General features: G+C 26.6%; 51 protein-coding genes, 1 tRNA gene, 1 other RNA gene and 1 other annotated feature (1 of these 54 cut by a window edge). Of the genes, 7 read left to right on the top strand and 46 right to left on the bottom strand.

Annotation, left to right across the window (positions count from 1 at the left end; translation table 11 throughout):
• The first annotated feature begins 476 nt into the window (after positions 1–476).
• The 6 genes from EV215_RS09645 (at position 477) to EV215_RS09620 (ending at position 7,142) form a co-directional block, all read left to right on the top strand.
• Complete coding sequence (locus EV215_RS09645; RefSeq protein WP_134113806.1) at positions 477–1,520, top strand: LacI family DNA-binding transcriptional regulator; 1,044 nt, start codon at positions 477–479, stop codon at positions 1,518–1,520.
• Between the two features lie 123 nt (positions 1,521–1,643).
• On the top strand, positions 1,644–2,900 hold the full coding sequence (locus tag EV215_RS09640; RefSeq protein WP_134113805.1) for an ABC transporter substrate-binding protein: 1,257 nt from the start codon (positions 1,644–1,646) through the stop codon (positions 2,898–2,900).
• Between the two features lie 116 nt (positions 2,901–3,016).
• Positions 3,017–3,901, top strand: coding sequence for a carbohydrate ABC transporter permease (locus EV215_RS09635; protein WP_134113804.1), 885 nt, complete (start codon positions 3,017–3,019; stop codon positions 3,899–3,901).
• Positions 3,902–3,919: 18 nt separating this feature from the next.
• Positions 3,920–4,753, top strand: coding sequence for a carbohydrate ABC transporter permease (locus EV215_RS09630; protein WP_134113803.1), 834 nt, complete (start codon positions 3,920–3,922; stop codon positions 4,751–4,753).
• Between the two features lie 62 nt (positions 4,754–4,815).
• Complete coding sequence (locus tag EV215_RS09625; protein WP_134113802.1) at positions 4,816–6,234, top strand: glycoside hydrolase family 1 protein; 1,419 nt, start codon at positions 4,816–4,818, stop codon at positions 6,232–6,234.
• Positions 6,234–7,142 (top strand): ROK family protein, encoded by a 909-nt coding sequence (locus EV215_RS09620; protein WP_134113801.1) that lies wholly within the window; start codon positions 6,234–6,236, stop codon positions 7,140–7,142. Before EV215_RS09625 ends, EV215_RS09620 begins: the two co-directional genes overlap by 1 nt.
• 5 nt (positions 7,143–7,147) lie before the next feature.
• Here the strand turns inward: EV215_RS09620 and EV215_RS09615 are convergent, their stop codons facing one another.
• Genes EV215_RS09615 through rfaD form a run of 4 tightly spaced genes read right to left on the bottom strand, consistent with a single transcriptional unit; the run spans position 7,148 to position 11,471 of the window.
• Complete coding sequence (locus EV215_RS09615; RefSeq protein WP_134113800.1) at positions 7,148–8,563, bottom strand: coproporphyrinogen III oxidase; 1,416 nt, start codon at positions 8,561–8,563, stop codon at positions 7,148–7,150.
• Between the two features lie 17 nt (positions 8,564–8,580).
• Positions 8,581–9,654: a type IV pilus twitching motility protein PilT gene (locus EV215_RS09610; RefSeq protein ID WP_134113799.1), complete on the bottom strand. Its 1,074-nt coding sequence runs from the start codon at positions 9,652–9,654 to the stop codon at positions 8,581–8,583.
• Positions 9,655–9,675: 21 nt separating this feature from the next.
• Positions 9,676–10,476 (bottom strand): undecaprenyl-diphosphate phosphatase, encoded by an 801-nt coding sequence (locus EV215_RS09605; RefSeq protein ID WP_134113798.1) that lies wholly within the window; start codon positions 10,474–10,476, stop codon positions 9,676–9,678.
• A 14-nt stretch (positions 10,477–10,490) separates the two neighbouring features.
• Positions 10,491–11,471: an ADP-glyceromanno-heptose 6-epimerase gene (gene rfaD / locus EV215_RS09600; RefSeq protein WP_134113797.1), complete on the bottom strand. Its 981-nt coding sequence runs from the start codon at positions 11,469–11,471 to the stop codon at positions 10,491–10,493.
• Positions 11,472–11,681: 210 nt separating this feature from the next.
• Here rfaD and malQ point away from each other — a divergent pair, with 210 nt between their 5' ends.
• Positions 11,682–13,178, top strand: coding sequence for a 4-alpha-glucanotransferase (malQ, locus tag EV215_RS09595; protein ID WP_134113796.1), 1,497 nt, complete (start codon positions 11,682–11,684; stop codon positions 13,176–13,178).
• A gap of 38 nt (positions 13,179–13,216) precedes the next feature.
• Here malQ and rnpB read toward each other — a convergent pair.
• The 42 genes from rnpB to EV215_RS09385 all read right to left on the bottom strand — a co-directional run.
• An RNA gene (rnpB, locus tag EV215_RS09590) (RNase P RNA component class A) lies at positions 13,217–13,569 on the bottom strand.
• Positions 13,567–14,265 carry a hypothetical protein gene (locus EV215_RS09585; protein ID WP_134113795.1) on the bottom strand — a complete coding sequence of 233 codons (699 nt, stop codon included), beginning with the start codon at positions 14,263–14,265 and terminating at the stop codon, positions 13,567–13,569. The genes rnpB and EV215_RS09585 overlap by 3 nt, the downstream gene beginning before the upstream one ends.
• A gap of 13 nt (positions 14,266–14,278) precedes the next feature.
• Complete coding sequence (locus EV215_RS09580) at positions 14,279–15,247, bottom strand: Nif3-like dinuclear metal center hexameric protein (protein WP_134113794.1); 969 nt, start codon at positions 15,245–15,247, stop codon at positions 14,279–14,281.
• Entirely contained in the window at positions 15,247–16,266 is a 1,020-nt protein-coding gene (locus EV215_RS09575; RefSeq protein ID WP_134113793.1) for a sigma-70 family RNA polymerase sigma factor, read from the bottom strand. Before EV215_RS09575 ends, EV215_RS09580 begins: the two co-directional genes overlap by 1 nt.
• Before the next feature lie 101 nt (positions 16,267–16,367).
• Positions 16,368–17,573 (bottom strand): RNA polymerase sigma factor RpoD, encoded by a 1,206-nt coding sequence (rpoD, locus tag EV215_RS09570; RefSeq protein WP_134113792.1) that lies wholly within the window; start codon positions 17,571–17,573, stop codon positions 16,368–16,370.
• A gap of 15 nt (positions 17,574–17,588) precedes the next feature.
• Complete coding sequence (gene dnaG / locus EV215_RS09565) at positions 17,589–19,370, bottom strand: DNA primase (protein ID WP_134113791.1); 1,782 nt, start codon at positions 19,368–19,370, stop codon at positions 17,589–17,591.
• Positions 19,371–19,464: 94 nt separating this feature from the next.
• Positions 19,465–20,463, bottom strand: a complete 999-nt coding sequence (locus tag EV215_RS09560) for an FAD:protein FMN transferase (protein ID WP_134113790.1) — start codon at positions 20,461–20,463, stop codon at positions 19,465–19,467.
• The gene (gene rpoZ, locus EV215_RS09555; RefSeq protein ID WP_134113789.1) at positions 20,441–20,692 is read right to left on the bottom strand and encodes a DNA-directed RNA polymerase subunit omega; all 252 of its coding nucleotides are present in this window, start codon (positions 20,690–20,692) and stop codon (positions 20,441–20,443) included. Before rpoZ ends, EV215_RS09560 begins: the two co-directional genes overlap by 23 nt.
• A complete protein-coding gene (gene gmk / locus EV215_RS09550; RefSeq protein ID WP_134113788.1) occupies positions 20,689–21,252 on the bottom strand; it encodes a guanylate kinase in 564 nt (187 codons plus the stop codon). Before gmk ends, rpoZ begins: the two co-directional genes overlap by 4 nt.
• Positions 21,252–21,494: an extracellular matrix/biofilm biosynthesis regulator RemA family protein gene (locus EV215_RS09545; protein ID WP_134113787.1), complete on the bottom strand. Its 243-nt coding sequence runs from the start codon at positions 21,492–21,494 to the stop codon at positions 21,252–21,254. The genes gmk and EV215_RS09545 overlap by 1 nt, the downstream gene beginning before the upstream one ends.
• Before the next feature lie 14 nt (positions 21,495–21,508).
• Positions 21,509–22,387: a YicC/YloC family endoribonuclease gene (locus tag EV215_RS09540; RefSeq protein WP_134113786.1), complete on the bottom strand. Its 879-nt coding sequence runs from the start codon at positions 22,385–22,387 to the stop codon at positions 21,509–21,511.
• 97 nt (positions 22,388–22,484) lie between these two features.
• Positions 22,485–26,426: a DNA-directed RNA polymerase subunit beta' gene (rpoC, locus tag EV215_RS09535; RefSeq protein ID WP_134113785.1), complete on the bottom strand. Its 3,942-nt coding sequence runs from the start codon at positions 26,424–26,426 to the stop codon at positions 22,485–22,487.
• Between the two features lie 48 nt (positions 26,427–26,474).
• Positions 26,475–29,981, bottom strand: a complete 3,507-nt coding sequence (gene rpoB / locus EV215_RS09530) for a DNA-directed RNA polymerase subunit beta (RefSeq protein WP_134113784.1) — start codon at positions 29,979–29,981, stop codon at positions 26,475–26,477.
• A gap of 152 nt (positions 29,982–30,133) precedes the next feature.
• The gene (gene rplL, locus EV215_RS09525; protein WP_134113783.1) at positions 30,134–30,499 is read right to left on the bottom strand and encodes a 50S ribosomal protein L7/L12; all 366 of its coding nucleotides are present in this window, start codon (positions 30,497–30,499) and stop codon (positions 30,134–30,136) included.
• Positions 30,500–30,555: 56 nt separating this feature from the next.
• Entirely contained in the window at positions 30,556–31,044 is a 489-nt protein-coding gene (gene rplJ, locus EV215_RS09520; protein WP_134113810.1) for a 50S ribosomal protein L10, read from the bottom strand.
• Positions 31,045–31,057: 13 nt separating this feature from the next.
• Positions 31,058–31,199 (bottom strand) — a sequence feature (ribosomal protein L10 leader region).
• A gap of 11 nt (positions 31,200–31,210) precedes the next feature.
• Positions 31,211–31,915 (bottom strand): 50S ribosomal protein L1, encoded by a 705-nt coding sequence (gene rplA / locus EV215_RS09515; RefSeq protein ID WP_134113782.1) that lies wholly within the window; start codon positions 31,913–31,915, stop codon positions 31,211–31,213.
• Between the two features lie 73 nt (positions 31,916–31,988).
• Positions 31,989–32,414, bottom strand: coding sequence for a 50S ribosomal protein L11 (gene rplK / locus EV215_RS09510; protein WP_134113781.1), 426 nt, complete (start codon positions 32,412–32,414; stop codon positions 31,989–31,991).
• A gap of 62 nt (positions 32,415–32,476) precedes the next feature.
• Entirely contained in the window at positions 32,477–33,076 is a 600-nt protein-coding gene (gene nusG, locus EV215_RS09505; RefSeq protein ID WP_134113780.1) for a transcription termination/antitermination protein NusG, read from the bottom strand.
• Positions 33,077–33,079: 3 nt separating this feature from the next.
• Entirely contained in the window at positions 33,080–33,274 is a 195-nt protein-coding gene (gene secE, locus EV215_RS09500; protein ID WP_134113779.1) for a preprotein translocase subunit SecE, read from the bottom strand.
• 25 nt (positions 33,275–33,299) lie between these two features.
• Positions 33,300–33,375 (bottom strand) — tRNA-Trp (locus EV215_RS09495).
• A gap of 41 nt (positions 33,376–33,416) precedes the next feature.
• The gene (rpmG, locus tag EV215_RS09490) at positions 33,417–33,569 is read right to left on the bottom strand and encodes a 50S ribosomal protein L33 (protein WP_134113778.1); all 153 of its coding nucleotides are present in this window, start codon (positions 33,567–33,569) and stop codon (positions 33,417–33,419) included.
• A 110-nt stretch (positions 33,570–33,679) separates the two neighbouring features.
• Positions 33,680–34,498 (bottom strand): pyrroline-5-carboxylate reductase, encoded by an 819-nt coding sequence (proC, locus tag EV215_RS09485; protein WP_134113777.1) that lies wholly within the window; start codon positions 34,496–34,498, stop codon positions 33,680–33,682.
• Positions 34,499–34,513: 15 nt separating this feature from the next.
• A complete protein-coding gene (locus EV215_RS09480) occupies positions 34,514–35,764 on the bottom strand; it encodes a glutamate-5-semialdehyde dehydrogenase (RefSeq protein ID WP_134113776.1) in 1,251 nt (416 codons plus the stop codon).
• 10 nt (positions 35,765–35,774) lie between these two features.
• Positions 35,775–36,887: a glutamate 5-kinase gene (gene proB / locus EV215_RS09475; RefSeq protein ID WP_134113775.1), complete on the bottom strand. Its 1,113-nt coding sequence runs from the start codon at positions 36,885–36,887 to the stop codon at positions 35,775–35,777.
• 137 nt (positions 36,888–37,024) lie between these two features.
• Positions 37,025–39,640 (bottom strand): leucine--tRNA ligase, encoded by a 2,616-nt coding sequence (gene leuS, locus EV215_RS09470; RefSeq protein ID WP_134113774.1) that lies wholly within the window; start codon positions 39,638–39,640, stop codon positions 37,025–37,027.
• A gap of 147 nt (positions 39,641–39,787) precedes the next feature.
• Positions 39,788–40,402, bottom strand: coding sequence for a sigma-70 family RNA polymerase sigma factor (locus tag EV215_RS09465; RefSeq protein WP_134113773.1), 615 nt, complete (start codon positions 40,400–40,402; stop codon positions 39,788–39,790).
• A gap of 15 nt (positions 40,403–40,417) precedes the next feature.
• Entirely contained in the window at positions 40,418–41,122 is a 705-nt protein-coding gene (gene rlmB, locus EV215_RS09460) for a 23S rRNA (guanosine(2251)-2'-O)-methyltransferase RlmB (RefSeq protein ID WP_134113772.1), read from the bottom strand.
• Complete coding sequence (gene murA, locus EV215_RS09455) at positions 41,122–42,390, bottom strand: UDP-N-acetylglucosamine 1-carboxyvinyltransferase (RefSeq protein WP_134113771.1); 1,269 nt, start codon at positions 42,388–42,390, stop codon at positions 41,122–41,124. Before murA ends, rlmB begins: the two co-directional genes overlap by 1 nt.
• A 20-nt stretch (positions 42,391–42,410) precedes the next feature.
• Positions 42,411–42,959: a DUF1694 domain-containing protein gene (locus tag EV215_RS09450; protein ID WP_134113770.1), complete on the bottom strand. Its 549-nt coding sequence runs from the start codon at positions 42,957–42,959 to the stop codon at positions 42,411–42,413.
• 134 nt (positions 42,960–43,093) lie between these two features.
• Positions 43,094–44,251, bottom strand: a complete 1,158-nt coding sequence (locus tag EV215_RS09445) for a sugar ABC transporter permease (protein WP_134113769.1) — start codon at positions 44,249–44,251, stop codon at positions 43,094–43,096.
• Entirely contained in the window at positions 44,244–45,782 is a 1,539-nt protein-coding gene (locus EV215_RS09440) for a sugar ABC transporter ATP-binding protein (protein WP_134113768.1), read from the bottom strand. Before EV215_RS09440 ends, EV215_RS09445 begins: the two co-directional genes overlap by 8 nt.
• Before the next feature lie 10 nt (positions 45,783–45,792).
• Positions 45,793–46,845: a sugar ABC transporter substrate-binding protein gene (locus EV215_RS09435; RefSeq protein WP_134113767.1), complete on the bottom strand. Its 1,053-nt coding sequence runs from the start codon at positions 46,843–46,845 to the stop codon at positions 45,793–45,795.
• A gap of 12 nt (positions 46,846–46,857) precedes the next feature.
• The gene (locus tag EV215_RS09430; RefSeq protein WP_134113766.1) at positions 46,858–47,700 is read right to left on the bottom strand and encodes a TrmB family transcriptional regulator; all 843 of its coding nucleotides are present in this window, start codon (positions 47,698–47,700) and stop codon (positions 46,858–46,860) included.
• A 99-nt stretch (positions 47,701–47,799) separates the two neighbouring features.
• Positions 47,800–48,480, bottom strand: a complete 681-nt coding sequence (tsaB, locus tag EV215_RS09425) for a tRNA (adenosine(37)-N6)-threonylcarbamoyltransferase complex dimerization subunit type 1 TsaB (RefSeq protein WP_134113765.1) — start codon at positions 48,478–48,480, stop codon at positions 47,800–47,802.
• On the bottom strand, positions 48,461–48,925 hold the full coding sequence (gene tsaE / locus EV215_RS09420; RefSeq protein ID WP_134113764.1) for a tRNA (adenosine(37)-N6)-threonylcarbamoyltransferase complex ATPase subunit type 1 TsaE: 465 nt from the start codon (positions 48,923–48,925) through the stop codon (positions 48,461–48,463). Before tsaE ends, tsaB begins: the two co-directional genes overlap by 20 nt.
• Positions 48,926–48,988: 63 nt before the next feature.
• Positions 48,989–49,456 carry a D-glycero-beta-D-manno-heptose 1-phosphate adenylyltransferase gene (gene rfaE2 / locus EV215_RS09415; protein WP_134113763.1) on the bottom strand — a complete coding sequence of 156 codons (468 nt, stop codon included), beginning with the start codon at positions 49,454–49,456 and terminating at the stop codon, positions 48,989–48,991.
• Positions 49,457–49,585: 129 nt separating this feature from the next.
• On the bottom strand, positions 49,586–50,209 hold the full coding sequence (gene upp, locus EV215_RS09410) for a uracil phosphoribosyltransferase (protein ID WP_134113762.1): 624 nt from the start codon (positions 50,207–50,209) through the stop codon (positions 49,586–49,588).
• A 59-nt stretch (positions 50,210–50,268) separates the two neighbouring features.
• On the bottom strand, positions 50,269–50,475 hold the full coding sequence (rpmE, locus tag EV215_RS09405; protein ID WP_134113761.1) for a 50S ribosomal protein L31: 207 nt from the start codon (positions 50,473–50,475) through the stop codon (positions 50,269–50,271).
• A gap of 102 nt (positions 50,476–50,577) precedes the next feature.
• Positions 50,578–51,153, bottom strand: a complete 576-nt coding sequence (locus EV215_RS09400) for an IMPACT family protein (protein WP_134113760.1) — start codon at positions 51,151–51,153, stop codon at positions 50,578–50,580.
• A 2-nt stretch (positions 51,154–51,155) separates the two neighbouring features.
• Positions 51,156–52,265, bottom strand: coding sequence for a DUF2225 domain-containing protein (locus tag EV215_RS09395; protein ID WP_134113759.1), 1,110 nt, complete (start codon positions 52,263–52,265; stop codon positions 51,156–51,158).
• A 116-nt stretch (positions 52,266–52,381) separates the two neighbouring features.
• Positions 52,382–52,990, bottom strand: a complete 609-nt coding sequence (locus tag EV215_RS09390) for a trimeric intracellular cation channel family protein (RefSeq protein ID WP_134113758.1) — start codon at positions 52,988–52,990, stop codon at positions 52,382–52,384.
• Positions 52,991–53,241: 251 nt separating this feature from the next.
• Positions 53,242–53,454: the 3' portion of a site-2 protease family protein gene (locus EV215_RS09385; protein WP_134113757.1), read on the bottom strand. It continues 516 nt past the right edge of the window; only the last 213 of its 729 coding nucleotides appear in the window; its start codon lies off the right edge, out of view — the gene reads right to left on this strand; the stop codon is at positions 53,242–53,244.

The following is a 53,454-nucleotide window of genomic DNA, read 5'->3' as shown; positions in this document are numbered from 1 at the left end:
GATTTGGTCAAAGTGGAAAGGGAGCCGAACTATTAGAAAAATATGGATTAACAAAAGAAGGAATAATTAAAAAAGTTAAAGAAAATTTATAAAAATATTTATTAGATAAAAATACAAATAATAAAAAGCTTGCTGAAAAAAATCTCTTCAGCAAGCTTTAAATAAATTTAATAAAAGAATAGAAACGATATTATAAACACAGAAAAATATTTCAATAGATAAGCATAAACATATTATTTATAACAAAAAGTTTTTTTGAAAAACTGAAAAAATTTAAATAATAATCTTAAATTCAATAATTTTTATTTATTAAAGAAACAAGAAAAAATAATGATAAATATGCTAAACTCGTCATAAAAAAATTAATAAATTCTTAAATTAATTTTTTCTTTTTATTTCACTTTAAAATATCTATTGACTTTTTGTAAATTATATAGTATTATACTTATTGAACGCGTGTTTATGAGGTGGTGTTTATGAACAGTAAAAAAATTGCAAAACTAGCAGGTGTATCTAGAAGTACTGTTTCAAGAGTTATAAATAATTATTCCAATGTTACAGAAGAAACAAGAAAAAAAGTACAAGCAATTATTGATAAATATGGATATACTCCTGATGCGGCTGGTAGGAGTCTTGCAGGAAAAAAAAACAAGGTTATTGGTTTATTCATAGTTGATCACTATTTAAAAAAAGATAGATATGTTATACATGATTCACCCTATCTATCAGAGTTTATTAGTTATGCTACCGATATAGCAGATGATCAAGACTATCATATTTTAGTCTCTGTTGTTACTCAAAGAGAAAAATATGAAAAAATAAGAACTTTAATTAATTCTAAAATGATTAGTGGAGCTATATTTGTAGGTGGTGGCGCTAAAAAAGATGAATTAGAAAAAATTATTAATCTTGGACATAAAATAGTTTTAATTGATGAACCTTTAGAAAAAAAATATGAAAATGTTCTTCATTTACTTTCTGAAAATTTTGAAGGTGGATATATGGCTACTGAAGAACTTATTAAAAATGGTCACAAAAAAATAGCTCATATTACAGGAGAACTTGAAAAATTTGATGCTTTAGAACGTTTAAGAGGGTATAAAAAAGCTTTAGAAGATAACAATATTAAATTAAAAAATAAATACATCGCATATGGTGATTTTACTATGGAATCTGGTTATTTAGCTATAGAAGAACTTTACGAACAAAACAAAAATGATATGCCTACCGCAATATTTGTTGCAAATGATTTTATGGCTATAAAAGTTATTGAATTTTTAGAAAATAAAGGGTTTAGAATTCCTGAAGACATCTCTATAATTGGATTTGACAATAGTAATTTTACACATTTTTTAGCAGGCGGACTTACTACAATTTCAAGGTCTATAGAACAATTAGTAAATCAGTCCATTACGAATTTAATAAATTTTTTAGAAAAAGATGAAAAAAAATTTGCAATTGATAAAAAAGTTAAAGTAAAATTAATTAAACGTAATACAGTAAAAAGTATTACAGATTAATTTCTGTAATACTTTTTTAAACATATATAAACACGTGTTTATATATGTTTAAAAAAGCTTTTGTTTATAAACGCATTTTCATGCGTTTATTATATATAGAATTATATATCTAAGGAGGAAAATATGAAAAAAATATTTAGAGTTGGAATTGTTGGTTTATTATTATTATTTACATTTGTTTCAGCATTCGCAAAACAAAAAGTTATTAAAGTTTGGGCTTTTAGTGATGAATTAAAAACTTATGCAAAAGACTTTGAAGCTGCTCATCCTGATATTAAAGTAGAATTTACTATTATACCAAATGAAGAATACCCTACAAAATTAAGACCTGTTTTAAGAACTGGTAAAGGTGCACCTGATATATTTCTTGGTGAAGCTGCTTACGTAAGAAAATGGGTAGAACTTGGAATGTGGGAAGATTTAAGTAAAAAATTTAAAAAAGATATTATTCAATATGAAAATCAAACTCCTGAATATGTTGCAAAACTTGGTTCAGATAATAAAGGTCATATAAGAGCAGTATCATGGCAAGCAACACCTGGTGGATTTTTCTATAGAAGAGCTTTAGCTAAACAATATTTTGGTACAGATGATCCTGCTAAAATAGAAGAAATGATTTCTACTCCAGAAAAATTTATTGCTTTTGGAGAAAAATTAAGAGATGCTTCTAATGGAAAAGTAAAATTACTTGCTGGATATGGAGAATATGAAAACATAGCCAAAGGAAGAAGAACTCAAGGTTGGGTAAATTCTAATAAAGAATTAGTTATTGATCCTGCATTAATAAAATACATGGATACTGCAAAAGCATTAAGAGATAAAAATATAACTGCTAAAACTTCTCAATGGACTCCTGCTTGGTTTGCTGGATTTAGTAATGGAGAAATATTTGGATATGTATTACCTACTTGGGGATTACACTATGTAATAAAACCTAATGCTGGAGATACTGCTGGAGATTGGGCTATTGTTAGAGGTCCTGCACCATATTATTGGGGAGGAACTTGGTTAGGAATTTATAAAAAATCTAAAGTTAAAAAAGAAGCTTGGGAATTTATAAAAATGCTTTGTATAGATGAAGATTATCAATATCAATATGCTAAAAAAGTTGGAGATTTTATGTCTAATACAAAAGTTGATGAAAAATTAGCTGCTGAAGCTGGTGATCCATTCTTAGCTGGACAAAATCATTATGAATTTTTCTTAAGAGAAGCTAAATTTATAAAAGGTGGATTAGAAACTTCTTATGACTTAGATTTAAATAGCTTATTTGGAAATGCTGTATTAAATTATGTAAATGGTGATATGACTAAAGATGAAGCAATAGCTGACTTTAAAAAACAAGTTAAAAATGCATTCCCTAGATTAATAGTAAAATAAATTTAAAAACCTTAATACTAAGTAGGAGCAAAAGCTCCTACTTAGAAAATATATATTAATTAAATCATTTATTTGATATATATTTTCTAAATTTTATAAAAAGGAAGGTAACAATTATGAAAGGATTTTTTAAAAACAAAGAAAATTATGGTTATCTATTTATTCTACCATTTTTTATCACTTTTTTAATATTCTCACTTTTTCCTATACTATATACTTTTTTCTTAAGTTTTAACTATTATGATGGATTAAGTGATATGGAATTTGCAGGACTCGCACATTATAAAAGGTTAATTACAGATCCTTTTTTCTGGACTTCTCTCTACAATACTTGTAAAATTTGGTTCTGGAATATTATTCCTCAAATTGGTGTAGCCTTATTTCTTGCTGGATTATTTACATTAAATAAAGTAAAAGGTGAAGGTTTTTTTAAAGCAGTATTTTATTTTCCAAATTTAGTTACTGCTGCTTCAATAGCTTTATTATTTAATGTTTTATTAGATTGGCAACATGGACCTATAAATCAAATCTTAATAGCTTTACATTTTATAAAAGATCCTATTAATTTTTTAAATATTCCTAGTTATGCACAAAATACCGTATCACTTATACAATGGTGGATGTGGTTTGGTCAAACTACAATTATTTTACTTGCTGGTATGTCTGCTATTCCTGAAACATATTATGAAGCTGCCAGAGTTGATGGTGCTACAAAAATGCAAATATTTTTCAAAATAACATTACCATTACTTAAACCGACTATGCTTTATGTATCTGTTACATCATTAATTGGTGGTATGCAATTATTTGATGTTCCCGCTGTACTTACAGATGGTATAGGTGCTCCACAAAATTCATTGATGACTATGATTATTTTCTTATATAATCAAGCATTTAGATATGAAAACTTCGGTTATGCATCGGCTGTTGCTTATGGTATATTTGCAATAATTAGCGTTCTTTCGTTTATTATATTTAAATATATGAAAAACGATAAATAAATAAAAGGTGGTTTAATTATGAAAAAAAATAAAGAATTACGAACAAAAATATATGTTTATGGAGTATTAGTATTTTTAACTGTTTTATCATTTATTCCTTTTTATATAATGATAGTAAACTCTACAAGATCAAATGTTGAAATTACTAGAGGTCTTAGCTTACTACCTGGTAAAGCCCTTGTAAAAAACTATAATATTTTATTGGATAAAATAGATATTTGGAGAGGTTTTAAAAATAGTTTAACTATTGCAGTACCATTTACTATACTTAGTGCTTACTTTGGGTCTCTTACTGCATATGGCTTTGCAGTTTATAACTTCAAATACAAAAACTTTTTATTTGGATTTATACTCGCTACTATGATGATACCACAGCAATTAGGACTTATTGGTTATTTTGAACTTAATAATAAATTAGGCTTATTAGATACATATTTCCCTTTAATAATTCCAGCTCTTACTAATACAATGACTATATTTTTCTTAAAACAATATGTAGAGCAATCATTACCTAAATCACTTGTAGAAGCTGCTAGAATTGATGGTGCTGGCGAATTTATGATATTTAACAAAATTTCATTGCCTATTATGATGCCTGCAATAGCTACAATGAGTATATTTAACTTTGTCGGAGCATGGAATAATTATATTTCACCATTAGTTTTATTATTTACTAGAGAGAAATATCCATTACCTGTTCTTATATCAATAGTTAGAGGTAGTGCTTATCGTACAAATTATGGAGCAATGTATTTAGCAATCGCTATATCAGTAGTACCTATATTAATTGCATTTTCAGTACTTTCAAAATATATAATAAACGGATTAACTATAGGAGCTGTAAAAGAATAATTAAAAAAAAGGGGATAATATTTCCCTTTTTTTAAATATTAATTTAAATAGGAGGTACATATATGAATTTCCAAAAAAATTTTTTATGGGGTAGTGCTTCAGCAGCCTATCAAATAGAAGGTGCTGCTAACATTGATGGAAAAGGTCCATCTATTTGGGATATTTATTCAAATATTCCTGGTAATACATTTAAAAATACAACTGGTGAAGTTGCCATAGATTTTTATCATAAATATGAAGAAGATATTAGTTTAATGAAAGAAATGGGACTAAAAGCTTATAGATTTTCTGTTTCTTGGCCTAGAATCCTACCTAAAGGAAAAGGTGAAATTAATCCAAAAGGAATAGAATTTTATCATAAAGTTATTGATAAATTAATAGAAAATAATATTGAACCAATTCTTACAATATACCATTGGGATTTACCACAAGCATTACAAGATGAATATGGTGGTTGGGAAAGCCGTAAAATAATAGAAGATTTTACTAATTATTGCAAAATATTATATAAAGAATATGGTAATAAGGTAAAATATTGGGTATCATTAAACGAACAAAATATCTTTACTTCTCTAGGATATTTACTAAAATTACATCCACCTAAAAAGAGTAACATGCAAACATTTATCAATGTAAATCATATTGCTAATTTAGCAAATGCTAAAGCTATTGAAGAATTTAGAAAACATGTACCAAATGGTCTTATAGGACCATCATTTGCATATGGTCCTACTTATGCTAAATCTGCTCACCCAAAAGATGTTTTAGCTATGGAAAATGCACAAGAAATTAATAATTTTTTATGGTTAGATGTTTATGCTCGTGGAGAATATTCGCCTCTTACTATTAATTTATTAAAATCTATTGGGATAACAATTAATTTCCAAGATGGTGATAAAGAATTATTAAAAAAAGGTATTCCTGACTTTATGGGGGTAAATTATTATTCTACTGCTACTTATAGACATATTACTAGAAAAGTTGCAAATGAAATAAATAATCAAAAAGGAAATACAGTTCAATCTGATGTAAAAGAATTACTTACAGATAAACTTTTTGTCCCTGCTAAAAATGAGTTTGTTAGATTAACAGATTGGAATTGGGTAATAGACCCTGATGGACTTAGAATCGCTCTTAGAAGAATTACTTCTAGATATAATTTACCTATTCTTATTACTGAAAATGGCTTAGGTGCTTATGATACGTTAGAAGATGGAAAAGTTCATGACGATTATAGAATTGAATATTTAAAAGAACATATTACGGCTATAAAAGACTCAATAAACGACGGATGTAACGTTTTAGGTTATTGTACATGGTCATTTCAAGATTTGTTTTCTTGGTTAAATGGTTATTCAAAGCGTTATGGTTTTGTATTTGTTGATAGGGATGAAGAAAGTCAAAAAGAATTAAAAAGATATAAAAAAGATAGTTTTTATTGGTATAAAAAAATTATTAATTCAAACGGAGAGGATTTATAATGAGATATTTTTTAACTTTTGATGTTGGTGGAACTTTTATTAAATATTCTCTATCAGATGAAAATGCAAATTTTTTAGAAACATCAAAAATTCCCACAAATAGAGATGGTGATAAAATACTTACCGATTTAATTAAAATAATTAATAAATATAAAAAAGAATATACTATTTCTGGTTTAGCATTTAGTTTACCTGGTTTTATTGATGTAGATAAAGGATATTCTATAACTGGCGGTATTATAAAAGAATTTTATGGTTTTGAATTTAAAAAAATTTTAGAAGAAAAAACTGGTATTCCTGTAGAAGTTGAAAATGATGCAAATTGTGTAGCTCTTGCTGAAAAATGGCGAGGTCATGCCACTAATTCTAATAATTTTATCTCTTTTACAATAGGTACTGGAATTGGTGGTGGAATATTTTGTAATGGATCTCTGATCAGAGGATATGGCTTTGGTGCTGGCGAATTTGGTATGCAAATCAATCAAAGAAAAAACATATTATATAATATGACTTCTAGTACACGTGGTGGATTAATTTTAGAATATGCTGAAAGAAAAGGACTAAAAGAAGAAGATGTTTCTGGTAAATTAGTATATGAATTAGCCGAAAAAGGCGATAAAGATGCTTTAGAAATTATAGAACAATTTTATGAGGATATTACTATTATGATATTTAATTTAAGCGTAGTACTTAATCCTGAAATAATTATAATAAGTGGTGCTATAAGTGCTCGAGAAGAACTTTTTAAAGAAATTAATAAACGATTAAATTATATTACTTCTCAAAATTTTTTCTTACAAAAAATAAAACTTCCTAAAATAATTAGAAGTAAATTTATAAATGATGCTGGAAAAGTAGGTGCATTATATCACTTTTTAGAAATGGAAAAAAATAGAAAAAAAAACTAGCTTCCTTAATTTAGGAAGCTTTTTTTATTGAAAAAATTTATTTTTTTTTCTAATCTATCCAAAAATTCTTTTATATAAGCATTTGGATCTTTAGGATTAATTATTCTGTTTACTTTATATATTCCTTCTTTTATTTTTTCTATTTTTTTAGTTATTGCACCTCCCCCAAATCCAAATGTATCTTGATCTTCTGATATAGTACGCATATTAAAAAGACACTCTGTTCCTTCTACTGCATATCCTATATTTTCTCCCCAATTATATGTATTTTTTTGTCTATACATATAATAAGGTTTTAATTTTTTCTCTTCTAATACTTCATTTATTTTATTTTCTATTTTTACTTTATCAAGCTCTATATGTTTATAATTTTCTTGATAAAGATGTGAGGCTCTTTTAATTGCTAATGTATGAATAGTTAAATTTTCTATATTATATTTTTTTATATTTTCTAATGTATTTAATATATCCTGTGTTGTTTCTCCAGGCAATCCTAAAATAAAATCCATATTTATTACAAATCCTAGTTTTTTAGCTATTTTATAATATTTATTAAATTCATCTTTATTATAATATCTATTCAATTTTATAAGAGTTTCTTCTTTAAATGTTTGTGGATTTATACTTATTCTATCTACTCTATATTTTTTCATTATCTCTAATTTTTTTATTGATAAAGTATCTATCCTTCCTGCTTCTACAGTAAATTCTTTTAAATAAGTAAAATCTATTTTTTCATTAATCTTTATTAATATTTTCTCCAAGTCTTCTTCAGTAAGAGTCGTTGGAGTTCCTCCGCCTATATATATACTCTCTATTTTCTTTTTAGATAAAGTTTCACTACATATTTCTATCTCTTTTAATAAACAATCCACAAATTCATTATAACTTTTACCTATTGAACTTTTTATTTCATATGAAGCAAATGAACAATATTTACATTTTGTAGGACAAAAAGGAATTCCTATATATACATTTATTTTATTATTATCCTTTCTATCTAATAAATTTTGTTCTTTATAAAATATAGTTTCTAAAAGTTCTATTTTTTCTTCACTTAATAAATATAGTTCTTTTAATATTTTTTTTACTAATTCAACATCTTTAATTATTTCATACATTGTATAAAATTTTTTAGTAGGACGTACTCCAATAAGTCCTCCCCATGGGTATTTTTTTCCCATAAGTAACAATAAAGATATTTTTGCCATCACAATTACTTGGTCTTCTATATAATTCTCATAATTTTTATATTTAAATTCTATTTCTTTGTTATCTATTTTGGTATTAATTAAAATATGATCAGCTATATATTTTAATTTAAACTCTATCTCTTTATCAAGAAGTTCTGGAATTAGTATTCTAACAAATTCTTTTATAGATTCTTCTCTTATTTCAAAATTTCTTTTTATACTAAACATCACTATCCTCTATTCCATTAATAAAAATTATTCCATCCACCACTACTCATTGATTTTGAATTTAAAAAGCTTCCATCTCGAAGTCTTTTTATCATTTCTGTTTCATCTATTATATTTCTTGATACTAAATCACGAAGTATTGACTCCATTGTTCTCATCCCATATTTTTTACCAGTTTCAAGCATAGAATATATTTGATGTGTTTTCGCTTCTCTTATAAGATTTGCGATTGCTGGTGTTCCCACAAGTAATTCATAAGCAAGCGCCATCCCCGAGTTATCTTTTTTAGGAATAAGTTGTTGAGAAATTACTCCTTTTAAAGAATTTGAAAGTTGTAACCTTATCTGTTGTTGTTGATCATGTGAAAACACATCCACAATTCTATCTATTGTAGATGCAGCATCTCTTGTATGTAATGTAGCAAATACTAAATGTCCTGTTTCTGCTGCTGTTAAAGCAGCTTCTATTGTTTCTAAATCTCTAAGTTCTCCTATTAAAATTACATCCGGATCTTGTCTAAGTGCATATTTAAGAGCTCTTGAAAAACTATCCGTATCTGTTCCTACTTCTCTTTGTTCTATTATTGAATTTTGATGTCTATGTAAATATTCTATAGGATCTTCAATTGTTATAATATGTGATTTTTGCTCTTTATTTATTTTATTTATCATAGCTGCTAATGTTGTACTTTTTCCACTTCCCGTAGGACCTGTTACAAGAACTATCCCATTTTTTAGCTCGCAAAATTTATTAAGTGTTTCTGGTAAATTTAATTCTTCAATAGTAGGTATTTCTGTATTAATCGAACGAAGTGCTGCTGCTATAGTACCTCTTTGATAATGGATATTAGCTCTATATCTTCCCATTCCTTTTATTCCAAATGAAAAATCAAGTTCTTTATCCATTTCAAATTTTGCTCTCTGTTCTTCATTAAGTATTGAATAAATCAGTTCTTTTACATTATCTGGCATAAGTCTTTCTTCAGAAAAACTTTCAATTTTACCTTTGATTCTATACACTGGAGCTCTTCCTGCTATAATATGAATGTCTGATGCTCCTTCTTCTCTTGCTTTTTGCAAAATTTCTAACATAGTCAATTTAATCACACCCTTTTATAATAATAATAATAAAACTATAATCCCTAATATTATTCTATATATTCCAAAAACTTTAAAACTTTTATTTTTTAAATAATCCATAAGCCATTTAATTGATAAATATGCTATTATAAATGATAGAAAAGAACCTAATAACAATAATCCCCATTCATTTAATGTAAAATTTAATCCATTTTTCACTATTTTTAATAAAGTTGCTCCAACCATAGTTGGTATCGCTAAAAAAAATGAAAATTCTGCTGCTACAGCTTTTGTTAAGCCTAATAATAATCCTCCCATGATTGTTGCACCAGATCTAGATGTTCCTGGTATCATTGCGAGACATTGAAAAATTCCTATTATAAATGCTGTACTATAATTTATATTATCAAATTTATTTATTTTTGATTTTTTTATAACTTTTTCAATAAACATAAATATTATTCCATATAATATAAGCATTAATGCTACTATTAGACTGCTATCCATAAAATATTCTTCTATCATATCATCAAACAAAAGCCCTAAAACTACTGCTGGTAATACTCCTATTACTATTTTGCTCCAAAGTATCATTTTTTCTTTAAATATATCTTTATCTTTAACAAATGGATTTAATTCTTTAAAAAAATATACTACAACTGATAAAATAGCACCTAACTGTATTATAACTAAAAAAGAATCCATAAATTCTTTTCTTAAATTACCTATTTTCAAAAAATTATTTACAAGTATCATATGTCCTGTACTACTTATTGGTAAAAACTCTGTAATCCCTTCTACTATAGAAAGTATTATAACTAATAAAACATTCATTTTATTCCCCCTATTTATAAATATTTATCATCTTTTTCTAGATAGTTTCTTACATAATCTTTTACTCCTTCTTCTAATGTATAAAACTCTTTAGTATATCCTATTTTTCTTAATTTATTGATTTCAGCTTTTGTAAAATATTGATATCTTCCTCTCAAATCCATTGGCATATCAACAAACTCTATTTTAGGATTTTTATTTGCATTTACTAATGTATTATATGCTAAATCATAAAAACTTCTTTCTTTTCCAGTCCCTAAATTATATACTCCATTTTCTATATTATTATTTAAAAAATACTCTATTATACTAACTACATCTTTTATATATACAAAATCTCTTAATTGCTCACCATCTTTAAAGTTTTTGTTATGGGATTTAAAAAGTTTTACATAACCATTTTCTTTAGCTTGATTATATGAATGAAATACCATTGATGCCATTCTTCCTTTATGATATTCATTTGGACCATATACATTAAAAAATTTAAAACCAACCCAATTTTTTGGTGTTTCTTTTTGTTTTAATGCCCATATATCAAATATTTTTTTAGAATATCCATATTTATTTAATGGTCTAAGTTTTTTATGTCCTTCTAAATTAATTTCATCATTATAACCTTGTTCTCCCAAGCCATAAGTTGCCGCTGATGAAGCATAAATATATTTTATATTATATCGTGTACAAAACTCCCATAGTTTTTTTGAATATTCATAATTATTTTTCATTAAAAAATCCATATCTTTTTCTGTAGTTGCAGAACAAGCTCCCATATGTATTACTGCTTCAATTTCTTTAGCTATTTCTTCATTTGCTAAATATTCAAATAACTCTTCTCTATCTACCCAATCATAATAGTCTCTTTTTGCTATATTTTTCCATTTTTCTTCTGTTTTTAATTTATCTACTAATATCAAATCATCTCTTCCATTTTCATTAAGCTGCCATGCTATTGCACTCCCTATAAATCCTGCTGCTCCTGTTATAATAATCATTAAATATTCCTCCTAATATTATTATTTATAATTAAAATTATTTCTATTTATATTTTTTTTATTCTTCTATATCTTACTTTATTATTTTATCATTTTTAATAATTTTTTTCTATATAAACTTAGATAAATTAATGACAAATTATATAAAATATGCTAAAATATTAATGCAGTTTATATATTTTATATAATTTTTAAGGAGGAAACAGAGAGATGGAATTTAGCAGAAGCAGCGGTATCTTGCTTCATCCTACTTCATTACCAGGTAAATATGGTATTGGAGAACTTGGAAAAGAAGCATATGAATTTGTAGATTTTTTAATTTTATCAGGTCAAAAATTATGGCAAACGTTCCCATTAGGACCTACTGGATATGGAGACTCACCTTATCAATGTTTTTCAGCATTTGCAGGAAATCCTTTATTAATTAGCTTAGATAACTTAAAAAAAGAAGGATTATTAACAAATGATGATTTATCAGTTGAAGAAACCTTTGATAATAATTATATTGATTATGGTAAAGTTATCAATTTTAAAATGCCATTATTAAAAAAAGCATATGAAAATTTTAAATCTAAAAATGATACTTTATTAAATAGCAAATTTGAAATTTTTTGTGAAGAAAACAAACAATGGTTAGAAGATTATGCTCTTTATCGAGCTGTAAAAGATCATTTTGATGGTAAATGTTGGGTTGAATGGGACGATAAAGATATTGTTTTTAGAAAACCTGAATCAATAGCACATTATACACATGAATTAAAAGATGAAATTAATTATAGAAAATTTTTACAATATATTTTCTTTAAACAATGGAGCGAATTAAAAGCTTATGCAAATAGAAATGGAATAAAAATTATTGGTGATATCCCTATATTTGTTGCTTTTGACAGTTCAGATGCATGGTCACATCCTGAATTGTTTTTATTTGACGAAGAAAGAAAACCTGTTAAAGTAGCTGGTGTTCCACCTGATTATTTTAGTGCTACAGGACAATTATGGGGAAATCCTTTATATAATTGGGATTATATAAAAGAACATAATTTTGAATGGTGGATAAATAGAGTTAAGGCTAATTTAAAACTTTCTGATATTATTAGAATAGATCATTTTAGAGGTTTTGCAGCTTATTGGGCAGTTCCTGCTAATGAAGATACAGCAATAAATGGTGAATGGGTTCCTGCTCCAGGAAAAGAACTTTTCCAAGCAATAAGAGATGCTTTAGGAAAACTTCCTATTATAGCTGAAGATTTAGGAGTAATCACTCCTGATGTAGAAGAACTTAGAGATTACTTCAATTTCCCTGGCATGAAAATACTTCAATTTGCATTTGATTCAAAAGATGAAAGTAATCACTTACCACATATCTATTCTAAAAATACTTGTGTTTATACTGGTACTCATGATAATGAGCCCATTATTGGATGGTATACAAATGCAAATCCTGATGATAGAGAATTTGCCAAAAAATATCTTGGCATTAAAAAATCTGGATATGATGTTCATTGGGAATTTATTACAGCAGCATGGGCTTCTGTAGCTAATATAGCTATTTCTCCACTTCAAGATATATTAGGTTTAGGAAATGATTCAAGAATGAATACTCCTGGGAAAGCTGCTGGTAACTGGCAATGGAGATATATAAAAGGTCAATTAAACAAAAAATTAGCTCTCAAACTAAAAGATTTAACAAAATTATATTTTAGATAAAAATAACTCCCCTAAATTAGGGGAGTTTTATGTTTATTAAAAAAGGTATTAGTATACGCCGGATTTTGTATTTGATAATCATTTATCTAGACTTATAGTTGCCTATAAGTTCAAGCGACCTACCATAAGAGACAGAAACGGGCAGCTTCCTATATATCTCAATTCTTGGTCTTGCTCCAGAGGGGGTTTACCTAGCTATTTTACTTTCGTAAAATACTGGTGGTCTCTTACACCACCTTTTCACCCTTACCATGTTAAACACTTTAACTTTGGCGGTTATTTTCTGTGGCACTTTCCTTAAGATTTCTCTTAGCAGACGTTATCTGCCCTCTTTGCCCTACGGAGTCCGGACGTTCCTCATGATTACTCATGCGATTATCTCTAATACCTATTTTTTCTCTATTATTTGCTTTATTTTTTTACATTTTGGACATTCATATATTTTGATTATTCCACTTTTATTTTCTATTTTATCTACTATATGCATATTTATATTACAATCTTTACATTTAGTTTTATCTCTTGATTTTATATAAAATAAATAAAGTGTATATATAACAAAACCTAATACTATCATTAAAAATAGTATTAATATAAGGTTTAATATATTTTTTAAAATTATTTTTTGATTTTCTTTATTTTTTTCTATCGTACCTATTGCATCATTATTCTCTTTTTCTACAAATATTAAAATATCACTTATATTAGCTAAAAGTTCATATATAAAGTCTTCGTACTCTTTATTAATAATAAGTGGAGACAAATCTTCTAATAAATTATCAATCTCACTTTTATAATCAATTATATTTATATCATTTGTAAATTTAAGGTTTATACCTATGTTTCCATTTTCTTTTTTAAACAAAAGTATTATAACACTTTTTTTATCTTTTATCAATTGATTTTCTGGCTCTTCTTTTAATATAAAAATTTTTATATTAACTTTTCGTTCTTTTTCAATATTTTTTATTTTTTTATTTATTTTACTTATTTGGTTCTCATTAAAAAAATTCAATTCATCTTTTTCAATATTTGCAAAAATACTTGTTATTAATAATAAATAAATAAAAAACAACTTCTTTAGCATATAATAGACTCCTCTATAAATAATTAAAAATTTTTCTATCATTAAATATTATAATCTCTAACTTCGTTTCTTTTAAATCATCTAAAATCAATTCATTAAAAAAATGCTCACTTTCATAATGACCTATATCTACAAGAGAAAATCCTTCTTCAAAACAATCTAAAGCTTCATGATATTTTATATCTCCTGTTATAAATAAATCTACTTTTTCTTTTTTTGCTTTTTTTAAAAATGACATTCCACTTCCATTTACAATAGCTATTTTTTTTATAAACTTATTTTCATTATAGACCACTCGTACATTTTTTATATCAAGTTTTTCTTTAATTATCTCTATATAATCTAATAATCTAATTTCTTTTTTTAAATTATAAATTCTTCCTAATCCAGTATTCAATTTTAACTTGTTTTCTAATTTTAATAATTCATAAGTTATACTAAATGAATTTAATAAAGAAACAACTTTATTTATATTTTCTATTGTATCAAAAATCTCTATAGTTTGTACATTATTTTTTTTATTAAAAAAATTATATTTTTCTAATTTTTTTAATATTTTTTCATTATATTCAAATTTTATTTTATATAGATTCACAATATTTTCCGAAATTATTTTACTGTTTTCTACTTTTAATTTTTTACAAATAAAATCATTTAATCCATATTTAGCAGAGTCTAAATTTGTATGCATAGAATAAACAGCTATATCATTTTTTATAAGTTGTATTATTTTATTACCTAATATACTATTTGTATTTATTTGTTTTATTCCATTAAAAATAAAAGGATGATGTGAAATTATTAAATCTACATTATTTCTTATAGCATTTTCTATTGTATTTTCTGTTACGTCTAAAGAAATTTGTATTTTTTTTATTTCTCTTTTTTCATTCCCTACTAAAAGTCCTACATTATCCCATTCTTCAGCTAAATACTTAGGATATTTTTTTTCTAATATATTTATTATATCTTTTAGTATCATTATTCCTCCCAAAGTCTTTCTCCTACATATTTCAATTTATTTAAAGCTCTTTCTTTTAATACTCTTACTCTTTCTGCTGATATATTTAATTCACTTCCTATTTCTTTAAATGTAAATCTACCTTCTACAGATAATCCATAATACATTTCTATTATTTTTTTTTCTCTATTATTTAATTTTTTTAATAAAGTAGATATTTTTTTCTGTTTTAATAATTTTTCCATATCTTTATCTATTTCTTCTATTGTACTATAATCTTTTATATCATAATGTTCATCACTTTCTTTGCTTGTTTCTACTTTCATATCTATCATATTCATATCTATAGCATTTTTTACTTTTAATATTTCTTCTTCACTCATATTTAAAGCTTCTGCTATCTCTTTTATTTCAGGTTTTTTATTATGCTTATTTAAATAATCATTTTCAAATATACTAATTTTTTTATGTGATAAAAAAATATAATTTGGTATTTTTATCATATTTACTCTTTTTTTTAGGGCATCAATAATTTCTTTTTTTATCCACCATGTAGCATATGTTGAAAATTTATAGTTTTTAGATAAATCAAATTTATCAATAGCATTTATAAGCCCAATTGTCCCTTCTTGAATAAGATCTAAATAGTATACTCCAGCTCTACTATAATGTAATGCTATTTTAGCCACAAGCCTTAGATTTGATGTAATTATTTTTTCTTTTGCTTCTTTATCTCCATTTTTAGCCTTTCTTAAAATGTTTCTTTCTTCTTCTTTATTAAGTAATTCATAATTAGATATATCATGAAAATATTGATTTAGTATATCTTGTGTATAATAATTTTCTGAAAAAGAAAAAATATTTTCTTCTTCTTTTTCAGAAAAGTTATCTTCATCTCGTATTATTTCTACATTTGATTCTACAATCTTATCTATTATTTCACAATATTCTTTTTCTGAGAATTCACATTTTTCCATAAAATCTTCAAATTCTGATTGTTTTATCTGCTTTTTCTTTATTATTTCCTCTATATTTATCATCTCTTATCTCCCCTTTATCTATAATTTTCTTTTATATTATTATTTAAAATACTCTTTTTTCCTTTTTTAAATTAATAAAAGGCACAAATTTTTTGCGCCTTTTAGCTTCTAAAATCTTCTAGTTTTTTTCTTCTACTTGGATGTCTCAATTTTCTAAGTGCTTTTACTTCTATTTGTCTTATTCTCTCTCTTGTTACTTTAAATATTTTCCCTACTTCTTCTAAGGTTCTAGGGCATCCATCATCAAGTCCATATCTAAATCTTAATACTTTTTCTTCTCTATCACTTAAAGTTTTTAATACTTCACTCAATTGGTCTTTTAATAAATTTCTATTAGCTTCTTCATAAGGGCTTAATATTTTATTATCTTCTACAAAATCTCCAAGTTCACTATCTTCTTCACTTCCAACAGGTGTTTCAAGTGATATTGGATCTTGATTCATTTCTAATATTTGTTTTACTTTTTCCATTTCCATATTAAGTCTTTTAGCTAAAACCTCTGGTGTTGCTTCTTTTCCTGTTTCTTGAAGATATATCCTACTTGCTTTTTTTATTTTATTTATAGTTTCTATCATATGTACTGGAATTCTTATAGTTCTACCTTGATCAGCAATAGCTCTAGTTATAGCTTGACGTATCCACCAAGTTGCATATGTTGAAAATTTATATCCTTTTTGATATTCAAATTTTTCAACTGCTTTCATAAGTCCCATATTTCCTTCTTGAATAAGATCTAAAAGTTTTAATCCTCTATTTGTATGCTTTTTAGCTATACTTACAACAAGTCTTAAATTTGCTTCAATAAGTTGTTGTTTACAATACTCATCTCCTTCAGCAGCACCTTTAGCAAGTTTTATTTCTTGTTCATGAGTTAATAATGGAATTTGACCTATTTCTCTAAGGTACATTTTTATAGGTTCATCTACCATATCTATTCCGCTACCTAAAGATATTGCATCATTTTCCAATTTTTCTAATTCTTCTAATTCTTCTTCAAAATTAAAATCTTCATCATCTTCATCAGTTATTTCTACAATTTTTTCTTCTACTTTTTCATCTTCTTCTATTTTATCTTTTAATTTTTTAACTTTTTCTAGTTTGTTTTCTTTTTCTAATTTTTTCTTTTTATCTTTACTAGAAATTATTTTTATTCCTTGTTTTTCCATTCCTTCAATTAATTTTTCAATTTGTTCCGCAGGAAAACTATCTGGCAACTCTTCATTTATTTCTTCATAAGATATCTTGCCTTTTTCCATTGCTTTTTTTACTAAAGCAAGAACTTTTTCATTTTTTATAAACTCTCTCATTATCCTGCTTCCTCCTTAATCTATCATTAATAAATATTGATTATAAAATTTTAGGATTTCATCTTTTGTTTGAATATTTTTTAATTTTTCAAACTCTATTTTTAATTTAAAATAACTCATTGTATCATTATTTTTTCTAATCTTTTTCATTCTTTCTTTTAACTCTCTACGAATAAATGCAATAAGTGTATCTAGAAAAAACTTTTCTTTTTCTTCCTCACTTGAAAGTTTAAAATTAAGATTTACTATATCTAATATTTCTTTTTTATTTTCTTCACTAAATTCACTAGAATTTAAAATCTGCTTCAATCCTTTATTATCTTTTAATAAATAATTTTTTATCAAATTAAATTCCTCATCTTTAAATTCATATGACTTAAAATAATTTATGTATTCTTTCTTTAAAAAAAATACTCTTATTAAATCTTCTTCTATTTTATCTCTTTTTTTTATTTTTCTATTTTCTATAAAATTATTTTTTATCTCTGTTCTATATTTTTTGTTCTTTTTATTCTTATCTATAAGTATACTTTTTAATGCGTCTATTTCTATATCTATTTGTTTAGAAAACTTTTCTATATATAAATTTTTCTCTAATTCACTATTTATATTTTGAAAAAATTCTTTAAAATGTTCTACAAACTTTTTTTTGCCTGATATATCATTTATATTGTATAAATTTATATATTTTTCATATAAAAACTGGAAATCTTCTTTTGATTCTTTTATTGCTTCTAAAAATTTAGATTTACCAAATTTTGTTAATAATTCATCAGGATCTTTTGCATCTTTATATGACACAACTTTTATATTAAAATTATTGGCTTTTAATAACATTATCGCTCTTTCAGTAGCTTCTTGTCCTGCGTTATCCATATCATATGCTATTATTATATTAGATGTGAATTTTTTTAATAATTTTGCTTGATTTTCTGTAAGTGATGTCCCAAGCGAGGCTATAGCTGTATTAAATCCAAAACTTTTAGCTCTAAGTACATCCATATATCCTTCCATAAGAATAGCATAATTTTTCTTTTTTATTTCAAGACCTTTTTCTTCTATTCCATAAAGATTTTTACCTTTATTAAATACAACTGTTTCTGGTGAGTTTAAATATTTTGCAACATCTTTTCTATCTTCTAATATTCTTCCGCCAAAACCTATTATATTTCCTGAAACAGAATATATTGGAAACATAATTCTATCTCTAAACGTATCATAATATCCATTTTCCCCCTGCTTAATAAGTCCTACAGCTTTTATATCTTCTAAGTTATAAGACTTATTTAACAAGTATTCATATAAACTATTCCATTCGCTTAATGAATATCCAATATTATGTTTCTTTATAAAATCAACACTAAATCCTCTTTTATATAGATAATCTAAAGCATTTCTTCCACTATTTTTAAATATATTTTCTTTATAAAATTCTAAAGCTTCATTTAATATTTTATAATAAATACTATTTTTTTCATTAATTTTATTATATTTTCCGATCACTTTTATATTCACATTATATTTTTTAGCGAGTTCTAATACTGCTTCTTCATAACTTATTTTATGATATTCTTTATAAAAAGTAATGGGATTTCCGCCTTTTCCGCATACAAAACATTTAGATATATTTTTAGAAGGACTAATCATAAAAGATGGATTCCTATCTTGATGAAAAGGACACAATCCTTTATAATTAGCCCCTGTTTTTTGTAATGAAACATATTCAGAAACTACATCTACTATATTTATATTGTCTAACAAATTTTGCACATCTTCTTCTCGAAATTTTAGTCTCATTATTTTACCTCAAAAAATAGAATACATACCATTATAAATTATAGTACATTTTTTGAATATATTCAAGTTATATTTGTTTGATTTTAAGATTTTTTTAAGGTTCAATTATATTTTCTTTTAAACCTTTGCTTATATGTATATCATTATTTTTATCTACTACAAAAGCTTCTATATTATTATATTTACTAATAAAATCAAATATTTTTTTATAATTAAATGAAAAAAGTGCTGTAGAATACATATCAGAAAGAAAGGCATTATTGCTTACAATAACTAGCATTTTATTTTCATCACTAGGATATCCAGTTTTAGGACTTATAATATGATGATATCTCTTACCATCTATTTCTACATATGTTTGATAATCTCCTGATACTCCTATTGCTCTATCTTTTATCAAAAGTATCTTTAATATTTCACTTGGATTATTCGGATTTTGAAGTCCTATTTTCCATTTTTTCCCTTCTTTATCTCCTATAAGTTCTATACTTGACAAAGCAGATATAAATGCAGATTTTATTCCTTCTTTTTTTAATATTTCTCTTGCTTTATAAATAGCATATCCTTTTAAAAACGAACCTGTATCTATTGTTTGTTTTTTATTTTTCAAATAAATTATATTATCCTCTATAATAATATTTTTATAATTTACTATTTTCAAAGTATTTTTTAATTCTTCTTTTGTCGGAACTTTTAATTTATTTTTTTTATTATAAAATCCCCATAATTTCAATAATGGCTCTACCGTAATATCATACATTCCATCTGTTTCTTTAGATACTTCTAATACTTTATTTATTAAAAATTTCCCTTCTTCATCTAATTCTATCTTTTTATTTTTAGAATTATTTAATTTATAAAACAAACTATTTTCTACTTTAGTGTTATAATTGCTATCTATTCGCTTTATTTCTTCAAAAGCTTTATTTGCAGCCTTTTCAGCTAATTTAGTATCTTTTTCATAAATTATTATTTTGATTAATGTCCCAAATGCAAATTCTGTCTTTTCATATTTTTTTACTTCATTTCCACATCCTATAAATAAAATTAATAAGAATATTATAAGGATTTTATTTGCTTTCACTTGTCTCATTTTTATTCTCTTTTTCTGGTGGATTTTGCACATAATTAATTTTATCCTTTAAAATTTCTTTGAATACTGTTTGAACCATAGTCGATTTTGGTCCTACTTTTACTACTGGTTTTTCACCTCTTAATAAATTTCTTCCTCTTCTACCTGCTACTATCGTTAATATGTATTTATTAGGTATTTTTTCTATTAATTCATCATACATTTTTTTCTTATTTCCTATTTTATTCATTTTTCCTCCTTTTCTTTTCTCTTTATTATTTCTATTAATTTTTTTATTGATTCTTCAACATTATTATTAATTATTACTTCTTCATAATATTTTTCATATTCCATTTCTTTTAATGAGTTTTTTAATCTCGTTTGTATAACTTCTTCAGTATCAGTATTTCTTCCCCTAAGTCTTTTTTCTAATTCTTCTACACTAGGTGCTTTAAAAAATATTAATTTAGCTTCTGGAAATTTTTCTTTTACTTGTAATCCGCCCTGTACATCTATTTCAAGAATTACATCTTCACCATTTTCTAATTTTTTCTCTACCTCTTTTTTTAATGTCCCATAATAATTCCCATGTACATTAGCATATTCAAGAAATTCATTATTTTTTATTGCTTCTTGAAATTTTTCCATACTATAAAAATGATAATCTACTGTATCTACCTCTCCTACTCTAGGTTTTCTTGTAGTTGCAGACACAGCTAATGTCATATTAAGTTTTTTCCTAACTAATTTTGTAACTGTTGATTTTCCTGCACCACTAGGACCAGATACTATAAATAATCTACCTTTCATTATTTTTCTCCTTTTTCTATTCTTCCTAATAACGTCTCTGGATTTATAGCTGACATAATCACATGATTACTATCTGTAATAATTAATGCTCTTGTTTTTTTTCCATTAGTAGCATCTATTAATAAATTTTCATTTTTAGCTCTTTCTTTTAGTCTTTTACTAGGAGCAGTATCTGGACTTACAATGGCTATTATTCTATTTTTCATTGCTATATTTCCAAATCCAATTCTTATTACGCCCATTTCTCCTCCTAATTTTATTCTATATTCATAACTTGTTCTCTTATTTTTTCTACTTCACTTTTACAGTCAACTACAAGTTTAGATATATCATAATAATTACTTTTTACTCCCATAGTATTTAATTCTCTAAATATTTCTTGAAGTATAAAATCTAATTTTTTCCCTATATAGTTATGTTTACTATCCAATTCTATTAAAAATTGTTCTAAATGACTTATAAGCCTTGAGTATTCTTCTGATATATCACTTCTATCAGTAAAAATTAATATTTCCTTTAAGATATCTTCTTCTTTTACATCTATTTCATTTTTATAGTTATTTAATTTTTCTAATAATCTATTTTTATAATTTTCTACTACATTTTCTTTTAAATAGCTTATATCTTTTATATTATTTTTTATATTTTCAATAAGATCTATAAAATATTCTTTTAATCTTTCACCTTCAGTTTGTTTCATTTCATTTATATTATCTATTACTTTATTTAAGACAGGCATTATAAATTCTGTATATTCATTTTCGTTTATTTCTATATCTTGTTTATTTATACTATTACTATATTTTACTACCATATCTACTTTGTTTTCAAGTTTTAAGGAAAATTCTTTTTCTATTTCATTTAATATTTTCATATATGATAAAGCATTATTTCTATTATAATAATATAAATTTTCGTTTTCTCTCTTATCTTCAAAATTTATTTTTAATTCTATATAACCTCTATGAATTTTTTTTCCTATTTCAGTTTTTATCCTATTTTCTAAAAAATTTAAAAAATTCGGAATTTTTATTTTTATATTTAAACCTTTATTATTAACACTTTTCATTTCAATTGATATTCTAAAATGCTCATTTTCTTCTATAATTTTAGAATATCCTGTCATACTTCGCATAGTATCGCCCCTTTTAAAAAATTTTATTACTAGCTTACTACATTATTTACTTAAAATAATTTATAATTTAATAGGCGACTTGTTAGTCGCCATATTATTATTTCTCCTCTTTAACTAAAGGTTCTATATATTTATATGCATTAAATCCAGTTCCAGCTGGTATTTTCTTACCGATGATTACATTTTCTTTTAATCCATTTAATGTATCTTCTTTACCTTCAATAGCTGAGTTCGCAAGAACTTTTGTAGTTTCTTGGAATGAAGCTGCTGAAATAAAGCTTTCTGTATTTACTGCTGCTTTTGTAATACCTTGTATTACTGGTTGATATTTAATTGTTCTTTTCCCTTTAGATATTAATTTTTCATTTTCAATATCAAGTGTTTTCTTATCAATTACTTCATCTTCTAAGAATAATGAGTCACCAGAATCTACAATTTTTACTTTTCTAAACATTTGTTTTACTATAATTTCTATATGTTTATCATTTACAGTAACACCTTGTTCTCTATATACTTCTTGAACTGCTTCAAGTATATACTGTTGTGCAGCTACTAATCCTTTTATTGCAAGTACATCGTGTGGAGAAATAACTCCTTCTATTAATTTATCACCTGGATTAATAATTTGACCATCAGTAACAATAATATGTTCTCCTGCAGGTATTAAATATTCTTTATAGTCATTTTCATTTTCTAAAGAATGAATATTAACTACTATCATATTTTTCTTTCTCTTACCAGGTATTCTTACTCTTCCGCCTACTTCACTTACTATTGCTTTTCCTTTAGGAGTTCTAGCTTCAAATAGTTCTTGTACTCTTGGAAGACCACCAGTGATATCTTTTGTACCACTACCTGTTTTTATAATTTTAGCTAATATTTCTCCTTTTTTAACTTCAGTATTTTCTCCCACCATTAAATATGCACCATAAGGAATTCTATACTCTGCTACTTTTTTATTTGAATTATCAAATATTACTATTCTAGGTGTTATATCTCCTGCTTCTATTGGTTTTACAGCAAGTCTTTCAATAACATTATATTTTTCATCATGAATTTCTTTTACATATATTTCTCTATATTCTACTCTTCCATTTTTTTCAGTAATTATAGGAGTATGATATGGATCAAATTCAACTAATACTGTTCCTTTTTCTACTCTTTCTCCTTCTTTTACTTTAAGAATAGATCCCGTAGGTATTTCGTATTCATCTGGTTCTATTATTATTTTTGCTGATTGAGAAACAACTACACTTTCATTATTATAATCTAATAACCTCATATCTCTAAATTCAATTATTCCTGAATGTTCAGCTTTTATATCTTTTTGAGCTTCTGTAGCTTGTGCTACCCCACCAGTATGGAATGTTCTCATTGTTAGCTGTGTTCCTGGTTCTCCAATTGATTGAGCTGCAATAACTCCAACTGCTTCTCCAAGAAGAATTTCTTGATGATTAGATAAATCCATTCCATAACATTTTTGACAAACTCCTTTTTCAAGGTCACATGTCAATGGTGATCTTATTTTTACTTTATTTATTCCTTTAGCTTGAATTTCTTTTATTATTTCTTTTCCTATCATAGTATTTCTAGGAGCTATTACTTCTCCTTCAAATACTAAATCTTCTGCTAATACTCTTCCATTAATTCTTTCTTCTAATTTTTCAATAACATTTCCTTCTACAACTAAATCTGCTACTTCTATTCCATTATGAGTTCCACAATCTTCTTTATTAACTATAACTTCATGTGAAATATCAACAAGTCTTCTTGTTAAGTATCCCGAATCGGCAGTTCTTAATGCAGTATCCGCTAGTCCTTTTCTTGCTCCATGTGATGACATAAAGAACTCTAATATATTAAGCCCTTCTCTAAAATTAGCTTTAATTGGTATCTCAATAATTCTACCTTGTGTATCTGCCATTAGTCCTCTCATAGCACCTAATTGTCTCATTTGTCTCATAGATCCTCTGGCACCTGAATTTGCCATCATATACACTGGGTTAAATTCATCTAAACTTTTTTGCATTGCATCTGTTACATCATCTGTCGCTCTATTCCATACTGCTACTGTTTTTCTATATCTTTCTTCGTTAATTATTTTACCTTTTCTATATTCTTGTTCTATTTTCATTACTTCTTCTTCAGCTTTTCTTAAAATTTCTGGTTTTTCTTTAGGAACTTCAATATCTTCTATCCCTACTGTAATTCCAGCAAAAGTGGCATAGTGATATCCAAAGTTTTTAATTTCATTTATAAGTTCTGAAGTCAAACTAAATCCATATTTTTCATATAAATCACTAATTAAATTTTTCAATTGTTTTTTACCAAAAGTAACTCCATAATTTCTTGCTTCTTCTGGTAACATTTCATTAAATAAAATTCTTCCTGGAGTTGTTTCTATTAATTCTCCATTTATTCTTACTTTTATTATACTATGAGTATCTAGTACTTTTATTTGATAAGCAGTTATTACTTGATCTATATTAGAGAAAACTTTACCTTCGCCTTTAGAACCTTTTTTCTCTTTTGTCATATAATAACATCCCATAACCATATCTTGTGATGGTACTGCTATTGGTTGTCCATTAGCAGGAGATATTATATTATTAGGCGCTAACATTAAAAGTTTTGCTTCCATTATTGCTTCTGGTGAAAGCATTAAATGTACTGCCATTTGATCTCCATCGAAATCAGCATTAAATGCTGAACATACTAGTGGATGAAGTCTTATAGCTTTTCCTTCAATAAGTACTGGTTCAAATGCTTGAATTGATAATCTATGTAATGTAGGAGCTCTGTTTAATAATACAGGATGATCTTGAATTACATCTTCTATTACATCCCATACTTTATCGTCAGCTTCTTCTACAAGTTTTTTAGCAGTTTTTATGTTAGTTGCTATTTCTCTTTTTACTAGCTCTCTCATTATAAATGGTTTATATAATTCTAATGCCATTTTTTTAGGAATTCCACATTGATTCATCTTTAAACTAGGTCCAACAACAATAACAGATCTTGCTGAATAGTCTACCCTTTTTCCTAATAAATTTTGTCTAAATCTTCCTTGTTTTCCTTTAAGCATATCAGAAAGAGATTTTAATTCTCTATTATTTTGAGTAACAACTGGTTTTCCTCTTCTACCGTTGTCAATCAGAGCATCTACTGCTTCTTGTAACATTCTTTTTTCATTTTTTACAACGATTTCAGGTGCATTTATATCCATCAATCTTTTTAATCTATTATTTCTATTTATAACTCTTCTATATAAATCATTAAGATCAGATGTAGCAAATCTCCCTCCATCTAATTGAACCATTGGTCTAAGGTCAGCTGGTATAACTGGCAGTTCTCTTAATATCATCCAATCAGGTCTATTACCAGAATTAATAAAATCTCTTACAATTTTTAATCTTTTAACAATTTTTTTTCTTTTTTGTGCTGAATTTACTTCTTCTAACTCTTTTTCTAATTCTTTATGAAGCGCTCCTAAATTTAATGTTTTTAAAAGCTTTAATATAGCTTCTGCTCCCATTTTTGCTTCTATTTTAGTTTTATATTGTTGCTTATATAATTTGTACTCTCTTTCAGTTAATATTTTCCCTACTTTTACAGAGCTTTCATGACTTTCTGTTACTATATATCTAGCAAAATATAATACAGATTCTAATTCTTTAGGACTAATTCCTAAAATTAAACTCATTTTATTAGGAGTACCTTTTGAATACCAAATATGAGATACAGGGGCAGCCAATGATATATGCCCCATTCTTTCTCTTCTTACTTTAGATTTAGTTACTTCTACTCCACATTTCTCACAAACTAAACCTTTATATCTCATTCTTTTATATTTTCCACAAGCACATTCCCAATCTTTGGTTGGTCCAAATATTCTTTCACAGAATAAACCTTCCATTTCAGGATTAAGTGTTCTATAGTTTATAGTTTCAGGTTTTTTTACCTCTCCATAAGACCATTCTCTTATTTTTTCTGGAGAAGCTAACCTAATTCTAATACGATCAAACTTTTTTATATTCATATAATATAAAGCCTCCTTAAAAAAGTTCTTTAACTTCTTTTTATATTATTACTTTTCATTTTTTTTCAAATCTGCTAAAGAAAACTCTGTAATTTCATCTTCTTTTAAACTTTCTCTATCTATATCAATAACATCTCCATCATCAGTAAATAGTTCTACATCTAATGCCAATGACTGGAATTCTTTTAATAATACTCTAAATGATTCTGGAATATCTGGATCTGGCATTTCTTCACCTTTTACTATTGCTTCATAAGTTTTTGTTCTTCCTACAACATCATCTGATTTTACTGTTAACATTTCTTGTAATATATTTGATGCCCCATATGCTTCAAGTGCCCAAACTTCCATTTCTCCTAATCTTTGTCCTCCAAATTGAGCTTTTCCTCCTAAAGGTTGCTGAGTAACTAAAGAATATGGTCCTATTGCTCTTGCATGCATTTTATCTTCTACTAAATGATGAAGTTTTAACATATACATTCTACCTACAGTTACCGGATTATCAAATTTTTCTCCAGTTCTTCCATCATATAATGTTACTTTTCCATTTCTATTAAATCCAGCTTTCTCTAAATAATCTTTTATTTGTTCTTCTGAAGCACCATCAAATACAGGAGTCGCAATATGTGTTCCACCATTTAAATTTCCCATTGCAAGTCCTAAATGTACTTCTAATACCTGCCCTATATTCATACGCGAAGGTACTCCTAAAGGATTAAGTAATATATCTAAATGTGTTCCATCTTCTAAGAAAGGCATATCTTCTGCTGGAAGTACTCTTGAAACAACTCCTTTATTTCCATGTCTACCAGACATTTTATCTCCAACATTTATCTTTCTTTTTTCAGCAACAAATATTCTTATTACCTTATTTACACCAGCTTTTAATTCATCGCCATTTTCTCTAGATAATTCTAAAACTTCTACTACCGTCCCTTTAGAACCATGTGGCATTCTTAATGAAGTATCTCTTACATCTCTAGCTTTTTCACCAAATATAGCTCTTAAAAGTTTTTCTTCTGCAGGTGGTTCAGTTTCTCCTTTTGGAGTAGTTTTACCTACTAATATATCTCCTGGTCCTACCTCTGCACCTACTCTAATAACACCATTTTCATCAAGATTTCTAAGTGCTTCTTCACTTACATTTGGTATTTCTCTAGTAATTTCTTCATCTCCAAGCTTTGTTGATCTTGCTTCTGTTTCATATTCATCTATATGGATAGATGTAAACACATCTTCTTTTCTTAATCTATCAGATATTAATATCGCATCCTCGAAGTTATATCCTTCCCACGGCATAAATGCTAATAAAATATTTCTTCCAAGCGCTAAATCTCCACCTTGAGTTGCAGGTCCATCTGCTAAAATAGTTCCTACATTAACTTCTTCACCTAAATCAACTAAAGGCTTTTGATGTAAACACATAGCTTGGTTTGATCTTTCAAAATTAAGTAATCTATAAGTATGTTCTTTACCTTTTTCATCTTCTATAACTACTTTTTTTGCATCTACAGCTACTACTTTACCTTTTACTTTAGATGTAACAACTGCTCCAGAATCTACTGCAACTTTTCTTTCCATACCAGTTCCTATATATGGAGCCTCTGTTCTAAGTAATGGTACTGCTTGCCTTTGCATGTTTGATCCCATTAATGCCCTATTAGCATCATCATGTTCTAAAAACGGTATTAATCCAGCTGAAACAGATACAACTTGTTTTGGAGAAACATCTAAATAATTTACTTTTTCTCTAGGTACATGAGTTATTTCATGTCCATATCTACAAACTGCTTCTTTTTCCAACATTCCATTTTCATCTACTTTTGTATCTGCTTGGGCAATAAATAATCCTTCTTCTTCATCTGCTGCTAAGTAAACAATTTCATCAAATAATGCTTTTCCATTTTCTACTTTTACAAATGGTGTCTCAACAAATCCGTATTTATTAACTTTTGCATAAGTTGCTAATGAACCAATAAGTCCTATATTTGGTCCTTCTGGAGTCTCTATTGGACATATTCTACCATAATGTGAATCATGTACGTCTCTTACCTCAAATCCAGCTCTTTCTCTCGAAAGTCCTCCTGGTCCAAGTGCTGATATTCTTCTTTTATGCGTAAGTTCAGCTAACGGATTTGACTGATCCATAAATTGTGATAATTGTCCACTTCCAAAGAAATCTAAAATTAACGCATTTAATGGTCTTGTATTTAATAAACTCTGTGGCGTAAGACTTGCTGCTTCTTGAACAGTCATTTTCTCTTTAATCATTTTTGTCATTTTAGCCATTCCGCTTCTTATTTGCATAAGAAGTAGTTCTCCTACACCTCTAACACGTCTATTTGATAAATTATCTATATCATCTGTATTTCCTGTTCCATTTATTAATTTTTTTAAATAATTAACAGTTGTTACTACATCATCTTTTGTAAGTAAAACCTGTTTTTCTGGAAGATTTAATTTAAGTCTTTTATTCATTTTATATCTTCCAACAACTGCTAAATCATATCTTTGAGGATTAAAGAACATTTGTCTAATCAAAGATCTAGCACTGTCAACTGTAACTAAATCCCCAGGTCTTAATTTTCTAAAAACTTCTAATACTGCTTCATCACTATTTTTACTATTATCGTGAATTATAGAATTAGCTAGAACTTTATCTTCTGGTTTTACTTCCCAAAATAGTATCTCATCAATACCTAAATTAATTAATTTATTAACTGTTTCTTCATCTATAACTTTTTCTGATTCTAAAATTACTTCTCCAGTTTCTTCGTCATAAATTTCTTCTTTTAAAAAACTTCCTTCTAATTTTGTTCTTAACACTTCTAATAATTCTTCTCTAGAATCATATTTTGCTATATATTCTTTCAAAGATAAAGATTTCGTTTCAAAAAATTCTTCTAATATTTCAGTGTTAGTATTAAAAAATTCAACTGCTTTTAAAAATACAGTTGCTAATACTTTTTTCTTTCTATCAATTTTTACATTTAAAAAATCATTTTTATCAGTTTCAAACTCTAACCAAGTTCCTTTATACGGTATTATTTTCCCTACAAAAAGATCTTTACCAGTTTGGATATTCATTTCTTTATTAAAAGATACCCCTGGTGATCTATGTAGCTGCGAAACAACAACTCTTTCCGCTCCATTTATAATGAAAGTAGCTCTTTCTGTCATTAAAGGAATTTCACCAAAATAAACAAGTGATTCTTGTATCTCATCTCCAGCTTTTTTATTTACTAGTCTAAGCTTTACTTTAAGAGAGGCTGAGTATGTTTTTCCTCTTTTTTTACACTCTAATTCATCATTTAATGGAAATTCATTTTCATGAAGTTCATACCACATATACTCTAATTTTATATCTCCATTAGATGATTCTATTGGAAACATTTCCCTAAAAGCTTGCTCTAATCCTTTATTCTCTCTATTATTTGGAGCTTTCTTAGCTTGTATAAAATCTTCGTATGAGCTAAGCTGGAATTCTAAAAAGTGTGGCATTTCCCCCCTCTCTTTAATTCTTCCAAAATTCAATCTCTCGATCAATTTACTCATTAAGATTCTCACCCCTCATATAGTATTTACATTTAATAATTAATAAAATTTGTGTATAAAATAAACAAATCTCACCAATTATTAAATAATTATTAAAATAAGACTAATAAGGCACTCCTAAAGAAGTGCCTTATTCTGTTATTTTAGCATGATTATTTAACTTCTACTTTTGCTCCTGCTTCTTCTAATTGTTTTTTAACTTCTTCAGCTTCATCTTTAGAAACAGCTTCTTTAATTGTTCCACCAGCTTCTACTAATTCTTTAGCTTCTTTTAAGCCTAATCCAGTTATTCCTCTAACTGCTTTGATTACGTTGATTTTTTTAGCTCCTGCTTCAACTAAAACTACGTCAAATTCAGTTTTTTCTGCTGCAGCTTCTCCTGCTACTGCTCCTGCTACTGCTACTGGTGCAGATGCAGTTACACCAAAGTGCTCTTCTAATGCTTCTACTAATTCTTTTAATTCTAATACAGACATTGCTTCTAAATCTTTTATAAATTCTTCTTTGTTAAATGCCATTTTTAATTATTCCTCCTTAAATATTTTATTTTTTTATTTATACTATAATTAAGCTATTAAGCTTCTTTTGTGTCTGCTATTGCATTGAATGCATAAGCAAGTTTTCTTACTGGACCTAACATTCCATTTAATACCATAGAAAGTAGTTGTTCTCTTGAAGGTAGTTTTGCTAAAGCTTCTATTGTAGCTACATCTGCTTTTTTACCTTCAACTAAACCAGCTTTAATATTGAAAAAATCACCTTTAGTTTTTCCAAACTCATAGATAACTTTAGCTGGCGATACTGGATCTTCCCCTAATGCGAAAGCAGTAGTACCATTTAGTTCTTCTTCAAAATCAGCTTCTATTCCAGCTTCTTTTAAAGCTAATTTAAATAATCTGTTTTTAGCTACAAAATAATCAACACCAGCTTCTCTAGTTTGTTTTCTTAATTGATCTGCTTCTACAGCTGATAAGCCTTTATAATCAACCATTATAACTGCTTGAGAAGCTTTGATTTTTTCTGCTAATTCAGCAACTATTTGTTTTTTAGCATCATTTGCCATTCCCATTTCACCTCCTCTTAATAAAAAACCTCCGTCCCAAAGACAAAAGACGAAGGTTGCAAGTAATTAAGGTTCGGTCTATCTTATAAACCTTAACCTCGGTAGGATTTTTAAGTTTACACCCCTACTGTCTTTGGCTTAGTTTTTATATTTTAAATATAAAATTTTATAACTCTTTTGATAAAACTATTGGATCAATTTTTATTCCTGGTCCCATAGTTAATGATACAGCAACTGTTCTTAAGTATTGCCCTTTAGATGCTGAAGGTTTTAATCTATTTATTTCTGCCATAAATGCTTTAAAATTTTCTTCTAATTTAGCTACTTCAAAATCAGCTTTACCAATTGGTACATGAATAGAACCTAATTTATCTACTCTAAATGCTAATTTTCCTTTTTTAAATTCTTGAACAGCTGTAGCTATATCTGCAGTTACTGTTCCAGATTTAGGATTAGGCATTAAACCTTTAGTTCCTAATATTCTTCCTAGTCTACCTAATTTAGGCATCATATCTGGAGTAGCTATAACTATATCAAAGTCAAACCACCCTTGTTGAATTTTTGCAATATATTCATCTGCTCCCGCATAATCTGCTCCTGCTTCTAAAGCTTTATCAATGTTTTCACCTTGAGTTATTGCTAAAATTTTTACAATTTTACCTGTTCCATGAGGTAGTACAACAGTACCCCTCACTTGTTGATCAGCATGTCTAGGGTCTACCCCTAATCTTAATGCAACTTCAACTGTTTCCACAAATTTAGCAGTTCTTGTTTTCGTTACCAATTCTAAAGCTTCATTAGCTGTATATAATTTAGTTTTATCAACTAATTTTGCTATTTCTAAATATTTTTTACCTCTTTTTTTCGCCATTCTTTCCTCCTTTTGTGGTTAAACGGATTTATCCTACCACTAAATTCACATCTTTCATCTATAATATAAGCAATTAGTCTTCTATTTTTACTCCCATACTTCTACATGAACCAGCTATCATTCTCATAGCAGATTCTAAATCAGCAGCATTTAAGTCAGGCATTTTTGTTTCTGCTATTTCTTGTAATTTAGCTTTTGATATTGTTCCAGCTTTTTCAGTTATAGAATTCGAAGCTCCTTTTGATATACCAGCAGCTTTTTTTATTAAATCTGATGCTGGTGGAGTTTTTAATACAAAGCTAAAACTTCTATCTTTGTACACACTAATTTCTACAGGAATTACAAATCCCATTTTATCTTGTGTTTTAGCATTAAACGCTTTACAGAATTCCATTATATTAACACCGTGTTGTCCTAAAGCAGGCCCTACAGGTGGTGCTGGATTCGCTTTCCCAGCTTGTAATTGTAATTTTATTTTTCCTACTACTTCTTTTGCCATTTTATATTTTTACACCTCCGTAATATTCGTGGTAATAATGATTTCTCTCCCACAAAAAGGTATTAAACCTTTTCAACTCCATCAAACTCTACTTCTACTGGAGTCATTCTTCCAAATATATCTATCATTACTTTTACTTTTTTGTGATCGAAGTCAATATTAGATACTTTGCCTTCACTACCTTCAAAACTTCCTTCAATTATTCTCACAACATCATCAATGTCGTAATCTAAATTTATTTTAGGTTCGCTTTTTTTCTCTGTTTCTAACCCTATCATTGCAAATAATTTATGTACTTCATCATCTTCCATAGGAATAGGTTCTGCTCCAACTCCAACAAATCCAGTTACTCCATTTGTATTTCGAATAACGTACCATGCATCACTATCTACTCTGTATCCAATTCCTTCGTTATTCTCTTCTTTTTCAGCTAACATCTCTACCATTACATATCCAGGAAATATTTTTCTAGAGACAACTTTTTTCTTACCTCTTCTCATCTCTACGCTTTCCTCTTCTGGCACGATTATTCTAAAAACTTTATCCGAAAGATTTAAAGTTTCTATTCTTTTTTCAAGATCTGTTTTAACTTTTTTTTCGTAACCAGAATATGTATGGATAATATACCATTTTTTTTCAAATTTTAAACCATTAATTTCCATTACTTATCCTCCAAAAATGGTAGATAGCTTTTCAATAAATTTCGAAAATGCTAAATCAAAAACACCTATGTAAATACTAACAAAAACACTTATTATAGCCACTAATAAAGTAGCATTTGCTATTTCTTCTGTTTTAGGCCATCGTACCTTTTTTATTTCATCATTTATTTCTTTAAAAGTTTTTCTTATAGAAGCCATACACACGCCACCTTTTAATTTAAAATGGCAGGTCAAGAGGGACTCGAACCCCCAACCCTCGGTTTTGGAGACCGATGCTCTACCAATTGAGCCATTGACCTGCATGCTTTCAATTTATTTTAGTAAAACTTTGTCAATTTTTTTATTTTTTAACTTCTTTATGTACTGTAGCTTTTTTGTCAAATTTACAATATTTTTTAAGTTCTAATCTTTCTGGTGTGTTTTTTTTGTTTTTACTTACACTATAGTTTCTTCTTTTGCATTCTGTACATTCTAATAATACATTTACTCTCATTTTACACCTCCATTTAAATCGGAATTCTGTTTTTCCTCCCATACCATATAATTTGGTGTGGTATATTGACTTTAAACGTCAAGTCGCAAAGTATAATACCACATTTGATTTTATTTGTCAATGTTTTTTTTACTCATTTTTTTAGATTTTTCTACACATTTTTCCATTGCTGATATTACTGCACTTCTTAATCCTTTTTTTTCTAATTCCGCTACTGCTTCTATAGTCGTTCCTCCAGGCGAACACACTTTATCTTTTAATAATCCTGGATGTTCTCCTGTTTCTAATATCATTTTTGCTGCTCCCATTACTGTTTGTGCTGCAAATTTATATGCCATATCTCTATTCATACCATGAAGTACTGCTCCATCCGCCATTGCTTCAATAAACATATATACATAAGCAGGAGCACTTCCACTCACTGCTATTACTGTATCTATTAACTTTTCTTCTACAATTTCAGATTTTCCAAAACTATTTATTATTTTTTTAGTTTTTTCTAATTCTTCATTTGTTATGTTTGCATTTATAGATATAGAACTCATTCCCATTCCTATAAGTGCAGGTGTATTCGGCATAACTCTTACTACTTTTTTATCACTACCTATAACATTTTCTATTGTTGATATTAGTACCCCTGCAGCTATACTAATTATTATTTTATTTCCAATTATGGTTTTTATATCACCTAAAATATTTTCTATGATATTAGGCTTTACTGCTAATAATATATAATCTGCATATTTGATCGTGTCTATAATAGTTCCTTCTTTTTTGAAGTTTATTAAATATTTTTGACCTATTAATTGTTCTTTTTCTTTGTTTTTGTCATATATAAAAATATTTTCCCTAGCAGTTAATTTCGAATTAATTATCCCTGCTAAAATTGCTTCACCCATATTTCCACAACCAATAATAGCTATTTTCATTTTTCCCCCTTCTTTCTATTCTCTAATTTGTCCATTCCCTCTAATTATATATTTTAAACTTGTTAATTCATTTATCCCCATAGGCCCTCTTGCATGAAGCTTTTGTGTGCTTATACCTATTTCTCCTCCAAAACCATATTCGCCACCATCTGTAAATCTTGTAGATGTATTGACATATACCGCAGCAGCATCTACTTCATTTAAAAATTTCTCTGCGTTATTATAATTTTCAGTAATTATTGATTCAGAATGCATACTTCCATATTTATTTATATGCTCAATTGCTTCTTGCAAATTTTCTACTGTTTTTATTGATATAATCAAATCCAAATATTCTGTTTCCCAATCTTCTTCTGTTGCTTCTATTGCTTTAGTCAAATATTTAATACTTTGTTCATCTGCTCTTATTTCAACATTTTTTTCTACTAAAGCTTTTTCTAAATCCGGCAATACTTCTTCTAATTTGTCTTTATTAATTAAAATAGTTTCAATAGCATTACATACACCTGGTCTTTGTGCTTTTGCATTTACTGCAATTTTTATTGATTTTTCTTTATCTGCAAACTCATCTATATATAAATGGCATAATCCTGCCCCAGTTTCTATCATTGGAATAGTCGCATTTGCTTGTATAGCTTTTTTTAACCCTTTTCCACCTCTAGGAATTATTACATCTATATACTCATTTAATGTTATAAGTTCTTGTACAAGCTCTCTTTCTGTTCTCTCCACTAGTTGTACAGCTCCTTCTGGAAGACCATACTTTTCTCCTGCTTTAACAAATATTTCTTTTAATACTTTATTTGAATAAAGAGCATCACTTCCACCTCTAAGAATTATTGAATTTCCTGATTTTAAAGCTAAAGCCCCTGCATCTATTGTAACATTTGGTCTTGATTCAAAAATCATAGCAATAACTCCAAGTGGTACTCTTACTTGGGTTATGCTCATACCTTTTTTATGTTTAAATCCTTTTTCTATTTTCCCAATAGGATCTGTAAAATCTGCTATCTGTCTTACTCCTTCTGCCATAGACTTTATTCTAGCATCAGTTAATGTAAGTCTATCTATAAATGCTTTTGACAGTCCTTTTTTTTGACCAGCTTCTAAATCTTTTTTATTTTCTTTTTTTATATATTCTGCATTTTTTAATAATTCTTCTGCTAGATTATATAAAATATTATTTTTAATTTCTGTACTCATTGTAGCTAAAATCTTTGAAGCTTTTTTTGCTTTTTTCCCAAGATTTAAAATATAATCACTCATAGTAACCTCCTTAATCTATATACATATTATCTATATGTATTACTTCATCATAATCTTTATATCCCAATATTTCTTCTATTTCATCACTTTTTTTCCCTATTATTTTACTTAATTCTTCTGAAGAATAATTTATGAGTCCTACTCCTTTTTCATTATTTTCCATATCTTTTATTAAAATACTACTTCCTTTTTCAAAATGTCCTTCAAGCTTTTTTATTCCAATCGCTAATAAACTCTTATGTTTTTTTATAGCTTTTACTGCACCATTATCAATATAAATTACTCCTTCTTTTTTACTACTATACTTTATCCAATGTTTTTTATGATTCAATTTTTTATCTTTTGATTTGAAATATGTTCCTATCTCTTTTCCATCTACTATATCAATTAGATTGTATGGTTTTTCTCCATGAGCTATTATCATAGCTATCCCAAAATTAGTACATATTTCTGCAGCTTTTATTTTTGTTGCCATTCCTCCAGTTCCAAACTTACTTCCTGCACCTTTTGCTAGTTTTTTTATATTCCCATCTATTTTTTCTACCGTTTTAATAAGTTTTGCACTTTTATTTTCTTTTGGATTATCATCATAAAGTCCATCTATATCAGATAAAATTATTAGTAAATCTGCTTCAACAATGGCTGATACATACGCTGATAAACTATCATTATCCCCTACTTTTATCTCATCTATTACAATTACATCATTTTCATTAATTATTGGTATTATTCCTTTTTCAAGTAATACTCTCATACTATTTCTTGCATTTATATATCTTTCTCTATTACTAAAATCATCCATAGTTAAAAGAACTTGAGCTACATTTTTACTATATTCTGAAAAAAATTTTTGATAGAGATGAATAAGCGCCACTTGTCCTACTGCTGCAAGTGCTTGTTTTTCAGGAATAGTTTTAGGTCTATTTTTATATCCTAATTTTCCCATTCCAGCTCCAATAGCTCCAGAACTAACTAATGTAACTTTGTATCCTCTATTCATAAGCTCTACTATGTATCTTACTATCTTTTCTATTCTTACTAAATTAAGATGTCCATTTTCATAAGTAAGAGTAGAACTGCCTATTTTTATTACAATATTTTTAACATCAGCTATTTTTCTCAAATCATCACCCTTTTAATAAATAAATTAATAAAAAAATTAGGAGACTGAAAAGTTTATTTTAATATAATAAATTTAATATTAATCTTTAAATAAAGATTTTTTAATTAAAGTTATACTATACTTTTCAGCCTCGTTTTTTATTTTACAACTATGTTTACTATTTTCCCAGGAATAACAATTATTTTTATTATATTTTTATCTTCTGTATATTTTTTTACATTTTCTACTTCTAATGCCATTTTTTCTATAAGTTCTTTATTATTAATATTAGCTTTTTCTACTAATATAGTTCCTCTTAGTTTTCCATTTACTTGAACAGCTATATTCATTTCGTCTTCTTCAGTTAATTTTTCTATATATTCTGGCCAATTTTCTTCAAATAAATATGTTATTTTTCCTATTTCCTTCCAAAGTTCTTGTGTAATATGTGGTGCAAATGGTGAAAGTAGTAATACTGTTTTTAGTAATAATTCAGTAAATATTTTTTTTGATTCTGATGATTCTTCTTTGTTTATTACATTTACTGAATAATCTTGTATATCATTTAAAAGTTCCATTATAGCAGCTATAGCTGTATTAAAATGATAGTTATCTTCTATACTTTCAGTTACTTTTTTTATTGTTTGATGTAATTTTCTTAATACTTTTTTATCCACTTTTGATATATTACTATAATTTATTTCTTTTGTATTAAAATGTTTTTTATTTTCTATAACTAATTTCCATATTCTTGATAAAAATCTATTTGCTCCTGCAAGACCGTTTTCATTCCATTCAAGTTCTTTTTCTGGTGGAGCTGCAAACATACTAAATAATCTTGCTGTATCACTACCGTATTCATTTATAATATGAAGTGGATCAACACCATTATTTTTAGATTTTGACATTTTTTCTACTTTTACTATAAGTTCTTCACCAGTTTCTTTTGAATAAGCTTTTTCTCCTTTTAATTCAACTTCTTTAGGATACAAATATCTATTTTCATTTTTAGAATAATATGATGGTCCAAGTACCATTCCTTGAGTTAACAATCTTTTAAATGGTTCATTTGTTGATAAAAGTCCTAGATCTCTAAGAACTTTATGAAAAAATCTTGCATATAATAAATGCATTACTGCGTGTTCTATCCCACCTATATATTGATCAACCGGCGACCAACCATTAGCTATTTCTTTTTCAAAAGGTAAATTTTCATTTTTAGGGTCAGTATATCTTAAAAAGTACCAAGAAGAATCTACAAATGTATCCATTGTATCAGTTTCTCGTTTTGCTTTTCCTCCACATACTGGACAAATAGCATTTTTAAATGTTTCTGAAGTTTCTACTGGATTCCCATTTCCAGTAAACTTTACATCTTCTGGAAGTTTTACCGGTAAATTTTCATCTTTTTCTAATACTTCTCCACACTTTTCACAGTATAATACAGGAATAGGTGTTCCCCAATATCTTTGTCTTGAAATTCCCCAATCTTTTAATCTATATTTAATTGTTCTTTCACCAAAATTATTAGTTTCTAAATATTCCGCAATTTTAGTAATAGCTATTTTATTATCAAGATCATTAAATTCACCTGAATTAATTAAAACACCTTTATCAATAAAAGCATTTTCCATTTCTTCTGCTTTTAAGTCTATTTTTTCTTTTGTCTTTTTATCAATAGGAGTTATTACTACTTTTATTGGAAGATTATATTTTTTAGCAAACATAAAATCTCTTTCATCATGTGCTGGAACAGCCATTACAGCTCCAGTACCATAATTCATAAGTACATAATCTCCTATCCATAAAGGTACTTTTTCATTATTTATAGGATTTATAACATATTTTCCTGTAAATACTCCATTTTTTTCTTTTCCTTCAGCTGTTCTAGTAATCATATCTTGATTCATCATATTCTCAACTTCTGTTTTAATACTTGGATTATCTTTTAATATAAGTTCATTAACTAAAGGATGTTCTGGTGCTAATACACAATAAGTTACACCATATAAAGTATCTGCTCTCGTTGTAAACACCGGTATTTCTATATCACTATTTTCTAATTTAAACTTAACTTCTGTACCAAATGATTTACCTATCCAATTTTTTTGCATAGTAAGAACTTTATCTGGCCATCCACCTTTTAATTCTTTATGCCCTTCTAATAATTCATCTGCATAATCTGTTATTTTAAAAAACCATTGTTCTAATTCTTTTTGAACTACATCTGTTTTACTATGTCTCCAACATTTCCCATCTTCTACTTGTTCATTTGCAAGTACTGTTTGACAATCAGGACACCAATTTACAAGTGATTTTTTCTTATAAACTAATCCTTTTTCATACATTTTTTTAAATATCCATTGATTCCATTTATAATAATCATCTCTATAACTCGCTATTTCTCTATCCCAGTCATAAGAGAGTCCTAATTTTTTTAATTGATTTTTCATTGTTGCTATATTTGATGCTGTCCATTTTTCTGGATGTGCTCCATTTTGAATAGCTGCATTTTCAGCAGGCAATCCAAAAGAATCCCAACCAATTGGATGAAGGATATTAAACCCTTTCATTTTTTTATATCTTGCTATAACATCTCCTATAGTATAATTTCTTACATGCCCCATATGAAGATTTCCTGAAGGGTAAGGTAACATCTCTAAAACATAGTAGTTTTCTTTTCCTTCTACTTTATTTTCTGTTTTAAAAAGATTTTTTTCTTCCCAATCTTTCTGCCATTTCTTTTCAATCTCTTTAAAATTATATTCCTTCACCAATATTCACTCCTTAATTTTATTAATTTTTATACCATTCAATATATCATAATTATTTTTTTTAGACAAGTATTATTTGACCTATACTTTTTATAAAAAAACATAATTTAAAGACTTGACATTTGCCAAGTCTTAATTAAAAAAATATTAATTTTCTCTATAATTTTTTATCCACATTTCACTTTTTCTTTTTATTCTTTGTATTGCATTATCTACTGATTTTACTTTTTTATTAAGTTTTTCAGCTATATCTTTGTATGTAAGTCCCATTACCATATATCTAAAAACTTCTTTTTCAAAATTACTTAAATTTTCATTTAAGTAATTTTTTAATCCTTCTACTTGTTCTTTTGTTAAAAACAACTCTTCTGGATCATATGATATATAAGATTCTAATCCACGATTATAGCTAACTTCTCTATTTTCTTCTTTTTCCCCCATTATTCCTACTGCATTATTAAGAACTATATTTTTTTGAGAATTTGCTGTTTTTATTGCTGTAATTAGTTGCCTTTTTATACATATTGATGCAAAAGTTTTAAAAGAAGCTAATTTATTTTTGTCATATCCCCTTATAGCTTTTAATAATCCTATCATCCCTTCTTGAATCAAATCATCTTTATCAGCACCCATTAAAAAGTAATTTTTCGATTTCAAAAAAACAAAATTTTTATATTGTGTAAAAATTTCATTTATTGCTTCAGCATCACCATATTTAGCTTGTTCTATTAATTCATCACTAATTTCATTTACAATAGTCATACTTAGGCCACCCCATTATATATTTTTTGATATTTCTGATAACAAAATCCCTGTTGCTACAGAAACATTTAATGAATTAATTTTCCCTTTCATTGGAATTTTTATTAATTTATCGCATTTTTTTTGTGTTTTAAATCTCATTCCAAATCCTTCACTGCCTAATACTAGTGCAATTTTCCCTTTATATGATTCTTCGTGATAAAAAGTCTCTCCTTTTCCATCAGCACCATAAACTATATAATCTATTTTTTTTAAATTATCAATTGCTTCCGATAAATTATTCACTACTGATATAGGGACATATTCAATAGCACCTGTAGAAGTTTTAACTACTGTTTCATTTATTTTTACTGCGCCTTTTTGTGGTAAAATAATCGCATCTACTCCAAAAATTTCTGCACTTCTAATTATTGCTCCTAGATTACGCGGATCTTGCACTCCATCTAATAATAAAATAATACTTTTATCTTTTTTCGCCATCTTTTCTATTAACTCTAAAAAATCAATATAATAATCATAATCTTCTATATAAGCTATAACCCCTTGCGAATTTTCATATCTTTTATTTATTTTTTTTATTTTAGTATTATTTTTTTTTGCTAATTCTATTAATTCATTTTTTGTATTTTCATTTAATCCATTATAAATCTCAATATGATTAAGTTTTGTTCTTTTTATTAATAACTCTCTTACTGGATTTATCCCTATTATTTTTTTCATTATATTATATCTACCTTTACCCTTTCTATATTTGCACCTATATTTTTTAATTTTTCTTCTAATTTCTCATATCCTCTATCTATATGATAAATTCTTTGAACTAAAGTTTCTCCTTCTGATAATAATCCTGCTATAACTAACGCAGCTCCTGCTCTTAAATCAGAAGCCATTACTTCTGCGCCACTAAAATTAATGTTTCCTTTTATTATAGCAATATTCCCGTCTATTTTTATATCTGCTCCCATTCTATTTAACTCGGATACATGCATAAATCTATTTTCAAAAATTGTTTCTTTTATCTCGCTTGTTCCATTTGAAAAACATAACAAAGTCATTAATTGTGCTTGTAGGTCTGTTGGAAATCCCGGGTAGGGCATAGTTTGAACTCTTATAGGTTTTGGTTTTTCTATTTCACCTTTTACATAAAAAACTCCATTATTTTCATTTAATTTATATCCAATTTCTTCTAATTTTAATATAAATCCTTCAAGATGTTCTATCTTAAAATCTGTTACTCCTACTTTTCCTTTTGAAAGAGCTGATAGTACTAAAAACGTTCCTGCTTCTATTCTATCTGGAATAATACTATATTCTACCGCTTTTAATTTGTCTACACCTTCTATTTCTATTCTACTACTACCTATACCTCTAATTTTAGCACCCATTTTATTTAAAAAATTACATAAATCATCTATCTCTGGTTCTCTTGCTGCATTTTCAATTACTGTAATTCCTTTTGCTCTTACTGCTGCCATAATTATATTTTCTGTTGCCCCGACACTCGGAAAATCTAAAATCACATTATTTCCTATTAATTCTTCTGATATTGCTTCTACATATCCATGTGATATTTCTATTTTTGCTCCTATAGCTTCAAATCCTTTTAAATGTAAATCAACTGGTCTAGTACCTATTGCACAGCCACCAGGAAGAGATACTTTTGCTTTTTGACTATGACTAAGCATAGGTCCCATTACCAAAAATGATGCTCTCATAGTTTTTACCAAATCATAAGTTGCTTCGATATTTTTTATTCCGTTATTTATTATTTTATAGCTATTTTTAGATATTTTTTCTACTTCTAATCCTAATTTTTCTAATAATTTAAACATTGTACGTACATCTTTTAAGCTTGGTACATTTTTTAAAATATATTCTCCTTCTGCAATAAGAGTTGCTGCTAAAATTGGTAATGTTGCATTTTTTGAACCACTTACATTTAAAACTCCTTCCAATTTGCTTCCACCAATAATTTTATATGCATCCATTAAAAAATTCCTCCTAAGCACTATTTTTTATTTTTTATCTTACAAATTGGACATTTTATACCTATTAATTTATCCAAAAAATTTATTTTTTTAAATTCATCTAAATATTGAGGAAGTTTTTCTTCTACTTCTTCATAACAATCTAAACAAATTTTTTTACCTCTATTTTTACTAAAAACTTCACCCAGTCCTGCATCTATAAAATCTTGATCCATATCACGAATAACTACATTTTCTTTTATTTCATCAAGTGCATCTTTAGCTGCTACTATTAATCCTATATCTCCTATATATGAAATTCCATCAACAAGTTGATATTTTATATTTGCTTTCTCTGCTGCTTCTATATATGGTTTTAATTTTTTTAATTCTAAATCTCTGCTCATTTTTAAAATATACGCTTCTTTGGTATTTATTGCATCTATTATTTCTTGATATACATCATCTTCTAAAATTTGATCTTTTTTTAATGCTGCAATAACTCTCTCTTTGTATTCACCTAAATATAAACTTTTTTCATTTTGTGTTTTTAAAAATTGTTTTTTTCTTTCTTCTAATTCATTATGCATTCTAGCCCCTCTTTAATTCAATATATTATTTTACAATTTTATTATAACATATTTTTATTTATTTGCAATAGTGATAGATTATTAAAAAATAATAAAAAAAAGACTGCTAAATCAGTCTTTTCTATAAAAATAAATTATTTATGATATTTTTTATTTTTTGATACAATATCACCCCAAACAGCCATAGTTATAATAAGACCTTTTATTATAAGTTGGTATGATTCTGGTAATCCTAAAAGACTCATTCCATTATTTAATATACTTATTATAAATATACCTAATAATGTACCAAAAGTCCCACCTATTCCACCTGATAAGCTTGTTCCACCTATAGCAACTGCTGTAATTGCATCTAATTCCATCATATTCCCTAAACTTGGAGATGCTCCATTCAATCTAGAAGCTAAAATAATACCTGAAAATGCTGCTAAAACTGAAGTTATTATAAAAACTTTCATGTGTACCTTATCTATATCTATACCTGAAAGTCGTGCTGCTTCTCTATTTCCTCCTGCTGCGTATATATCTCTACCAAATTTTGTATTATTTAGTATAAAAATAGAGATTATTATTATGACGCTAAATATTGCTACTGGATTTGGAATCCCTTTGTACATAATAAATATCAAAAATAAAAGTAATATCCCAAATATTTTTAATAATGTATTTTTTATATAACTTTTATTTTTTAGGACTTCTCTTTTTTTTATAGCATAATAAGTAACTTCTATTAATATGTATAATAAACATATAGAAAGTAATATAATTGACCATTTTATTGATATATAACTACCTGCAATTTTAGTAAAATTTTCATTTTTTACAGGTATTGAACTATTTTTTGATATTGTTAATGCCAGTCCTCTAGCAATAGTCATCATTCCTAATGTTACAATAAAAGGCTCCATTTTATACCTTGATATCCAATACCCGTTCCAATATCCTATTAATCCTCCTACAAAAATTAGTGTTAAAATTATTGAAATCCATTCATTTAATCCTTTTTCCATTAATAACGTAACTGTTACTGCAGCTAATCCAACTATAGAGCCTACAGATAAATCTACTCCCCCTAAAAGAATTACTCCCGTCATTCCTACAGCTATTATTCCTACTATTGTACTTTGTCTAATTAAATTACTTAAATTTCTAGCTGTCAAAAAACTATCTGTAACAAGAGATAGAAATAGTACCATTATTAGTAAAATTATCCAGTTCATGTTTTTTTTTAAAAATTTTTCTAGTATTATTTTTTTACTCTTTTTTCTTTTACTTGATACAATTTTATTCATCTATTTCACCTCTTTTAAAGTTACCTGTTGCAAACGCCATTATTTTTTTCTGTGTTGCATTTTCTCTAGTAAATTCTGTTACAATTTCTCCTTCGTTCATTACTAATATTCTATCACTCAATCCTAATAATTCTGGTAATTCTGAAGAAACTAATATAATTGACATTCCTTCTTTTAATAATTTATTAATTATTTTATATATTTCCACTTTTGCTCCTACATCCATTCCTTTTGTAGGTTCATCTAATATAATAATTTTTGGATTTGTTGCCAACCATTTACTAAGTATAATTTTTTGTTGATTTCCTCCACTTAGATTTTTTATAGGTATATTAAGCGACTCTACTTTCACTTTTATTTCTTCTATATATTTTCTAATTAATTTTTTACCTCTATCAAAGTTTAATACTCCTATTTTATTTGATATTTCTCTAAGTAATTTATCTACTGTAATCACATTAAAATTAATATCATTTTCTAAAAACAAACCTTTTTTCATTCTATCTTCTGTTACCATAACAATACCATTTTCTATTGCATCTTTTGGAGATTTTATATTAAGTTCTTTTTTTTCTAATATAATTTCTCCTTCTATCTCACCTTCATAAGCTCCAAATATACTTAACATAAGTTGTGTACGCCCAGCTCCCATTAAGCCTGCTATCCCTAAAATTTCTCCCTTTTTTAATTGAAATGATACATTTTTTACTACATATCTATCATTATATTTCGGATGTTTTAAAAATATATTTCTTACTTCAAATATTTTTTCTCCTATATCTATTGTTTCTTTTGGATACATATCACTTATGTCCCTACCTACCATTTTAGTAATTATTTCATCTAATGTTATCTCTTTTAAATTTTGAACTCTACCTATTAGTGAACCATCTCTAAGTATCGCTATTTTATCTCCTATATATGAATATTCATCAATTTTATGAGAAATATATATAATTGCTACCCCTTTATTTTTTAAATCATTTATTATTTTAAATAATGTTTTTATTTCATTTTCACTAAGTGCACTTGTGGGTTCATCAAATATTATAATATCTGTTTTTTTAGATAAAGCTTTTGCAATAGCTATAATTTGTCTTTGACTAATACTTAAATTTTTAATTTTTTCTTTTACATCAATGTTTTCTATACTTAATTTTTTCAATAATTCTTTTGATTTTAAATATATTCTTTCCCAATCAATAATTCCAAATTTGTTTTTTAATAATCTACCTAAAAATATATTTTCTGCTACACTTAGTTCTTCTACTAAATTAAGTTCTTGTCTAATTACAGCTATTTTTTTTATTTTATTTTCTTTTGTCCTTAAAATATTATCTATATATACTTTTCCAAAATAATAATCATAATCTCCTGAGATAACTTTTATTAAAGTCGATTTTCCTGCTCCGTTTTCTCCAGCTAAAATAAATACTTCTCCATATTTCACTTCTAAACTAATATTATTTAACGCTCTTACTCCTGGAAAATCTTTTATTATATTTTCTACTTTTACAGCTATTTTTTTCATATTTTACCTCTTAATTATATATGTCTTCTCGTTTATGAAAACCATTTTTTATGATTACTTCGTCTATATTATTTTTATTTACTTCATATATAGGAGTAATAATTGTAGGTACACTTTTATAACCATTGTATACTTTTCTATCATATAAAAGTATCTCATCTATATTTGTTTTATCTTTGTATACAACTAATCTATAAGCAGCATAAGCAGCTTTTTCAGCTAAAGGTTTTATAGTTTTATAAATCTCTATTGCTTGTTTACCTTCTGCTACGTATCTAACATTTACAAGATCTGCATCGGCTCCTGCTACAAAGATTTTTCCTACACTATCTAAATTATAGCTTGCAAGTGCTGCTATAACACCTCTTGCTAATCCTGAATTATTACAAATAAATGCATCTATATTATTATTGAATTTTGCCATAAGATTTTCTGTTGTAGTCATAGCTTTGTCACTAGCCCAATTCTCATGTGATTGCTTTGCTACAAGTTTAAGCCCTGGATTTTGAGCTATAACTTTTAATACTCCTTCGCTCATAGCTTTTGCATTTGAATCACCCGGTTGTCCCATTATAAGTGCTACATTCCCTTTGACTTCGCCCCTATACTCTTTAAACCACTTTACCATCGCTTTTGCTTGTAATTCTCCTACTTTCCAACTATCCTGCATTACATGTACATCAACATCACTATTTTCTATCATAGAATCATATCCTACAACTCTTATACCTTCTTTATGTGCTATCTCAACCATATTTGATGCAGTTCCTGTATTAACTGGTTGTAGTACTAGGACATCTATCCCTTTAGCTATCATATTTTCTAATTTTTCCATTTGTAATCTTTCATTATTATTTGCACTATCAAATATAACTTCCATTTTATATTTTTTAGCTGCTTCTTCAAAATATTTTTTATCTTTTATATATCTCTCTTCTTGCATTGTTTTTAATAAAAAGCCTACTTTTACTTTATGAGATTTTTTTAAAAAATTCTCTTTTCTATATTTTAATATAAATAAAAAAGAGAGAATTATGAGAATTAATACAAAAAAATTTTTCATTTCCTCCCCCTTTTATATCTTTAAATATTTTTTTATTTTTTTTAATATATTTTCTTCGTGCAAACTATTTATTTTATGTTTTTTCAAATAGTTTATCCCTTCATTTTTTACAATATTGTCAAGATATATACTATAATGTATCCTATCAGAAATAATACTTACTAAATAATTATTATTTGTAAATGTGGCTATAAAGTCATCACCTTTTTTCCCATTACCTATTAATGCTTTTTCATTATCTACAACTATCATAGTTTTTCTTTCTTTTGAGTTCTTGTCATTAAACCCTATTTCATTAAATGACTCTGGAAAATCTTCATTTACTAGTTCTATTACTTTCTCATTTGTATATACTCTAATATATAAATCTACGTCTTTTTCTACTAATTCTCTAAACTCCTCATAAAAATCTACTAAATTATCATTTGTTTCTATATATAGCTCACTTTCTGCAGAGTATATAAGTGATTTTGCTTTTAAAATAAAATTCATATATCCTTTTAAATTGATAGATTCCACTTTTACTGTATCTTTTTCTTCCATTTTTTCGAATTCTTTTTTTAAAATTTCTGCAGAATTTTTGTATTCAAGGATATATTTTTCTGTTAAATTTTCTATAAGCGTTTTAGGATTTTCTGCTCTATAAACATTAGTTTGCTCTGGTAAGAGAACTATTGCACCTCTTTCATATAAATTATTAAGCGCAGTATATACAGTCCCTCTATTAAGCCCAATAAGTTTTGAGACTTGAGAACCATTTAATTCTCCATATCTTATAAGTGTCATATATACTTGTGCTTCCGCTTTAGAAAAATTAAATGACTTTAATTTTTCTATTATAATATCATTATTCACAGTTACCACTCCCGGTTTGTTGTCTTTTATGCAACAACACTTTTTGCACTATTATTTATACTCTTTATTTGTATTTTTTTCAAGTGTTTTATGTTATATTTATACTTTTTTTTCTTTTTCTAACTCTGCTTGAGTTTTATTTACATAATACGGTTCTATTTTATGGATATTTTCTGCTTCTTTTTTTATACCTAATTCTGCTAATATTGCTGCCCTAGAATATCCTGTACTATTATTTATAATAATCCCTTTATTATTAGTATATTCTAATATTTTCTCTCTATATTTAATAGCACCATCACCTGTAAAAATAAATTCTTCTTTAGAATTTTCAATAATATTTTTTATGAAATCTACTCTATATTCAGATATTTGTTTAATTTCACTTTTATCATATTTATATTCGGCATAAAAAACTTTTTCTTTTCTAGCATCTATCATAGATATAATTTTTTTATCTGTTTTTGAAACTGTATAAGAAAGCATATCTAGTTCATTTATACCAACTATTTCTATATCTTTTCCATAAACTATTCCTTTTGCAATTGCTACTCCTACTCGTATCCCAGTAAAAGAACCTGGTCCAATAGATACTACTACTCTATCTATTTTATCTTTTGAATATTTAGTAATATTAAATAAATTATCTATTATTGCTAATATTGTTTCTGAATGATTTAAACCTATATTTAAATTTATTTCTCCTATAACACCTTTTTTACTATCATAAAGTGCTACTGATGCTACATTTGTTGATGTATCAATTGCTAAAATCAACATATTCTAATATCTCCTTTTCTCTTTTTTCATTTCCTATATATTTTATTTCAACACCTCTACTATTTTCATCTTTATGAAATAATTCTATCTTTAAATATTCTTCTGGTAGTTCACTTTCTATTAAATTTGCCCATTCTATAATTACAATTCCATCATTATGTAAATAATCTTCATATCCTATTTCATATATCTCTTCTGCATCACATATTCTATATACATCAAAATGAAATAGTGCAGGCTCTATATCTCTATATTCCATTACATAAGTAAATGTAGGACTCTTCACATTTTCAGTAATTCCTAAATTTTTTGCAAATCTTTTTACAAATGTAGTTTTCCCCGTTCCCAAATCTCCTATCAAAGCTATTACATCATTTTTTTTTATAATATTTGATAATTTATCAACTAAAGTATCTATTTCAGAAAAAGTTAGTACTTTTTTCATTTATTCCTCCATTTTTTTATTTTTATTCAACTCTAATTCACACAAAAAAATAAAATTTATTTTTTAATTTTCCTGTATTTTTTTTACTATATTAGTAGTGGATTTTCCTTGTATTAATGAAAGAATTATAACTTTTCCTCCATTTTTTTCAACAATAGGAGTTTCTGGTAACTCCTCTTTTTTATAATCGCCACCTTTTACATGAATTGAAGGTTTTAATTCATTAATAATTTCTACTGGAGTATCTTCTGTAAAAATTACTGTATAATCAACTGGTTTTAATCCAACTAACATTTCTGCTCTATCATTTTGAGTGTTTATAGGTCTTGTAGGTCCTTTAAGTTTTGAAACTGATTTATCAGAATTTACTCCAACAATAAGTATATCGCCTAGTTCTTTTGCTTCTTGTAAATATCTTAAATGTCCAACATGTAAAATATCAAAACATCCATTTGTAAAAACAACTGTTTTCCCTTCGCTTTTTAGTTTTTTTACTAATTTTGCTGCTTCTTTTCTATCTAAAATATTCATTTATTCCTCCGGCTTTTTATTCTTTATTTAGTTTTGTATTTTTAGCTATTAAATATTATTTATATTATATAGAATTAAATAATTTATTACAAGAAAAAAAAAGACTAATCAAAGGATTAGTCTAAAAAATTATTTTGTTCCAAATATTCTATCACCAGCATCTCCAAGTCCAGGATAAATATATGATTTTTCATTTAATCCTTCATCTATAGATGCAGCATATATATCAACATCTGGATGTGCTTCTTGTACTCTTTCTATTCCTTCTGGAGCAGCTATTATACATAAAAACGATATATCTTTTACTCCTTTTTGTTTTAAATAATCTATAGCATAATTAGCAGAACCACCTGTAGCAAGCATTGGATCTACCAAAAATACTTTACTTTTAGCTATATCTACTGGTAATTTACAATAATAATATACCGGTTCTAATGTTTCTTCATTTCTATACACACCTATATGCCCTACTCTTGCAGTTGGTAAAAAAGTTACCATTCCTTCTACCATTCCAAGACCTGCTCTAAGTATAGGTACTATTGCTACTGGATCAGCTAATACTTTTGTAGTAGTTTTCATTATAGGAGTTTCTGTTTCTACCTCTTTTAATCTAAGACCTTTTGTAGCTTCATAAGTCATAAGACCTGCTATTTCATTAAGAGTTTCTCTAAAAATTTTTGTATCAGTATCTTTATTTCTAAGATAAGATAATTTATGTTGAATAAGTGGATGGTTCATTTCAAACACGCCCATTTATATCCCTCCTTTAAAATTTTACAAAAAAAACAGAGCAAAAACTTAGCTCTGTTTTATTATAGATTATATTTTTTCTTAAATTTGTCAACTCTTCCTGTTTGGTCAACGAATTTAGCCTTTCCTGTATAGAAAGGATGACAGTTCGAACAAATTCCTACTTTTATTTCATCACCTTTAGAATAAGTTGATTTTGTTTCAAATTCATTTCCACATGAGCATGAAACTTTTACGTCTTTGTATTCTGGATGAATTCCTTTTTTCATTAATCTTTCACCTCACTTAATTTTCTAATAATACGAAAACTATTTTACCATAATTCATATTTTTTTTCAAGAGTTTTTTGTAAACTTATTTTACTTGACATTTTACTTAATTACTATAACATCTTTTATATTATTAAATAAGCTTTCTTTTACTTTATCAACTCTTATTTTAAATGTTATTCTTGCATCATAAGTTTTTTCTAATATCTCTATATCATTTGAAATTATAATTCTATCTATTTCTCCACTTATATTATAAGGAAAATCTATTATAATTTCTACTTTTTCTATATATTCTATTATCTTAGCTTCTTCAATAGCAAGTTTTGCAGTTTTAGCATAGTTTCTTACAAGTCCACCAGCCCCTAATTTTATTCCACCAAAATATCTAGTTGCTACAATAACTACATTATATATTTCTTTTAAATTAATTATTTCTGCCATTGGTTTTCCTGCTGTTCCACTAGGTTCGCCATCATCATCAAATTTAAAGTATTCTTTACCATTATCTATAACTCTATACACTGGAACATTATGAGTAGCATTATTATGTTTTATTTTGATAGATTTTATGAAATCTTCTGCCTCTTTTTTTGTAGAAATAGGTTTTATATATCCTATAAATTTTGATTTTTTTTCTTCAAATTCAATTATGCATTCTTTTTCTACAGTATTCAATTTTAATCTCCTTTTTCTTTTTTTCTTTTCTCAAGCATATTTTGTAACTGAATTTGCGCTTTTTCATAAATTTTTTCCTCTTTATATTTTTTATCCTGTAATATTTCTCTAAAATATTTCATTGCTTTTTCATAATGTTCTAGTCTATTAGATATCTCAGCTATCATATATTTCAGCTTTAATTCTCCATCTTTTCCTTCTATTCTTTCTCCTAAATTATATCTTTTTTCATATTCTTTAAGCGCTAATTCAAGATATTTTTTTTCATTATTATTATCTTTTTTATCTCTATATAACCATGCAATTTTTATATATATATTAGCATATTCACTTTTAGTTATTTTTTTATATAATTTATAACATTTTAATAAAAGTTGATAACTTTCTAGTCCCATATCAATATCTCTTAGCTCATAAAAATTATATTTACTTTCTCTTGTCACTTTCGATAATGCTCTTATTTCTTTAAGTTCTAAAGTATTAAATTCTGATGGTTTTGCAGAAAAAAAGCAATGTGGGCACACATATATATCATATATTATTGGATCGAATTTTTCATATACTTCATGAAAATCTGTTTCTATTTTTATTAATTTTTGTGATTTGTTCTTATAATTATAACTCTCAAATTTTGTTCCACATATAGGACAAATAGTTTCTTTAGTCCATAAGTAATTACTTTCTTGTATTTCTTTTTTTCTATTTGGTGTTCTTTTTCCTTTTATAGTTATAATATCTTTTTTTCTTCCTTCTAATACTTGAAATACCCTTTCTCTTAATTTTTGTATTGATATTGGTTTTATCAAGTAATCATTCACACCATAATTAACCATATCAATTACCATATCTTTATCTGAAAAAGCTGTAAGTACAAGTACAGGTATATCTTTTTCAAACTCTCTTATTTGTTTAAGAACTTCATTACCATTTATATCAGGAAGTCTTATATCCAGTATCACTAAATCATAATGAACTTTTTTAGCTTTTAGTATTCTTATTGCTTCCATTCCTCTATCTGTATCTGTTATCAAATATTTTTCTGTTTCAAGAGCTTTTTTATATAATGTACGAGCTGCTGCTATATCTTCTACAATTAAAATATTATAACTCATATAAAACTCCTTTTAGTATTTTTTTATTTTTAATTTTTATTTTATATTTACCTTCACTAATTCATAATTTCTTGTTTTTTACACTACTCTTAATTATTTGATTTTATCTTTAGTATTTAACTTTCTATTTTTCTTTTAGGTAAGTTTAAATTATATTTTATTGCTAATATTCTAAAAATAAAAATAATAAATATAAACATCATATTATAAACTAAATCATCTTCTGTATAAAATTTTTTATTAATCACCCAGTATATCATACCACCAAAAAAACATAAAGTTGCATATATGTCTTCTTTTAAAATAAATGGTATCTCTTTCACTAATATATCTCGGACAACTCCTCCGCCTACACCTGTAAGAGTAGCTAATATTCCCGTCCCTAATATTGACATATTGTTATTAAGTGCAATTTTTGAACCAATTACAACAAAAGTAGCAAGTCCTATTGCATCAAATATTTTTACATATAAAGAAAAAAATTCTAACTTTTTACCAACAGTATATGTAATAATTGCCGAAGATATTGCAATATAAATATCTAACTCATTCATAAAAATAATTGGAATTTTATTTAATATAATATCCCTTATTATTCCTCCTCCTACTGCTGTTATTCCACCTAAAACTATTATTCCAAATATATCTAACTCGTGTTTCAATCCTTTTAATGCTCCAGATATTGCAAAGGCTATTACTCCTATTATATTAAATACAAAAAGCATTTCCCCGTTTCCAAAATTCTATAAAGCTTTTTAATTTCAGATTTAATGAACTTCATTTACTAGATTATAAGCTATTATATTAGTTAGGTTTTGGTAACGGCTTTTCACCTACCTTTCTTTATCAGTATCATTTTCATATAATACTTCATTTATCTTATTAATCTATTTATTTTTATTAAAGTTTATTTATATTTTTCAACATTTAAATACCCTAGCTTTTAAAAATTTTATTAATTACTAATTTCTTAGCTTTAATTTATGTATATTTTTATTATTATTAAAAATAAATTATATATTGGCATCATTAATCTTTCTAACATTCCGGTATATAAAAGTACTATTATTATTATAAAACCATATTTTTCAATGTTTTGTAAATATAATTTTCCTCTATAATCTAAGAAAGATTCTAATATTTTTGAGCCATCTAATGGCGGAATAGGTATAAGATTAAATATTGCTAA

Origin of the sequence: Hypnocyclicus thermotrophus, from assembly GCF_004365575.1 — a bacterium.
Taxonomy (GTDB): domain Bacteria; phylum Fusobacteriota; class Fusobacteriia; order Fusobacteriales; family Fusobacteriaceae; genus Hypnocyclicus; species Hypnocyclicus thermotrophus.
The sequence above is the reverse complement of the archived record's forward strand: the minus strand, read 5'-3'. Positions and strand labels throughout refer to the sequence as shown.

Coding starts and splice junctions, on each gene's coding strand:
- EV215_RS09625 (WP_134113802.1), top strand. CDS start 4,816: ATGAATTTCCAAAAAAATTTTTTATGGGGTAGTGCTTCAGCAGCCTAT.
- murA (WP_134113771.1), bottom strand. CDS start 42,390: ATGGATGCATATAAAATTATTGGTGGAAGCAAATTGGAAGGAGTTTTA.
- EV215_RS09395 (WP_134113759.1), bottom strand. CDS start 52,265: ATGAGTTATAATATTTTAATTGTAGAAGATATAGCAGCAGCTCGTACA.
- EV215_RS09620 (WP_134113801.1), top strand. CDS start 6,234: ATGAGATATTTTTTAACTTTTGATGTTGGTGGAACTTTTATTAAATAT.
- rplJ (WP_134113810.1), bottom strand. CDS start 31,044: ATGGCAAATGATGCTAAAAAACAAATAGTTGCTGAATTAGCAGAAAAA.
- EV215_RS09640 (WP_134113805.1), top strand. CDS start 1,644: ATGAAAAAAATATTTAGAGTTGGAATTGTTGGTTTATTATTATTATTT.
- EV215_RS09580 (WP_134113794.1), bottom strand. CDS start 15,247: ATGATACTAAAAGATATAATAAATATATTAGAAAAAAAATATCCTAAG.
- EV215_RS09440 (WP_134113768.1), bottom strand. CDS start 45,782: ATGAAAAAAATAGCTGTAAAAGTAGAAAATATAATAAAAGATTTTCCA.
- rlmB (WP_134113772.1), bottom strand. CDS start 41,122: ATGAAAAAAATAATAGGGATAAATCCAGTAAGAGAGTTATTAATAAAA.
- EV215_RS09560 (WP_134113790.1), bottom strand. CDS start 20,463: ATGAGACAAGTGAAAGCAAATAAAATCCTTATAATATTCTTATTAATT.
- malQ (WP_134113796.1), top strand. CDS start 11,682: ATGGAATTTAGCAGAAGCAGCGGTATCTTGCTTCATCCTACTTCATTA.
- rfaD (WP_134113797.1), bottom strand. CDS start 11,471: ATGATTATTATAACAGGAGCAGCAGGATTTATAGGGAGTGCAATAGCA.
- rpoC (WP_134113785.1), bottom strand. CDS start 26,426: ATGAATATAAAAAAGTTTGATCGTATTAGAATTAGGTTAGCTTCTCCA.
- rpoZ (WP_134113789.1), bottom strand. CDS start 20,692: ATGAATAAAATAGGAAATAAGAAAAAAATGTATGATGAATTAATAGAA.
- rpmE (WP_134113761.1), bottom strand. CDS start 50,475: ATGAAAAAAGGAATTCATCCAGAATACAAAGACGTAAAAGTTTCATGC.
- rplA (WP_134113782.1), bottom strand. CDS start 31,915: ATGGCGAAAAAAAGAGGTAAAAAATATTTAGAAATAGCAAAATTAGTT.
- EV215_RS09630 (WP_134113803.1), top strand. CDS start 3,920: ATGAAAAAAAATAAAGAATTACGAACAAAAATATATGTTTATGGAGTA.
- rpoB (WP_134113784.1), bottom strand. CDS start 29,981: ATGAGTAAATTGATCGAGAGATTGAATTTTGGAAGAATTAAAGAGAGG.
- EV215_RS09615 (WP_134113800.1), bottom strand. CDS start 8,563: ATGTTTAGTATAAAAAGAAATTTTGAAATAAGAGAAGAATCTATAAAA.
- proC (WP_134113777.1), bottom strand. CDS start 34,498: ATGAAAATAGCTATTATTGGTTGTGGAAATATGGGTGAAGCAATTTTA.
- EV215_RS09450 (WP_134113770.1), bottom strand. CDS start 42,959: ATGCATAATGAATTAGAAGAAAGAAAAAAACAATTTTTAAAAACACAA.
- EV215_RS09545 (WP_134113787.1), bottom strand. CDS start 21,494: ATGGGCGTAATAAGAATTGGATTTGGAAATATAGCAATGAAAAATAGA.
- EV215_RS09445 (WP_134113769.1), bottom strand. CDS start 44,251: ATGAATAAAATTGTATCAAGTAAAAGAAAAAAGAGTAAAAAAATAATA.
- EV215_RS09465 (WP_134113773.1), bottom strand. CDS start 40,402: ATGACTATTGTAAATGAAATTAGTGATGAATTAATAGAACAAGCTAAA.
- EV215_RS09390 (WP_134113758.1), bottom strand. CDS start 52,990: ATGCTTTTTGTATTTAATATAATAGGAGTAATAGCCTTTGCAATATCT.
- tsaE (WP_134113764.1), bottom strand. CDS start 48,925: ATGAAAAAAGTACTAACTTTTTCTGAAATAGATACTTTAGTTGATAAA.
- tsaB (WP_134113765.1), bottom strand. CDS start 48,480: ATGTTGATTTTAGCAATTGATACATCAACAAATGTAGCATCAGTAGCA.
- EV215_RS09635 (WP_134113804.1), top strand. CDS start 3,017: ATGAAAGGATTTTTTAAAAACAAAGAAAATTATGGTTATCTATTTATT.
- rplK (WP_134113781.1), bottom strand. CDS start 32,414: ATGGCAAAAGAAGTAGTAGGAAAAATAAAATTACAATTACAAGCTGGG.
- EV215_RS09585 (WP_134113795.1), bottom strand. CDS start 14,265: ATGCTAAAGAAGTTGTTTTTTATTTATTTATTATTAATAACAAGTATT.
- EV215_RS09575 (WP_134113793.1), bottom strand. CDS start 16,266: ATGATAAATATAGAGGAAATAATAAAGAAAAAGCAGATAAAACAATCA.
- gmk (WP_134113788.1), bottom strand. CDS start 21,252: ATGAAAGGTAGATTATTTATAGTATCTGGTCCTAGTGGTGCAGGAAAA.
- rplL (WP_134113783.1), bottom strand. CDS start 30,499: ATGGCATTTAACAAAGAAGAATTTATAAAAGATTTAGAAGCAATGTCT.
- dnaG (WP_134113791.1), bottom strand. CDS start 19,370: ATGAGACTAAAATTTCGAGAAGAAGATGTGCAAAATTTGTTAGACAAT.
- rpoD (WP_134113792.1), bottom strand. CDS start 17,573: ATGAGAGAGTTTATAAAAAATGAAAAAGTTCTTGCTTTAGTAAAAAAA.
- EV215_RS09610 (WP_134113799.1), bottom strand. CDS start 9,654: ATGTTAGAAATTTTGCAAAAAGCAAGAGAAGAAGGAGCATCAGACATT.
- EV215_RS09480 (WP_134113776.1), bottom strand. CDS start 35,764: ATGAGTGATTATATTTTAAATCTTGGGAAAAAAGCAAAAAAAGCTTCA.
- secE (WP_134113779.1), bottom strand. CDS start 33,274: ATGGCTTCTATAAGAAAAACTTTTAAAGAAATAAATGATGAAATAAAA.
- nusG (WP_134113780.1), bottom strand. CDS start 33,076: ATGGAAATTAATGGTTTAAAATTTGAAAAAAAATGGTATATTATCCAT.
- EV215_RS09540 (WP_134113786.1), bottom strand. CDS start 22,387: ATGCGAAGTATGACAGGATATTCTAAAATTATAGAAGAAAATGAGCAT.
- EV215_RS09435 (WP_134113767.1), bottom strand. CDS start 46,845: ATGAAAAATTTTTTTGTATTAATTCTCATAATTCTCTCTTTTTTATTT.
- EV215_RS09645 (WP_134113806.1), top strand. CDS start 477: ATGAACAGTAAAAAAATTGCAAAACTAGCAGGTGTATCTAGAAGTACT.
- upp (WP_134113762.1), bottom strand. CDS start 50,209: ATGGGCGTGTTTGAAATGAACCATCCACTTATTCAACATAAATTATCT.
- rfaE2 (WP_134113763.1), bottom strand. CDS start 49,456: ATGAATATTTTAGATAGAAAAGAAGCAGCAAAATTAGTAAAAAAACTA.
- EV215_RS09605 (WP_134113798.1), bottom strand. CDS start 10,476: ATGAATGTTTTATTAGTTATAATACTTTCTATAGTAGAAGGGATTACA.
- rpmG (WP_134113778.1), bottom strand. CDS start 33,569: ATGAGAGTAAATGTATTATTAGAATGTACAGAATGCAAAAGAAGAAAC.